This window comes from Pseudooceanicola sp., from assembly GCF_029213205.1.
Taxonomy (GTDB): domain Bacteria; phylum Pseudomonadota; class Alphaproteobacteria; order Rhodobacterales; family Rhodobacteraceae; genus Pseudooceanicola.
Genome location: NZ_JARGNH010000020.1, coordinates 1 through 56,749, shown reverse-complemented (window position 1 = coordinate 56,749; position 56,749 = coordinate 1). Strand labels below are relative to the sequence as shown.

The 56,749-nt window shown below is 62.0% G+C and carries 54 protein-coding genes, 1 tRNA gene, 1 pseudogene and 1 CRISPR repeat array (1 of these 57 cut by a window edge); of the genes and pseudogenes, 25 read left to right on the top strand and 31 right to left on the bottom strand.

Annotated features, from left to right (window positions below; all coding sequences use genetic code 11):
* From ybgC to folD, 13 genes are all read left to right on the top strand, one after another.
* Positions 1-363, top strand: partial view of a tol-pal system-associated acyl-CoA thioesterase gene (gene ybgC, locus P1U48_RS14040; RefSeq protein WP_301069747.1) — the 3' portion only. It extends 27 nt beyond the left edge of the window; the window shows 363 of its 390 coding nt (coding positions 28-390); its start codon lies beyond the left edge, outside the window; it ends in the stop codon at positions 361-363.
* 134 nt (positions 364-497) lie between these two features.
* Positions 498-1,196, top strand: coding sequence for a protein TolQ (gene tolQ, locus P1U48_RS14035; protein WP_301069745.1), 699 nt, complete (start codon positions 498-500; stop codon positions 1,194-1,196).
* A gap of 1 nt (position 1,197) precedes the next feature.
* Complete coding sequence (tolR, locus tag P1U48_RS14030) at positions 1,198-1,692, top strand: protein TolR (protein ID WP_301069743.1); 495 nt, start codon at positions 1,198-1,200, stop codon at positions 1,690-1,692.
* A gap of 9 nt (positions 1,693-1,701) precedes the next feature.
* On the top strand, positions 1,702-2,838 hold the full coding sequence (locus P1U48_RS14025; protein WP_301069742.1) for an energy transducer TonB: 1,137 nt from the start codon (positions 1,702-1,704) through the stop codon (positions 2,836-2,838).
* A complete protein-coding gene (gene tolB / locus P1U48_RS14020; RefSeq protein ID WP_301069741.1) occupies positions 2,835-4,154 on the top strand; it encodes a Tol-Pal system beta propeller repeat protein TolB in 1,320 nt (439 codons plus the stop codon). The genes P1U48_RS14025 and tolB overlap by 4 nt, the downstream gene beginning before the upstream one ends.
* 78 nt (positions 4,155-4,232) lie before the next feature.
* Positions 4,233-4,748, top strand: a complete 516-nt coding sequence (pal, locus tag P1U48_RS14015; protein WP_301069740.1) for a peptidoglycan-associated lipoprotein Pal — start codon at positions 4,233-4,235, stop codon at positions 4,746-4,748.
* Between the two features lie 66 nt (positions 4,749-4,814).
* Entirely contained in the window at positions 4,815-5,639 is an 825-nt protein-coding gene (locus P1U48_RS14010) for a tetratricopeptide repeat protein (protein WP_301069739.1), read from the top strand.
* Between the two features lie 32 nt (positions 5,640-5,671).
* A complete protein-coding gene (gene tilS / locus P1U48_RS14005) occupies positions 5,672-6,919 on the top strand; it encodes a tRNA lysidine(34) synthetase TilS (RefSeq protein ID WP_301069737.1) in 1,248 nt (415 codons plus the stop codon).
* 80 nt (positions 6,920-6,999) lie between these two features.
* The gene (ftsH, locus tag P1U48_RS14000; protein WP_301069736.1) at positions 7,000-8,916 is read left to right on the top strand and encodes an ATP-dependent zinc metalloprotease FtsH; all 1,917 of its coding nucleotides are present in this window, start codon (positions 7,000-7,002) and stop codon (positions 8,914-8,916) included.
* A 134-nt stretch (positions 8,917-9,050) separates the two neighbouring features.
* Positions 9,051-9,827, top strand: a complete 777-nt coding sequence (locus P1U48_RS13995) for a methyltransferase domain-containing protein (RefSeq protein ID WP_301069735.1) — start codon at positions 9,051-9,053, stop codon at positions 9,825-9,827.
* A 42-nt stretch (positions 9,828-9,869) separates the two neighbouring features.
* Entirely contained in the window at positions 9,870-10,475 is a 606-nt protein-coding gene (locus P1U48_RS13990) for a sulfurase (RefSeq protein ID WP_301069734.1), read from the top strand.
* A 163-nt stretch (positions 10,476-10,638) separates the two neighbouring features.
* Complete coding sequence (locus tag P1U48_RS13985; RefSeq protein ID WP_301069733.1) at positions 10,639-12,315, top strand: formate--tetrahydrofolate ligase; 1,677 nt, start codon at positions 10,639-10,641, stop codon at positions 12,313-12,315.
* Between the two features lie 165 nt (positions 12,316-12,480).
* On the top strand, positions 12,481-13,380 hold the full coding sequence (gene folD, locus P1U48_RS13980) for a bifunctional methylenetetrahydrofolate dehydrogenase/methenyltetrahydrofolate cyclohydrolase FolD (RefSeq protein ID WP_301069732.1): 900 nt from the start codon (positions 12,481-12,483) through the stop codon (positions 13,378-13,380).
* A gap of 108 nt (positions 13,381-13,488) precedes the next feature.
* On the opposite strand, the gene pdeM is transcribed toward folD, so the two are convergent.
* The 3 genes from pdeM to P1U48_RS13965 form a co-directional block, all read right to left on the bottom strand.
* Positions 13,489-14,157 (bottom strand): ligase-associated DNA damage response endonuclease PdeM, encoded by a 669-nt coding sequence (gene pdeM / locus P1U48_RS13975; RefSeq protein ID WP_301069730.1) that lies wholly within the window; start codon positions 14,155-14,157, stop codon positions 13,489-13,491.
* A gap of 41 nt (positions 14,158-14,198) precedes the next feature.
* Positions 14,199-14,525 (bottom strand): DUF1244 domain-containing protein, encoded by a 327-nt coding sequence (locus tag P1U48_RS13970; RefSeq protein WP_301069765.1) that lies wholly within the window; start codon positions 14,523-14,525, stop codon positions 14,199-14,201.
* 69 nt (positions 14,526-14,594) lie between these two features.
* Positions 14,595-15,335 (bottom strand): N-formylglutamate amidohydrolase, encoded by a 741-nt coding sequence (locus tag P1U48_RS13965; RefSeq protein ID WP_301069729.1) that lies wholly within the window; start codon positions 15,333-15,335, stop codon positions 14,595-14,597.
* 115 nt (positions 15,336-15,450) lie between these two features.
* Between P1U48_RS13965 and pyk the strand changes: the two genes are divergently transcribed.
* Positions 15,451-16,896 carry a pyruvate kinase gene (gene pyk / locus P1U48_RS13960; protein ID WP_301069727.1) on the top strand — a complete coding sequence of 482 codons (1,446 nt, stop codon included), beginning with the start codon at positions 15,451-15,453 and terminating at the stop codon, positions 16,894-16,896.
* 53 nt (positions 16,897-16,949) lie between these two features.
* The gene (locus tag P1U48_RS13955; protein ID WP_301069725.1) at positions 16,950-17,234 is read left to right on the top strand and encodes a hypothetical protein; all 285 of its coding nucleotides are present in this window, start codon (positions 16,950-16,952) and stop codon (positions 17,232-17,234) included.
* A 48-nt stretch (positions 17,235-17,282) separates the two neighbouring features.
* Here P1U48_RS13955 and P1U48_RS13950 read toward each other — a convergent pair whose 3' ends face one another.
* The 3 genes from P1U48_RS13950 to ubiA form a co-directional block, all read right to left on the bottom strand.
* Positions 17,283-17,612: a hypothetical protein gene (locus P1U48_RS13950; RefSeq protein WP_301069723.1), complete on the bottom strand. Its 330-nt coding sequence runs from the start codon at positions 17,610-17,612 to the stop codon at positions 17,283-17,285.
* On the bottom strand, positions 17,605-19,557 hold the full coding sequence (locus tag P1U48_RS13945) for an OmpA family protein (protein WP_301069722.1): 1,953 nt from the start codon (positions 19,555-19,557) through the stop codon (positions 17,605-17,607). The genes P1U48_RS13950 and P1U48_RS13945 overlap by 8 nt, the downstream gene beginning before the upstream one ends.
* Positions 19,558-19,621: 64 nt before the next feature.
* On the bottom strand, positions 19,622-20,584 hold the full coding sequence (gene ubiA / locus P1U48_RS13940; protein WP_301069721.1) for a 4-hydroxybenzoate octaprenyltransferase: 963 nt from the start codon (positions 20,582-20,584) through the stop codon (positions 19,622-19,624).
* A 27-nt stretch (positions 20,585-20,611) separates the two neighbouring features.
* Between ubiA and P1U48_RS13935 the strand changes: the two genes are divergently transcribed.
* The 4 genes from P1U48_RS13935 (at position 20,612) to P1U48_RS13920 (ending at position 23,503) form a co-directional block, all read left to right on the top strand.
* Positions 20,612-21,346: a 16S rRNA (uracil(1498)-N(3))-methyltransferase gene (locus P1U48_RS13935; protein ID WP_301069719.1), complete on the top strand. Its 735-nt coding sequence runs from the start codon at positions 20,612-20,614 to the stop codon at positions 21,344-21,346.
* Entirely contained in the window at positions 21,346-21,522 is a 177-nt protein-coding gene (locus P1U48_RS13930) for a hypothetical protein (RefSeq protein WP_301069718.1), read from the top strand. The genes P1U48_RS13935 and P1U48_RS13930 overlap by 1 nt, the downstream gene beginning before the upstream one ends.
* Before the next feature lie 31 nt (positions 21,523-21,553).
* Positions 21,554-22,066, top strand: a complete 513-nt coding sequence (locus tag P1U48_RS13925) for a hypothetical protein (protein WP_301069717.1) — start codon at positions 21,554-21,556, stop codon at positions 22,064-22,066.
* 66 nt (positions 22,067-22,132) lie between these two features.
* Positions 22,133-23,503, top strand: coding sequence for a glutamate--cysteine ligase (locus P1U48_RS13920; RefSeq protein ID WP_301069716.1), 1,371 nt, complete (start codon positions 22,133-22,135; stop codon positions 23,501-23,503).
* A gap of 15 nt (positions 23,504-23,518) precedes the next feature.
* Here the strand turns inward: P1U48_RS13920 and plsY are convergent, their stop codons facing one another.
* The 5 genes from plsY to P1U48_RS13895 are packed head-to-tail and all read right to left on the bottom strand — an operon-like array spanning position 23,519 to position 27,476.
* Entirely contained in the window at positions 23,519-24,124 is a 606-nt protein-coding gene (gene plsY, locus P1U48_RS13915; RefSeq protein ID WP_301069714.1) for a glycerol-3-phosphate 1-O-acyltransferase PlsY, read from the bottom strand.
* Positions 24,117-25,427 carry a dihydroorotase gene (pyrC, locus tag P1U48_RS13910; protein WP_301069713.1) on the bottom strand — a complete coding sequence of 437 codons (1,311 nt, stop codon included), beginning with the start codon at positions 25,425-25,427 and terminating at the stop codon, positions 24,117-24,119. The genes plsY and pyrC overlap by 8 nt, the downstream gene beginning before the upstream one ends.
* Positions 25,424-25,987, bottom strand: a complete 564-nt coding sequence (locus P1U48_RS13905) for a hypothetical protein (protein ID WP_301069711.1) — start codon at positions 25,985-25,987, stop codon at positions 25,424-25,426. The genes pyrC and P1U48_RS13905 overlap by 4 nt, the downstream gene beginning before the upstream one ends.
* Complete coding sequence (locus P1U48_RS13900) at positions 25,984-26,532, bottom strand: aspartate carbamoyltransferase catalytic subunit (RefSeq protein ID WP_301069709.1); 549 nt, start codon at positions 26,530-26,532, stop codon at positions 25,984-25,986. Before P1U48_RS13900 ends, P1U48_RS13905 begins: the two co-directional genes overlap by 4 nt.
* The gene (locus tag P1U48_RS13895) at positions 26,529-27,476 is read right to left on the bottom strand and encodes an aspartate carbamoyltransferase catalytic subunit (RefSeq protein WP_301069707.1); all 948 of its coding nucleotides are present in this window, start codon (positions 27,474-27,476) and stop codon (positions 26,529-26,531) included. Before P1U48_RS13895 ends, P1U48_RS13900 begins: the two co-directional genes overlap by 4 nt.
* Before the next feature lie 231 nt (positions 27,477-27,707).
* On the opposite strand from P1U48_RS13895, the gene P1U48_RS13890 reads away from it, so the two are divergent.
* Entirely contained in the window at positions 27,708-28,514 is an 807-nt protein-coding gene (locus P1U48_RS13890) for a uracil-DNA glycosylase (RefSeq protein WP_301069705.1), read from the top strand.
* Between the two features lie 41 nt (positions 28,515-28,555).
* Entirely contained in the window at positions 28,556-29,182 is a 627-nt protein-coding gene (locus P1U48_RS13885; protein WP_301069703.1) for a LysE family translocator, read from the top strand.
* Positions 29,183-29,548: 366 nt separating this feature from the next.
* Here the strand turns inward: P1U48_RS13885 and P1U48_RS13880 are convergent, their stop codons facing one another.
* The 8 genes from P1U48_RS13880 to P1U48_RS13845 form a co-directional block, all read right to left on the bottom strand.
* Positions 29,549-31,495, bottom strand: a complete 1,947-nt coding sequence (locus P1U48_RS13880) for a MacB family efflux pump subunit (protein WP_301069701.1) — start codon at positions 31,493-31,495, stop codon at positions 29,549-29,551.
* Between the two features lie 2 nt (positions 31,496-31,497).
* The gene (locus P1U48_RS13875) at positions 31,498-32,661 is read right to left on the bottom strand and encodes an efflux RND transporter periplasmic adaptor subunit (protein ID WP_301069700.1); all 1,164 of its coding nucleotides are present in this window, start codon (positions 32,659-32,661) and stop codon (positions 31,498-31,500) included.
* Between the two features lie 226 nt (positions 32,662-32,887).
* Positions 32,888-33,154, bottom strand: coding sequence for a LuxR C-terminal-related transcriptional regulator (locus P1U48_RS13870; RefSeq protein ID WP_301069699.1), 267 nt, complete (start codon positions 33,152-33,154; stop codon positions 32,888-32,890).
* A gap of 141 nt (positions 33,155-33,295) precedes the next feature.
* Positions 33,296-34,420: an ABC transporter permease gene (locus P1U48_RS13865; RefSeq protein WP_301069697.1), complete on the bottom strand. Its 1,125-nt coding sequence runs from the start codon at positions 34,418-34,420 to the stop codon at positions 33,296-33,298.
* A gap of 2 nt (positions 34,421-34,422) precedes the next feature.
* Complete coding sequence (rbbA, locus tag P1U48_RS13860) at positions 34,423-37,203, bottom strand: ribosome-associated ATPase/putative transporter RbbA (protein ID WP_301069696.1); 2,781 nt, start codon at positions 37,201-37,203, stop codon at positions 34,423-34,425.
* Positions 37,200-38,348, bottom strand: a complete 1,149-nt coding sequence (locus tag P1U48_RS13855) for an HlyD family efflux transporter periplasmic adaptor subunit (protein WP_301069695.1) — start codon at positions 38,346-38,348, stop codon at positions 37,200-37,202. Before P1U48_RS13855 ends, rbbA begins: the two co-directional genes overlap by 4 nt.
* Positions 38,258-38,902 (bottom strand): TetR/AcrR family transcriptional regulator, encoded by a 645-nt coding sequence (locus P1U48_RS13850; protein WP_301069694.1) that lies wholly within the window; start codon positions 38,900-38,902, stop codon positions 38,258-38,260. The genes P1U48_RS13855 and P1U48_RS13850 overlap by 91 nt, the downstream gene beginning before the upstream one ends.
* Positions 38,899-39,309: a hypothetical protein gene (locus P1U48_RS13845; protein WP_301069693.1), complete on the bottom strand. Its 411-nt coding sequence runs from the start codon at positions 39,307-39,309 to the stop codon at positions 38,899-38,901. The genes P1U48_RS13850 and P1U48_RS13845 overlap by 4 nt, the downstream gene beginning before the upstream one ends.
* A 96-nt stretch (positions 39,310-39,405) precedes the next feature.
* Between P1U48_RS13845 and P1U48_RS13840 the strand changes: the two genes are divergently transcribed.
* A complete protein-coding gene (locus P1U48_RS13840; RefSeq protein ID WP_301069692.1) occupies positions 39,406-41,385 on the top strand; it encodes an alpha/beta fold hydrolase in 1,980 nt (659 codons plus the stop codon).
* A gap of 43 nt (positions 41,386-41,428) precedes the next feature.
* Positions 41,429-41,842 (top strand): hypothetical protein, encoded by a 414-nt coding sequence (locus tag P1U48_RS13835; protein ID WP_301069691.1) that lies wholly within the window; start codon positions 41,429-41,431, stop codon positions 41,840-41,842.
* On the opposite strand, the pseudogene P1U48_RS13830 reads toward P1U48_RS13835, so the two are convergent.
* Positions 41,839-42,714: pseudogene (locus P1U48_RS13830) on the bottom strand (IS481 family transposase). The gene P1U48_RS13835 and the pseudogene P1U48_RS13830 overlap by 4 nt on opposite strands.
* A gap of 248 nt (positions 42,715-42,962) precedes the next feature.
* On the opposite strand from P1U48_RS13830, the gene P1U48_RS13825 reads away from it, so the two are divergent.
* Positions 42,963-43,052 (top strand) — tRNA-Ser (locus P1U48_RS13825).
* Positions 43,053-43,161: 109 nt separating this feature from the next.
* On the opposite strand, the gene P1U48_RS13820 is transcribed toward P1U48_RS13825, so the two are convergent.
* The 10 genes from P1U48_RS13820 to P1U48_RS18215 form a co-directional block, all read right to left on the bottom strand.
* Positions 43,162-44,202 (bottom strand): tyrosine-type recombinase/integrase, encoded by a 1,041-nt coding sequence (locus P1U48_RS13820; protein WP_301069690.1) that lies wholly within the window; start codon positions 44,200-44,202, stop codon positions 43,162-43,164.
* 105 nt (positions 44,203-44,307) lie between these two features.
* Complete coding sequence (locus tag P1U48_RS13815) at positions 44,308-44,721, bottom strand: helix-turn-helix domain-containing protein (protein ID WP_301069689.1); 414 nt, start codon at positions 44,719-44,721, stop codon at positions 44,308-44,310.
* Between the two features lie 7 nt (positions 44,722-44,728).
* Positions 44,729-44,944: a helix-turn-helix domain-containing protein gene (locus tag P1U48_RS13810; RefSeq protein WP_301069688.1), complete on the bottom strand. Its 216-nt coding sequence runs from the start codon at positions 44,942-44,944 to the stop codon at positions 44,729-44,731.
* 81 nt (positions 44,945-45,025) lie between these two features.
* The gene (locus P1U48_RS13805; RefSeq protein WP_301069687.1) at positions 45,026-45,844 is read right to left on the bottom strand and encodes a hypothetical protein; all 819 of its coding nucleotides are present in this window, start codon (positions 45,842-45,844) and stop codon (positions 45,026-45,028) included.
* The gene (locus P1U48_RS13800; protein ID WP_301069686.1) at positions 45,841-47,061 is read right to left on the bottom strand and encodes a hypothetical protein; all 1,221 of its coding nucleotides are present in this window, start codon (positions 47,059-47,061) and stop codon (positions 45,841-45,843) included. Before P1U48_RS13800 ends, P1U48_RS13805 begins: the two co-directional genes overlap by 4 nt.
* Before the next feature lie 193 nt (positions 47,062-47,254).
* Positions 47,255-48,869: a CRISPR direct-repeat array (repeat unit 36 nt; unit sequence GTTGCGGCTGGACCGCGAATTTTGAACAGCTACAAT).
* 73 nt (positions 48,870-48,942) lie between these two features.
* A complete protein-coding gene (gene cas2, locus P1U48_RS13795) occupies positions 48,943-49,248 on the bottom strand; it encodes a CRISPR-associated endonuclease Cas2 (RefSeq protein ID WP_301069685.1) in 306 nt (101 codons plus the stop codon).
* Positions 49,249-49,283: 35 nt separating this feature from the next.
* A complete protein-coding gene (gene cas1 / locus P1U48_RS13790; RefSeq protein ID WP_301069684.1) occupies positions 49,284-50,228 on the bottom strand; it encodes a type II CRISPR-associated endonuclease Cas1 in 945 nt (314 codons plus the stop codon).
* A 32-nt stretch (positions 50,229-50,260) separates the two neighbouring features.
* On the bottom strand, positions 50,261-53,503 hold the full coding sequence (gene cas9, locus P1U48_RS13785; protein ID WP_301069682.1) for a type II CRISPR RNA-guided endonuclease Cas9: 3,243 nt from the start codon (positions 53,501-53,503) through the stop codon (positions 50,261-50,263).
* Positions 53,504-53,807: 304 nt separating this feature from the next.
* Positions 53,808-54,983, bottom strand: coding sequence for an integrase arm-type DNA-binding domain-containing protein (locus P1U48_RS13780; protein WP_301069681.1), 1,176 nt, complete (start codon positions 54,981-54,983; stop codon positions 53,808-53,810).
* 531 nt (positions 54,984-55,514) lie between these two features.
* Positions 55,515-55,589 (bottom strand): HGGxSTG domain-containing protein, encoded by a 75-nt coding sequence (locus tag P1U48_RS18215; protein WP_366142899.1) that lies wholly within the window; start codon positions 55,587-55,589, stop codon positions 55,515-55,517.
* Positions 55,590-55,854: 265 nt separating this feature from the next.
* Between P1U48_RS18215 and P1U48_RS13775 the strand changes: the two genes are divergently transcribed.
* Positions 55,855-56,328 carry a hypothetical protein gene (locus tag P1U48_RS13775; RefSeq protein WP_301069679.1) on the top strand — a complete coding sequence of 158 codons (474 nt, stop codon included), beginning with the start codon at positions 55,855-55,857 and terminating at the stop codon, positions 56,326-56,328.
* An 89-nt stretch (positions 56,329-56,417) separates the two neighbouring features.
* On the opposite strand, the gene P1U48_RS13770 is transcribed toward P1U48_RS13775, so the two are convergent.
* Entirely contained in the window at positions 56,418-56,747 is a 330-nt protein-coding gene (locus P1U48_RS13770; RefSeq protein ID WP_301069678.1) for an HGGxSTG domain-containing protein, read from the bottom strand.
* Between the last annotated feature and the right edge of the window lie 2 nt (positions 56,748-56,749).

The window sequence follows — 56,749 nt, the reverse complement described above, 5'->3', positions numbered from 1 at the left end:
TATTACGAAGACACCGATCTGGCCGGGATCGTCTACTACGCCAATTACCTGAAATTCATCGAACGGGCGCGCAGCGAATGGGTGCGGACGCTGGGGATCGACCAGGCGGGGATGAAGGCCGATCACGGGCTGGTGTTCGCGGTGCGCCGGGTCGAGGCGGATTACCTCGCGCCCGCCCGGTTCGACGATCAACTGCAGGTCGAGACCGAGGTCGCGGCGATATCCGGCGCCCGGATGGTGCTGACGCAAGAGGTCTTGCGCGGCGGTGAGCGGTTGTTTTCAGCGCAGGTGACCCTGGTGATGCTGACCGAGACCGGTCATCCGGCCCGGCTCCCGGCGGAAATTCGCCAATTGATGCACTGAAACTCCACCACGCGGCGCGGTCGCGGCGACCTCGCGCCAATGTGTTGGCCTTTCACCTTGCTTTCCTGTAGTTTCATTCGCAATCAGGCCAGTAAATGCCGTTTAAGGCGGGCCGAAAACAGCGAGCAGGCAGAATGGAAACAGAAACTCTCGCCCTTGCGCAGGAGATCGACTTCTCCTTGTGGGCGCTCTTTGCGCGGGCCACGATTGTCGTCAAGATCGTCATGGTGCTGCTGATCTTTGCCAGTTTCTGGTCATGGTCGATCATCTTTCAAAAAATCTTCAGTTATCGCGCCGCCCGGCGCGAGGCACAGAGCTTTGATCGCGACTTCTGGTCGGGTGAGCCACTGGATGAACTCTACGACAAGATCGGCACCGATCCGGCGGGCCGCTCACAGCGGATCTTTGCCAGCGGCATGACCGAATGGCGGCGCTCGCATCGCGATGACGGGGCGCTGATCGCCGGGGCGCAGGCGCGGATCGACCGCAGCATGGATGTCGCCATCGCCAAGGAGGCCGAAGATCTGCAACGCGGTCTGCCGGTGTTGGCCACGGTCGGGTCCACCGCGCCGTTTGTCGGGCTATTCGGCACCGTCTGGGGCATCATGCATGCCTTTATCGGGATTGCCGAGCAGCAGAATACCAGCCTCGCGGTGGTGGCGCCGGGCATCGCCGAGGCGCTGCTGGCCACCGGTCTGGGCCTGCTGGCCGCAATTCCGGCGGTGATCTTCTATAACAAGCTGTCCACCGATGCCGACCGCATCGTCGGCAATTATGAGGCCTTCGCCGACGAGTTTTCGACCATCCTCAGCCGTCAGCTTGAGGCGGCTTGAGATGGGCGCGGCAACTCTGGGCAAAAGCGGCGGCGGGCACCCCCGCAGGGGCCGCAGGCGCGGTGGTCGGGCCCGACCGATGGCGGAAATCAATGTCACTCCCTTTGTCGACGTGATGCTGGTGCTGCTGATCGTCTTCATGGTCGCGGCGCCGCTGATGGTGGTCGGGGTGCCGGTGGAATTGCCGAAAACCGCCGCCCGGGCGCTGCCCTCTGAACAAGAAGAGCCGTTAAGCGTGACGATCACCGCTGATGGCCAGATCATGCTGCAAACCACCGCCGTGCGCGGTGACGAGCTGATCGGCAAACTGCGGGCGATTGCAGCGGAGCGGACTTCTGACCGGGTGTTCCTGCGCGCTGATGGCGCGGTGCCCTATGCCCAGGTGGCCACGGTGATGGGGGCGCTCAATCGCGGCGGTTTTACCAATATCGGTCTGGTGACTGACAACGGAGGCCCGGCGATGGATGGCAGCGACGCCACCCGGTCCGGGAATTAAGGCGCGAAATTGCATTTCGGGCATGTCATATCCGGGACCGCCCACGCCGGGCTGATCGGCTGGCTATTGGTCGGTTCGATCGCCGTGCCGCCTGCGCCGCAGGTGGCGGTGACCGAGGTGGCGATGGTGTCCGAGCAGGAATTCGCGGCGCTGATGGCGGCGCAGGATCCGCCGGGTGCCGCCACGGATGTCGCAGAACCGACCCCGCCCGCTTCGGATGATACGGCGCCGCCCGAGGTCAGCACCCCGCGTGATGCCCAGCCCGACAGCGCCCCCCCCGAGGTAAGCGAGGCGGCCAGGCCCGATCCGGTGCCGGTCAAGCCAGAGCCGATCCCGCCGCAGCCGCAGGAGGTAACCGACACCGCGCCGGTGATCGAACCGCCGAGCGAGGATATCGCCGCCCTGCGGCCAGAGCCGCGCCCGGAACCGGCGCCGCGTGACGTGCCGCGAGTCGCGCCGCGCCCGGTGCTGCGCCCGGAACCGGATGTGAAGGTCGATGATCAGGTGCGCGAACCGGCGCAGAAAGACGCTGCCGCCGAGGATAAGCGCGAAGAGCAGGAGGCGACCGCCCCCGAGGCCGCGACCACCGAGATCGTGACCGAGGCGGAAAAGGACAAATCCCTGGCGCCGACAACCTCGGTGCGCCCCAAGGCGCGTCCGCCAGTGCGTGAGGCGGCCGCGCAACAGGCGGAGACGCCGAAACCGGCGGATACGCCTGCCGCCAAGCCGGGGGCCGACACGGCAATCAACGCGGCGCTGGAAAAGGCGCTGACCGGCGGCGACAGTGGAAATGAGAGCGGCGACCGCGCCGCGCCGACTGGTCCGCCGCTGACCGGTGGCGAAAAGGACGCGCTACGGGTGGCGGTGTCGACCTGCTGGAACACCGGGTCACTGTCTTCGGATGCGCTCAGGGTGACGGTGGTGGTTTCGGTCGCAATGGCCGAAGATGGGCGTCCGCAATCCGGCTCGATCCGGATGCTGTCGTCATCCGGCGGCAGCGACGCGGCGGCACGGCAGGCGTTCGAGGCGGCGCGGCGGGCGATCATTCGCTGTGGTACCCGCGGATATGAGTTGCCGCGCGAGAAATATGAGCAGTGGCGTGATATTGAAATGACATTCAACCCGGAGAAGATGCGGATCAAATGAGACATCTGATCAGACTCGCCCTCGCGGCCTTCGCTTTCCTCACCCCGGTTGCGGCCCTGTCGCAGCCGCTGCGGATCGAAATCACCGAAGGGGTGATCGAACCCCTGCCGTTTGCGGTGCCCGATTTCGTGCCGGAAAACCCGGCGGCGGCCAAGCTGGCCGAGCAATTGTCGCGGGTGGTGTCCGAGGATCTGACCGGCACCGGTCTGTTTCGTGAACTGCCAGCCTCGGCCTATATCTCGCAGGTCACCAGCTTTTCGGCGCCGGTGCAATATCCCGACTGGAAGGCGATCAACGCCCAGGCGCTGGTCACCGGCGCGGTGTCGCTGGACGCCAAGGGTCGGCTGACGGTGAAATTCCGCCTCTATGACGTGTTCGCCGGGCAGGAGCTTGGCACCGGGCTGCAATTCACCGGGACCGAGGCCGGCTGGCGGCGGATGGCGCATAAGGTGGCCGATGCGGTCTATGCGCGGATCACTGGCGAGGGCGGTTATTTCGACAGCCGGGTGGTTTTTGTCGGAGAGACCGGACCCAAGGACGACCGCCGCAAGCGGTTGGCGATCATGGATTACGATGGCGCCAATGTGCAATATCTGACCGACAGTTCCTCGATCGTGCTGGCGCCGCGGTTCTCACCGACCGGCGACCGGGTGCTGTATACCAGCTATGAAACCGGCAGCCCGCGGATCTATGTGCTCGACGTGGCCAGTGTCGGCAAGCGCGCGCTGCCGACGCCGGGCGGCAATATGGCGTTTTCGCCGCGCTTCGGCCCGGATGGCCAGACCGTGGTCTATTCGATGGAGCAGGGCGGCAATTCTGACCTCTATCTGATGAACAGCGCCAACGGTCAGTCGCGGCGGCTGACCTCGACCCCGGCCATCGAAACCGCCCCCAGCTTTTCGCCGGATGGCCGTCAGATCGTGTTTGAAAGCGACCGCTCCGGCACCCCGCAATTGTATATCATGCCGACCAGTGGCGGCGAGGCGCGCCGGATCTCGTTTGGCCAGGGCCGCTATGGCACCCCGGTCTGGTCGCCGCGCGGTGATCTCATCGCCTTTACCAAGCAGAGCAAGGGCCGCTTCCACATCGGGGTGATGCGCACCGATGGGTCCGAGGAGCGGCTGTTGACCGCCTCGTTCCTGGACGAGGGCCCGACCTGGAGCCCGAATGGCCGGGTGATCATGTTCACCCGGGAAACCCAGGGCGCCAATGGCGCGGCCTCGCTCTATTCCGTCGACATCACCGGGCGTAACCTGAAACCGGTGCGCACCAATGGCGGGGCGTCGGATCCGGCGTGGTCGCCGCTGCAGAACTAGCCCTGACGCCGCGTTTCCTTTCACAGCGGCCCTGTGGTAAATTAAAAGAAACAAATAAAACGAGGCACGAGGAACAAAATGAGCATGCTACCCCGCGCGATCCTGCTGATCGCGGCGATCAGCCTTTCGGCCTGCAGCAACGCCGGTCGCTTTGACAATGACAATGTGACCGACCTGAACGGGCGCAACGGCGCGGTGGTGCCGGGCAGCCCGAACGATCCGGCTTCGCCTGCCTTTTTCCAGCAGAGTATCGGTGACCGGGTGCTGTTCGAGGTCGATCAATCGACCCTGACCCCTGAAGGGCGCAGCGTGCTGGACGGGCAATCCAGCTGGCTGATGACCAACAGCGATTACAACGCCATTATCGAAGGCCATGCCGACGAACAGGGCACTCGCGAATACAACCTGGCGCTGGGCGCCCGCCGCGCCAATGCGGTGCGCGAATACCTGGTGTCGAAAGGCGTCGCTGGCGCGCGGCTGAAAACGGTGAGTTATGGCAAGGAGCGGCCGATTGAAATCTGCTCGCAAGAGGGCTGCTATGCCAAGAACCGGCGCGCGGTCACCGTCATTGCCGCAGATGGCCTGACCAGTTGACCAGTTGACCGCCTGGGCGCCAGATTGCGACGCAGATTGGCGCCCCGCCAGACAGGACCTATGCCGATGCGAGTGATTGCTCTGATCCTATGCCTGACCCTCGGCCCCGCCTTCACTGGCGGGGCGGCGGCGCAGTCGCGTGAGGAAACCCTGGCCGATATCCGTCAGGAACTGACGGTGCTCTATGTCGAAATCAAGAAGCTGAAGCGCGAATTGTCCACCACCGGCGGCGCGGGGGGCTTGGGCCTGGGCGGATCGGCGTTGCAGCGGCTGGATGCGATCGAGGCGGAAACCCAACGGCTGACCAAACAGACCGAAGAGCTGAGCTTTCGCATCGACCGGGTGGTCAGCGATGGCACCAACCGGATTGGCGACCTGGAATTCCGGCTGGTCGAGCTTGAGGGCGGCGACCTCTCCAAACTTGGCGACACCCCGACCCTGGGTGGTGGCGACATGCCGGTGGTGGCGAAACCGGCGACCCCCTCGACCAGTCCCGAAACCGAACTCGCGGTCAGCGAAGAGGCGGATTTCAATCGCGCCGAGGCGGCGCTTGAGGGCAAGGATTACGCCACGGCACGCGACCTCTTTGCCACCTTCCTGACCAGTTACCCCGGCTCACCGCTTGAGGCGAAGGCTGAAATCGGGCGCGGCAAGGCGCTGGAAGGGCTGGGCGAGATCAGTCAGTCGGCGCGTTCTTATCTGAATGCGTTCTCCGGGTCACCGGACGGGCCGGAGGCGCCCGAGGCGCTCTATGGTCTGGGCCGGATGCTGGCGGCACTTGAACAGGTCGACGAGGCCTGTGTGACCCTGCGCGAAATCGGCGTGCGCTTTCCGGCCTCGCCATTTGTCGCCAAGGCCGAAACTGAAATGCGGGCCCGGTCCTGCCCGTGAACGCGGACATTGGTTTGACGGCTGATCGATTGATGAAAGAAGTGGTGGCAGGGCTGTTCCTGCCGACGCCGCCCGCGGCCCTCGGGGTTGCCGTGTCCGGGGGCAGCGATTCGATGGCGCTGCTCTGCCTGCTCAGCGATTTTGCCAAAGACGCCGGGATGGCGCTGCATGTGGCGACCGTCGATCATGGCCTGCGCCCCGAGGCGGCGGCCGAGGCCGAGACGGTGGCGCGGCAGGCGGGCGCGATGGGCCACAGCCATGACATTCTGCGCTGGCACGGCTGGGACCGGCAGGGCAACCTGCAAGCGGCAGCCCGAACGGCGCGCTATGATCTGCTGGCCAGCTGGGCGCGTGGCAAGGGTCTGGGCGGGGTGGCTTTGGGTCACACCGCCGACGATCAGGCGGAAACCCTGCTGATGCGGCTGGCCCGGGCCTCGGGCGCCGACGGGCTGGCGGGGATGTCGGCGCGCCGGACCTACGACGGGGTGCAGTTCCTGCGCCCGATGCTGGGTCTGCGCCGCGCCGATCTGCGCGCCGGATTGCAGCGGCGCGGGGTGGGCTGGATCGACGATCCCAGCAATGACGACCAGAGTTTCGAGCGGGTCCGGGTGCGCCGGGCGCTGGCGCTGCTGGAGCCGCTGGGACTCAGCGTGCCGACGCTCTGCACCGTGGCCGATAATCAGGCGGCGGTGGTTGAAACCCTGAACTGGTATGGCTTTGTCGAAGCCCGTGCCGCGGTGCGGATCGAGGGGGGCGACGTGGTCATCGCCCGTGCCGATCTGCTGCGCCTGCGGCCGGAGATCCTGCGCCGACTGCTGGTGGCGGCGATTCGCTGGCTGACCGGATCGGTGCATCCGCCACGCCGCCGGGCGCTGCGCCTGCTGATTGAATCGTTGCAGGGCGGTACCGGCATGGCTTTGAATGGTTGTCTGGCCCGCGTCACTGACGGCACCGCCCGGTTGACCCGCGAAGCCAATGCGGTGGCCGGTCTGACCTGCCGCCCCAATCAGATCTGGGACGGGCGCTGGCGGCTGCGGGGCCCAGAGGTGCCAGAAGCAGAGGTGACGGGGGCAGAGATCCGCGCTTTGGGCGAGATCGGGCTTGCCCAATGCCCCGACTGGCGCGACACTGGTATGCCACGGGTGACTTTGATCGCCTCGCCAGCCGTCTGGCGCGGGTCCGAATTGATCGCTGCGCCGCTGGCCGGACGGGCCAATGGCTGGACCGCCGAGCTGACCCGAACCGGCGAAGCGTTCCATGCATCTTTCCTGACGCATTGAACCCGGCGCCGCAAAACATATTTAATGTCTACCGGCCCTGTGTTAGGCGCAGGGCATCGCGCATTTAGGGAGAGGCTTCCTTGGGCACTGCAAGAAACATCGCCTTTTGGGTCGTGCTGCTGCTGTTGATCGTGGCGTTGTTCAATTTGTTCAGCGGATCCGGCAACACGCTGCAGAGCCGAGAGATCGCTTATTCGCAATTCATCGAGTCGGTGAATGACGGCAATGTGGCCTCGGTCACCATTGACGGCGAACAGGTTCGGTTTCGCGGCACTGACGGCAAAGACTACGTAACGATCAAGCCGGACGACGCAGAACTCACCAACGTTCTGCTTGAAAAGGGCGTGCCGGTCACCGCCAAGAGCCAGCAGGAATCCGGCTTTCAGTCGTTCCTGGTGTCGCTGTTGCCGATCCTGCTGCTGATCGGGGTCTGGGTCTATTTCATGAACCGGATGCAAGGTGGCGGCAAAGGCGGGGCGATGGGCTTCGGCAAATCCCGGGCCAAGCTGCTGACCGAAAAGCAGGGCCGGGTCACCTTTGACGATGTCGCTGGCATCGACGAGGCCAAGGAAGAGCTTGAGGAAATCGTTGAATTCCTGCGCAATCCGCAGAAATTCAGCCGCCTGGGCGGCAAGATTCCCACCGGCGCGCTGCTGGTTGGCCCTCCGGGCACCGGTAAGACGCTGCTGGCCCGCGCCATTGCTGGCGAGGCCGGGGTGCCGTTCTTCACGATTTCCGGTTCGGACTTTGTCGAAATGTTTGTCGGTGTCGGGGCATCCCGTGTCCGCGACATGTTCGAACAGGCCAAGAAAAACGCGCCCTGTATCGTCTTTATCGACGAGATCGACGCGGTCGGTCGCCATCGTGGCGCCGGTTATGGCGGCGGCAATGACGAACGCGAACAGACGCTGAACCAATTGCTGGTCGAAATGGACGGGTTCGAGGCGAATGAGGGGGTGATCATCCTGGCCGCCACCAACCGTCGCGACGTGCTCGACCCGGCGCTGTTGCGCCCGGGCCGGTTTGACCGGACCGTCAACGTGCCCAATCCCGACATCAAGGGCCGTGAGAAGATCCTGAATGTCCATGCCCGCAAGACTCCGCTGGGCCCGGATGTCGATCTGCGGATCATCGCCCGTGGCACGCCTGGTTTCTCGGGCGCCGATCTGGCCAACCTGGTGAACGAGGCGGCGCTGATGGCGGCCCGGGTCGGCCGCCGGTTCCTGACGATGGTCGATTTCGAAAACGCCAAGGACAAGGTGATGATGGGGGCCGAACGGCGCTCGATGGTTCTGACCGCCGATCAAAAGGAAAAGACGGCCTATCACGAGGCCGGGCACGCGGTGGTCGGTATGGAACTGCCGAAATGCGATCCCGTCTACAAGGCGACGATCATCCCGCGCGGTGGCGCGCTGGGCATGGTGGTGTCGCTGCCGGAAATCGACCGGCTGAACTGGCACAAGTCCGAATGCGAGCAAAAACTTGCGATGACGATGGCGGGCAAGGCCGCCGAGGTGCTGAAATATGGCGCGGACGAGGTTTCGAACGGTCCGGCGGGCGATATCCAGCAAGCCACCGGTCTGGCCCGTGCGATGGTGTTGCGCTGGGGCATGTCCGACAAGGTCGGCAATGTCGATTACGAACAGGCCCATGAAGGCTATATGGGCAATGGCGCTGGTGGCTTTTCGGTTTCGGCCCACACCAAGGAGCTGATCGAGGAAGAGGTCAAGCGGATGATCGACGAGGCCTATGATTGGGCCTTCAAGATCCTGACCGACAAAAAGGTGGAATGGGAACGTCTGGCCGAAGGCCTGCTGGAATACGAAACCCTGACCGGGGAAGAGATCAAACGGGTCTTCAACGGTGAGCCGCCGCATTCCGACGTCAAGCCCGACGACAGCAATGACACCGGTTCGGCACCCTCGGTGACCGCGATCCCCAAGACCAAGCCCCGGCCGAAGTCTGACGGCGGGATGGAGCCGGAACCCACCGCCTGAGGTGGACGTGATGCGAAGGGGCCGGATTTTCCGGCCCTTTCCTTTTGCGGCCCTTACCCTTTGTCATTGCCAGGTGGCTCGGGTTCTGCATACGTTTGCATACAAAAGCCGCCACAAATGATGAGGGCCGCGCGATGAGCGTATCGGATTGGAACCCGGAGAGTTACAGCCGCTTTGCCGGGCTGCGCCTGCGCCCGGCGCTTGATCTGCTGGCCCGAGTCGGGTGGCTGCCTGCGGGCGACATCTGTGATCTCGGCTGTGGCACCGGCGTGGTCGGGCCGCTGCTGGCCACCCGGTTTCCGGACCGGCGGATTCTTGGCGTCGATGCCTCACCGGCGATGCTGGACAAGGCGCGGGATACCGGCGCCTACAGCGCCCTGACCCAGGCCGATATCACCGAATGGAGGCCAGAGCCGCCCGCCGCGCTGATCTATTCCAACGCCGCGCTGCATTGGCTGCCGGATCATCCGCGCCTGCTGGCGCAGCTGGCCAGCCGCGTCGCCGCCGGTGGCATGCTGGCGGTGCAGGTGCCGCATCAGAACCGGGCGCCGTCGCATCGTATCTGGCTCGATCTGGTCGCCGAACACTTTCCCGGTCGGATCGATCCCGACAGCATCCCCGGGGTGTTGGACCCGACTGAATACCACCACCTACTGGCGCCGCTGGGCCGCAGCGACATCTGGGAAACTGAATATTACCAGATCCTGCCCGCCGCCGAAGCGGGCCATCCGGTGCGCCACTTCACCTCGTCGACCTTTGCCCGCCCGATCCTCGACCGGCTCGATCCGGAGGAAACCGCGCAGATCGAAACGCTCTATGATGCGGTGATGGACCAGGCCTATCCACGGGATGCCTCGGGGCAGGTTCTGTTTCCGTTCCGGCGGCTGTTTTTCACGCTGGACATCACCTGACGCCTGCTGCTGACTGGCACCGTGATCGGACCGGAGGCGCAGATGCCCGCATTGATGAAGACCGACCTCAGCGGCGAAATCGTCTGGCTTGGTCACGTCAGCGATCGTGCTGCCAAGCTTGACTCCGATCCGTCACGGGCTCTGGAGGTCACCTATGCCGGGCCCGAGGGCGAGGCGCATGGCGGGCTGACCCGGCCCTCGTGCAGCCGGGTGCTCGACCTCTATCCGCGCAACACCGAAATTCGCAATACCCGGCAGATCTCGATCCTGGCGGAGGAAGAACTGGGGCAGATCGCCGCGAAGATGGGGCTGGAAACCCTCGATCCGGCCTGGCTCGGCGCCACCATGGTGCTGCGCGGATTGCCGGATTTCACCCATCTGCCGCCATCGTCGCGATTGCAGGCGCCAGCGGGCTGCACCCTGACCGTGGATATGGAAAACCGCCCCTGCACCTTGCCCGCCAAGGTGATCGAGGCGGCGCGCCCGGGATTTGGCAAGGCCTTCAAACCGGCGGCCGAGGGGCTGCGCGGGGTCACCGCCTGGGTCGAACGTGAGGGCCGACTGACCCTGGGCGACCACCTCAGCCTGTTCATCCCGGATCAACGGCCCTGGGCGGGGCTTGCCGATCGGCGCTCTCACAATGGCTGATCCCGGTCAGGCAACGGGTTTCCCCCTTTGGGAGCCTCGGGTTTCCGATGTGAAACCGCTAAAGGCGAAATCGATGGCGAATATGTCGGAAACGCCGCGCATCGCCCCTGCATCCAACGTTATGAGGAATCTACGATATCTCATGCCGCAAAGGCCCTGATCCATGACCTTTAAATCCGACATCGAAATCGCCCGAGCCGCCAGCAAGAAACCGATTCAGGAAATCGGGGCCAAGCTGGGTATTCCGTCCGAACATCTGGTGCCTTACGGGCATGACAAGGCCAAGGTCGGACAGGACTTCATTGAAAGCTTGAAGGATCGCGCCAATGGCAAGCTGATCCTGGTCACCGCGATCAACCCGACGCCCGCGGGCGAGGGCAAGACCACCACCACCGTGGGTCTGGGTGACGGGCTGAACGCGATCGGCAAGAAGGCGGCGATCTGCATCCGCGAGGCCAGCCTCGGCCCCTGTTTCGGGATGAAGGGCGGCGCCGCCGGCGGCGGCTATGCCCAGGTCATCCCGATGGAAGAGATGAACCTGCATTTCACCGGCGATTTCCACGCCATCACCAGCGCCCACAACCTGCTGTCGGCGATGATCGACAACCACATCTACTGGGGCAACGATCTGGAGATCGACGAACGCCGGGTGGTCTGGCGCCGGGTGATGGACATGAACGACCGCGCCTTGCGCGACATCGTCACCAGTCTCGGCGGGGTTTCGAACGGCTTCCCGCGGCAGACCGGGTTCGACATCACCGTCGCCTCCGAGGTGATGGCGATCCTGTGCCTGGCGACCTCGCTGACGGATCTGCAAAAGCGGCTGGGCGACATCATCGTCGCCTATCGCCGCGACCGCAGTGCGATCTACTGCCGCGACATCAAGGCCGATGGCGCGATGACGGTGCTGCTGAAGGATGCGATGCAGCCCAACCTGGTGCAGACGTTGGAAAACAATCCGGCCTTTGTGCATGGCGGCCCGTTTGCCAATATCGCCCATGGCTGCAATTCGGTGACCGCCACCACCACGGCGCTGAAATGCGCCGATTACGTGGTGACCGAGGCCGGGTTCGGTGCCGATCTCGGCGCCGAGAAATTCATGAATATCAAATGTCGCAAGGCCGGGCTGGCACCGGATTGTGTGGTGGTCGTGGCGACGGTGCGGGCGATGAAGATGAACGGCGGCGTGGCCAAGGCCGACCTGGGCGCCGAGAACGTCGCGGCGGTGAAAGCGGGCTGTCCGAACCTTGGCCGCCACATCGCCAACCTCAAGCAATTCGGGGTGCCGGTGGTGGTGGCGATCAACCATTTCGTCAGCGACACCGAGGCCGAGGTGAAGGCGGTTCAGGACTATGTCGCTGGCCAGGGGTCTGAGGCGATCCTGTGCAAACACTGGGCAAAAGGCTCTGAGGGGATCGAGGACCTGGCGAAACGCGTCGCCGCCATTGCCGATGCCGGTCTGTCGCAATTCGCCCCGCTCTATCCCGACGAGATGCCGCTGTTCCAAAAGATCGAAACCATCGCCCGGCGGATCTACCACGCCAATGACGTGATGGCCGACAAGAAGGTCCGCGAGCAGCTGAAGACCTGGGAAGAGGCGGGCTATGGCCATCTGCCGATCTGCATGGCCAAGACTCAATACTCGTTTTCCACCGATCCCAATCTGCGCGGCGCCCCGACCGGGCATAATGTGCCGATCCGCGAGGTGCGCCTTGCGGCCGGGGCCGGGTTCATCGTGGTGATCTGCGGGGAAATCATGACCATGCCGGGCCTGCCACGGGTTCCGTCGGCCGAGGCGATCATGCTAAACGACGCCGGATATGTAGAAGGCCTGTTCTGATCGGTGAACCGGGGCCGTCCAAAGCGGAGATTGCGCCCGCTTCGGACCGGTGCGGGCCGAGGCCGCAGCGCTGGAGCCGGATATCGCCGAAGCGATCTGGCGGGCGATGATCGCCGGGTTTATTGCCCGGGAACAGCGAATCTTGGGCAAGGACGGGGTAGACGGATGAGCGCGACACTTCTTGATGGCAAGGCCTTTGCGGCCGGCATACGCGCCAAGGTGGCGACCCATGTGGCGGCGCTGGTCGCGCAGGGCTTGCAGCCGGGGCTGGCGGTGGTGCTGGTCGGCGAGGATCCGGCCAGCCAGGTTTATGTGCGCAACAAGGGCATCGCGACCAAAGAGGTCGGGATGAACAGCTATGAGCACAAGCTGCCCGCCGATGTCAGCGCCGAGGCGCTCTATGCGCTGATCGACAAGCTGAACGCCGATCCGGCGGTGCATGGCATTCTGGTGCAATTCCCGGTGCCGCCGCATCTCTCCGAGGTCGAGATTGTCGCCCGGATCGACCCGGCCAAGGATGTCGATGGGCTGTCGGTGATCAATGCCGGTCTGCTGGCCAGCGGCCAGCGGGCGATGGTGTCCTGCACGCCGCTGGGCTGTCTGATGCTGCTGCGCGACACGCTCGGCGATCTCAGCGGCCTCGACGCGGTGGTGATCGGGCGGTCCAATCTGGTGGGCAAGCCGATGGCGCAATTGTTGCTGGGCGAAAGCTGCACCGTGACCATTGCTCACAGCCGCACCCGCAACCTGGCCGAGGTGGTGCGCCGCGCCGATATCGTCGTCGCAGCGGTGGGGCGCCCGCGGATGGTGCCCGGCGATTGGATCAAACCGGGCGCAACCCTGATCGATGTCGGCATCAACCGGATCCCGGCGCCGGAAAAGGGCGAAGGCAAGACCCGGCTGGTTGGCGATTTCGATTTCGACAGCGCGGTGCAGGTGGCCGGGGCGATCACCCCGGTGCCGGGCGGGGTCGGGCCATTGACCATTGCTTGCCTGCTGGCCAATACCGTGACCGCCTGCTGCCGCGCCAATGGCCTGGCCGAGCCGGAGGGGCTGACGGTCTGAAACCGGGCTCACGCCACCAGTTCAACCGTCCATGGCCACCGCCCTGTTGCTGGCGCGATCCGGGCAGGGTTGGCGCGCGGATTTCGACCTCGCCCGGGCGAACCCTGGTCAACCGCCGCGCGGCATCGGGATGATCCGGGGCATCGGCCCGGTCAGCACCGCCAGCGCATCGGCGCCCATCAATGTGCTGAGGGCCGGGTCCCGGCTGCGCAAGCCGCCGGTGTAGGTGCCAAAGGCGGGCAGGATCAGCCGGTCGGAATCGATCAGGAAACAAGGCCGGGTCTGACGTTGACCGCGCCCGGCCAGCGTCGCCTTGGGGTGATAATGTCCTGACACCTCGGCCCGCGCGCCAGATCGGGCGATGTGGCGAAAGGTCAGCGGGCCAAGCGTCAGCTCCGCCAGATGGCTGCCGCCGAGGCCGATCGGGCCGGGATCGTGATTGCCCTCGATCCACCACCAGCGCCGCCCGGCCTGCAGACGGGTCAGCCAGCTCACCGCCTCCGGCTCCAGCGCCGCGACGGCGGCGGCATCGTCGAAACTGTCGCCCAGGCACAGCACCTGCGCCGGTCGGGTCGCGTCGATTGCGGCCTCAAGCCGGGTCAGGGTATCGCGGATCTCATAGGGTGGCAGCTGCGCGCCGCCGCGCCGGGCGATGCGCTCGGACTTGCCGAGATGGAGATCCGAGACGCAGAGCAGCGATTGCCCAGGCCAGAACAAGGCGCCAGACCCGAAAGCCAGCAGGCGGGTGCCGGAGAGGCGGAGCTCGCAGCTTTTCATATCGTGGTCCCGGCCTGCGACGGGTCAGGCGGGCCGCCGGGTCACGCGCCGTCGCCCTTGTCACCGCCCACGTTCTCTTGAAACGCGACCTTGAACGCGGCCTGTTTGCCGGCGTCCGCTGCACTCTGGAACTGGGCTTTCCAGTCCTCGTAAGGGATGCCGTAAAAGGCCGTGCGCGCGGCCTCCTTGTCAATTGCGATGCCGCGGTCCTCGGCGGCCTCCTGATACCAGCGGCTCAGGCAATTGCGACAGAACCCGGCCAGATTCATCAGATCGATGTTCTGCACCTCAGGGCGTTTGTCCATCAGATGGCTGCGCAGGGCACGAAAGGCGGCGGCCTCAAGCTCCACTTGCGTCTTGGCGTCGATCTCACTCATCACGGGCTCCCGTTGCGGTCCGGGGTGATCCTAGGCTGGCGCAGGCCGGTCGAAAAGGGGTTACAGCTCGGACTCGGCCAGCGCGGCGGTCAGCAAGGACGCCAACCGTTCGGCCCAGGCGCGCTGCTGGCTCGGGGTTTCGATCAGATCGTTGCGCAGCTCGATCAGCACATTGGGACGGCCGGGGATTTGCGCGTGGCGTTCGATGGTATCGCCGGGGAAATGGCCGTCGTAGGGCTCATTCTCGCCAACGCAGAGGTCAGGTTCGCGCCGCAAGCGAGCCAGCAACGGCTGCGCCAGCCGCTCGTCCGGGCCATAGAGCACGCCGATCTGCCAGGGGCGCGGCGCGCGGCCACGCAATTGCCGGGTGAAGGAATGCAGCGAAACGATCACCGTCTCTGCCTGCCGCGCCGCCAGTTCGGCGATGGCATCGTGATAGGGGCGGTAACAGGCCGCCAATCGCTGTTCGAGGTCCGCCGGTCCGGCATGGCGGTTGGCCGGAATGACCGAGCCGTCGTAGAGCTTCATCAGCAGGGTCGGATCGTCCTCGCCCCGGTTCGGATCAATCACCAGGCGCGAGAAATTCGACAGGATCGCCGGGCCATCCAGCACCTCGGCCAGCGCCTCGCTGACTCCGGCGGCGCCGGGGTCATAGGCGATGTGGCGCGCCATATCCTCGGCTGGCAGGCCCAGATCTCCGGCATTCACGAAATCGGGCACGGTGTTGGCGGCGTGGTCGCAGATCACCAGCCAGCGCGATTTCCGATCTTTGCCCAAAATCTGAAACGGTTGGTAGGTCATTGTGCTTTCCATACGTCGCCCGGGGTTGGCGCGGTTGTTGCGCTATCGGAAAAGCGCAATACTGCGCCGAAAGTGTCGGCACAAGAGGCGGCACAAGGGCAGGGATCGGAGAGACATGAGACGCCTTCGTAACACCAAGATCGTCGCGACCCTCGGGCCCGCGTCCAACGATTACGACACCATTCGCGCGCTGCACCAGGCCGGGGCCGATGTGTTTCGCCTGAACATGAGCCATGGCAGCCATGACGAGATTCGCGAACGCCATAGGATCATCCGCAAGATCGAGGCCGATCTTGATAGCCCGATCGCCATTCTGGCTGATCTTCAGGGCCCGAAACTGCGGGTCGGCACCTTTGCCAAGGGCGAGGAAGAACTGGTCGTCGGGGCAAAATTTCGCTTTGACCTTGATCCGGCCGAGGGTGATGCGACCCGCGCCAACCTGCCGCATCCGGAGATTTTCGAGGCATTGGAACCGGGGCAGGGGCTGTTGGTCAATGACGGCAAGATCCGTCTCAAGGTGCTGACCTGCGGCGCTGATTTCGCCGATTGCGAAGTGATGATCGGCGGCACGATTTCCAACCGTAAGGGGGTGAATGTGCCCGATGCGGTGCTGAACCTGGCGGCGCTGTCGGACAAGGACCGCGCCGATCTGGAATTCGTCTGTCAGCTGGGGGTGGACTGGCTGGCGCTCAGCTTTGTGCAGCGCCCCGCAGATGTCAAAGAAGCGCGCAAACTGGCCGATGGCCGGGCCGCGATCCTGTCAAAGATCGAAAAACCGGCGGCGGTCAAGGCGTTCGACGCGATCCTGAAAGTGTCCGACGGGATCATGGTGGCGCGTGGCGATCTGGGCGTCGAACTGCCGGTGCATGCGGTGCCACCGATCCAAAAGGATCTGGTGCACAAGTGCCGCAATGCTGCCAAGCCGGTGATCGTGGCGACCCAGATGCTGGAAAGCATGATCGAAAGTCCGATGCCGACCCGCGCCGAGGTCTCGGATGTGGCCGCCGCGATCTATGAGGGCACCGATGCGGTGATGCTGTCGGCAGAAAGCGCCGCCGGCGCCTATCCGATCGAAGCGGTGCAGATGATGGACAGTGTCGCGCAATCGGTCGAGGCCGATCCGCATTACCGCGAGGTCATCGAGGCCAGTCGCAAAAGCATCCGTGGCTCGGTGGCCGATGGCATCGTCGCGGCGGCGCGCGAAATCGCCGAGACCACGGATATCAAGGTGATCTGCTGTTTCACCGAAAGCGGCACCACCGCCCTCAGGGTGGCGCGGGAACGGCCCCGGGTGCCGGTGATCGCGATGACCTCGAAACGCGGCACCGCGCGGCGGCTGGCGCTGAGCTGGGGCACCAATTGCGTGATGACCGGCGAGCTTGAGCGCTTCAAACAGGCGGTGGTCAGCGCCGCACGGGCGGCCCGCCTCGGCGGGTTTGCGACCGAAGCGGATCAGATCGTGGTGACCGCCGGAGTGCCGTTCAACGTTGCCGGAACCACCAACATCCTGCGCGTCGCCCCCTGTCAGGAGCGTTTGATCTATGCCACCGATCCGGGCTAAGATACTGCCCTGCGGTGTCGATCTGCCGCGCCATCGGCAGCGGGCGGGCGACTATGGATGTTGATCTGAATCTGGCGGTCGGCGCAGGGCTGCTTTGCCTGGCCATTCCTTCCCTGATTTCAGCGATGCTCGACCGGCGGTTTCCACTGGTGGCGCTGATTGTGGCCGGGTTCGGCCTGTTCCTGATCGGCTGGGTCGTGGTTGGCCTGCATGGCGGATGGCCGCGCGATCTGACCTCGGCCTGGGTCCTTGTGTTTGAGACCCTGCCGCAGGTGGTGATGGCGATCCCGCATGCCTTTATCGAGGTGGCGGGGCGGGTCATCGGGTATTTCTTCTGATACATCCTACATCTTACATCCGCGCGCGAAGCCGCAGCGCCGATGCGATCAGCCTGCCGCGTGCGCCCGTTCGATATAGGCGCGCAGCTCTTCGGCCTCGTGCCGGGCCTCGCGCAGCCCGTCCATCGCGGCGCGCAATTCGGCTTCGCTCTGGCTCAGTTGATTGGTCAACTCGGCCTCGCGCTGCTGCAGATAGGTGACGGCCTCGTCGCGGGTTTCCTCGGCCTCGTGCAATTCCTTGGCCATCTTCTCAAGCTCGCCCATGTCGGCCTTTGAGACCCGGGTGAAGCGATGGATCAGCCAATAGGCGAACCAGCCCAGGCAAAAGGCTGTGAACAGGATGATCGCGGTTACGAGGATGAACTCGGTTCTATTCATCGCCTGATCCTTCGCTGCCGTCAGAAGGCAAATCCGTTGCGGTTTCGGCCTCTGCTGTGTCCGACGGCGTGTCGGACGCGCTGTCTTGTTGCGCAGAAGCGGCGATGCTTTCAAGCGTTGTTTCCTCTTCCGTGCTGTCGAAGGTCAGAAGCTTGAATTCGATGCGGCGGTTTTCCTCGCGGCCTTCTTCGGTCTTGTTCGAGGCAATCGGCGCGGTTTCGCCATAGCCCTTGGCGGTGTAGCTGGCGGTCAGGATCCGGCGGTTGCGCAATTCGTTCAACACGGCCTGGGCGCGGGCCTGGCTCAGCTGCTGGTTCATCGTTTCGCGGCCCTGGCTGTCGGTGTGGCCACCGATTTCCATGCGGATCGGCCCGCAGAGTTTCAGGGTTTCGGCAATGTCGTTCATGGTGGCCAAGGATTGCGAATCCACCTTGGCCGAGCCCGGCTCAAAGCTGATCTTGCGCACCTTCTGGATCGCCTCCAGCTCGGCCAGGCAGGCCTCGGGCTCGGGCCTGGCGGCCTCCGGGTCGAGTTTTTCCAGATAGGTGACATTGACGGTGAAATCTTCGGAATTGCCCAGCCTCTTTGACAGCAATCCGGTGATCTCGTCGCTGGCGCTTTCCTGGCCGGTGTTGCCGGATACGCTGACATTATCGGGGGTGACGATCACCGCGCCGTTGGAGAGTTTCGACAGCGCCTCAAGCGCGGTCAGCACCCGCAGCGGCCAATCGGCGGGCAGATTGCCGTCAAGCCGGGCGGAATTGTGCAGATGCGCGGCGCCGAACCGGGCCTTGGCATAGCTTTCGGTCGCCTTTCGGGTCAGCTCGTCGTTTAGCCGTCCGCGCAGTTGCACCAGCCCCTCGGGGCTGAGCGTGGCGGTGAAATCCGGCGGGCCCTCGGCCTCGACGGCGGGGGCTTCGGGCAGCACCGCATGCAGGGCAAAGACATCGGGCAGGTCATTTTCCAGCGCCCCGACCACATCGTCGAACCGGCCCTGGGCGGTGCCTTCGGCGGCGATCAGGGTGATATCGGCATCCGCAAAGGTGACAGACCCGCTGCCGAGCTTGGCCAGAGCGGTGATCGCCATCTCGGCGGCCTGGCTCCAGTCCGTCGATGGCACGCCGAGGCCGATGGTGCAGCGTGCCTCGCCCTGCAAACCAGCGGCGCGGGCGGCGTTCAGGATCGCCTCGCGGCCCTTTTCCGTATCGGCCGAGCAGGCGTCAAAGCGGGCGCTGCCGTCCTCGATCAGAAAGCGCAGGGTAAAGGGCGCGATCACCGGGCGCGGCGCCGAAATCGCCAGGGTCAGCAGCAGACCCTTGGGCGCGCGTTGTTTCAGCTGGGTTTCCATCCGCTTGCGCGCCTCGGCGCTGTCGGACATCGCGGTGATCGACACCTTGCCCGCCTCGACCGAGATCTTGGAGCGCGGCACGATCGCCAGCGCCTTCAGCGCATAATCAATCGCCGGTTTCCAGCCTTCGGGCATCGGGTGGCTGGCGACGTCCAGCAGATCGGCGACGTCTTCGACCCCGTCGATCTTGTTCAGCGCTGCGACGAATCCGGCCCGGTCGGTGGCGGTGGGGATCAGTCCGATCAGCGACAGCGTCGTCTCATTGCGCAGAATCTCGACAGAAAACCGGGGCGGGGCCAGGTCTTCGCTGGGTTTGACCTGCATGCCGTCGATCACCCGGCTGGCGTCGATCACCGCACCGGCGACCGAAATCGCGCGGAACCGCACCGCTTCGGACGGGGCGATGCCGGTCAGGTGCAGGCGCAGCCCGTCGGATTGCACCTCGGCCCAGGTCAGGCCGTTGGTGTCGAGCGCCATCCGGACATCGGTTTCGGTCTTGGCCTCGACGGTGCTGACCGCGAAGCCCGCAGCCACCAGGCTGGAGACGGCGGCGATGACGAAGGCGGCGGCGAGGATGGCGATCGAAGACAGGCGCATGGGCGACGTGATCCAGCTGGTCCTTGGGAGGCTCACGATTAAACCGGGGCGCCGGGTTCTGCAATCAAAGCAAAAGTGAACAGGCGAAAAACGGCACAAGCAGCAGCCCGGCATCGCGATTGGCGCGAAACAGCATCAGCAGCTTGTCGTTGTCGTCGAGGTCTAGCGCCCGCAATTGCCAGGTCAGATGCCAGCCAAAGGCCCAGGGCCCGGCCAGCGCCACCAGCAGCGACAGCGGGTTGTCGCGCCCGATCACGGCGCCCAGCGTCGCCAGCCCGATCAGCGCCACGGTGGCGACCAGGAACCGGCGCAGCCATTTCGGCGTGTCGGTGCCGAACAGCCGGGCGGTGGATTTCACCCCGATCAGCGCGTCGTCCTCGCGGTCCTGATGGGCATAGATGGTGTCATAGAACAGCGTCCAGGCGATGCCGCCGAGATAGAGCACGACAGGTGGCCAGGACAGCGACCCGGCATGGGCCGCCCAGGCCAGCAGCGCGCCCCAGTTGAACGCCAGCCCCAGGAAGATCTGTGGCCACCAGGTGAAGCGCTTGGCAAAGGGGTAAATCGCCACCGGCAGCAGCGACAGCACCCCCAGCGCGATGGCGGTGCGGTGAAAGGTCAGCAGGATGGCGCAGGCGAGCAGCGCCTGCAGCGCCATCCACAGCAGCGCCTGCCGCGTCGAAACCGCGCCGGACGGGATCGGCCGCGACCTTGTGCGTTCCACCGCGCCGTCGATATCGCGGTCGGTGATGTCGTTCCAGGTGCAGCCGGCGCCACGCATCAGCCAGGCCCCGACGGCGCAGCCGAGCCCAATCCAGGCGTCTTCCCAGCGCGCTTGCCCATCCGCCAGCATCGCCAGCAGCAGGCCCCACCAGCAGGGCAGCAGCAGCAGCCAGGTGCCAATCGGGCGATCGGCGCGCGACAGCCGCAGATAGGGCCGGGTCCAGGCCGGGGCACGGCGATCGACCCAATTGCCGGTGACGGCATCGGCGACTTGTCCCTCTGGTGTGCGATCCGCTTGCGTCATAGATTGTGCCCCATGAATACTGCCCGATTGTCCCCGCGCGTTCGCCTTCATGTAGACCACCCGTTGGGGGCGGCGCAAACCGTTCCTCTGGATCGGGATCAGGCGCATTATCTGTTCGCGGTGATGCGGCTGAACGGCGGCGACGCGGTGGCGTTGTTCAATGGCCGCGACGGTGAATGGCTGGCGCAAGTGGCGCAGGCTGGAAAACGCGGCGGCGCGCTGATCTGTCTGGAACGGACCGCGGCGCTGAAAATTCCGCCGGATCTCTGGCTGATCTTTGCGCCGATCAAGAAGGCGCGCACCGATTTCATTGTCGAAAAGGCGGTGGAACTGGGCGCCCGGCGGATCCTGCCGGTGCAGAGCACCTATACCAATTCCGAACGGATCCGGCGTGACCGGCTGCAGACGCATGCGGTCGAGGCGGCTGAGCAAAGCGGCGCCACCTTCGTGCCCGAGGTGGCCGAGCTGGAGCGGCTGGAGCGGCTGCTGGACGGCTGGCCGGCCGCGCGACAGTTGATGTTCTGTGACGAGGCGCTGGCGCGGCAGGGCGGTTCGGATGAGACCCCTTTCGCCGGGATGGCGCGCGGCGCCCCCTGGGCGATCCTGATCGGCCCGGAAGGCGGGTTTTCAGAGGCCGAGCGCCGCCGCCTGGCGGCAATGCCGCAGGCGGTCGCGGTGCGGCTTGGCCCGCGCATCCTGCGCGCCGACACGGCGGCGGTGGCGGCGCTGACCCTGTGGCAATCGGCGCTGGGAGATTGGTGATGCAGCCGGTTACGGCGGCGGAACTGCCTGCCGGGCTTCGGTTGCTGTCCGCCGATGCCGATATCGCGATGTTCGAGCGGTCGAATCGGCGCCGTGAGGGGATGTTGTTGCCAGCGATGCGGTGGCGCGCGCCGGTATCGCCATTGGCTTTCGCCGCGTCGGCGACTACACCTTGACGCGGTTTGATCCAGCCGTGGAGACCTGTCGATGAGCTTCATGCGTCCCGAAGTGGCCCTGGCCGCGCGTCGCTGGCGCGAGGCGCTGATCGGCGTGGCGATTCTGGCCTTTGGCCTCTGGATCGCGCTGGCGGCCTTGGGCATCCTGATCTGGCTGGGCTGGCTGTTTGCCCTGGCCGGGCTGGGCCTGATCGCCGCCGGGGTGCAACGCGGGCGGTTTCGCATCGGCCACAACGGCCCCGGTGTGGTGCAGGTGGACGAGGGCCAGATTGCGTATTTCGGCCCCTGGAACGGCGGTGTCGTGGCGCTGAGCGAGATCGTCGAGATCACCCTGGACCGCGGCTATGACCCGCTGATCTGGCGGTTGCGTCAGCCCGGCCGCGCCGCGTTGGAGATCCCGGCCACCGCCGAAGGCGTCGAGGCGCTGTTCGATGCGTTCACCGCGCTGCCGGCCTTTGACACCCGCACAATGCTGGCGGCGCTGCATGCGGTCGACCGTCACCCGATTGTGATCTGGGAGAAACCTGCGCTGCGCCTGCATTGACACTCCCGGCTAAGCCCGGCACTTCTGAACCTCCAAAACGCGAACAGTCCTCGGAGGCACCGCCCCATGTCCATCCCCCAATCCGGCGGCGGGCCGATTGAGCGGCACGAACAACTGGCCGAATACCTGGCCGAAGGCTGCAAGCCGAAGGCCGAATGGCGGATCGGCACCGAGCATGAAAAGTTCGGCTATTGCAAAGACAGCCTGAAGCCGATCCCCTATGACGGGCCGCGCTCGGTCAAGGCGGTGCTGGAAGGGTTGCGCGACCGCCACGGCTGGTCTCCGGTCGAAGAGGGCGGCAATCTGATCGGCCTGACCAAGGATGGCGCCAATGTCAGCCTGGAACCGGGCGGTCAGCTTGAGCTGTCGGGCGCGCCGCTGGAGAACATCCACCAGACCTGTGACGAGGTGAACGAGCATCTGCGCGAGGTCGAGGACATCGCCGATGCGGCCGGCGTCGGCTTTATCGGCCTTGGTTCCGCCCCGATCTGGACCCATGACGAGATGCCCTTGATGCCCAAGGGCCGTTACAAGCTGATGGATGCCTATATGCAAAAGGTTGGCACCCTTGGCACCACGATGATGCGGCGGACCTGCACGGTTCAGGTGAACCTCGATTTCGGATCCGAGGCCGATATGGTGCAAAAGATGCGGGTGGCGCTGGCGTTGCAGCCGGTCGCCACGGCGTTGTTTGCCAATTCGCCCTTTACCGAGGGCAAGCCGAACGGGCTGAAAAGCTATCGCAGCCGGGTCTGGCGCGATCTCGACGCGGCCCGCACCGGGATGCTGCCCTTTGCGTTCGAGGACGGCTTTGGGTTTGAGGCCTGGGTTCAGTACGTCCTGGATGTGCCAATGTATTTTGTCTACCGCGACGGGCGCTATATTGACGCGCTCGGGCAATCTTTCCGGGATTTCCTGCGTGGCGAACTGCCCGCTCTGCCCGGCGAAATGCCGACCCTGTCGGATTGGGCCGATCACCTGACCACGGTGTTCCCCGAAGCGCGGATGAAGCAATATATCGAGATGCGCGGCGCCGATGGCGGCCCCTGGCGGCGGCTCTGTGCCTTGCCGGCCTTCTGGGTCGGATTGATGTATGACCAGTCATCGCTGGATGCGGCCTGGGAGCTGGCCAAGGGCTGGGATGCACAAACCCGCGATGCGCTGCGGGTGGCGGCGTCCGAGCAGGGCTTGCAGGCCAAGGTCGGCAAGATCGACATGCACGATCTGGCGCGCGAGCTGGTGGCGATCTCCGAGGCCGGGCTCAAGGCGCGGGCGATCCCCGGCGCCGGTGGGCTGGTGCCGGACGAGACCCATTTCCTGAACGCGCTGAAGGAAAGCATCGAAACCGGCCAGGTGCCTGCCGATGAGTTGCTCGAAAAATACAACGGCGACTGGGGCGGCGATGTGAGCCGGATTTACGGCGAATATTCCTACTGAAACGTCGGGCAGGCGCTATTTCTGCCCGATCTTCGGCTCAGTTCCGGCACGTAGGCGCCGGATGTTGCCAGCGTGGCGCAGGAACACCAGCAGGGTCAGGGCGACGCTCAGGAAAAACCCCTCGCCATAACCGAAGCCGACCATCCAGATTGACGAGCTCGCTGCCGCGATCAGGGCCGACAGCGACGATATCCGACTCAGCACCGCAGTCAGCAGCCAGACGGCGCAGCAGGTCAACCCGACCGGCCAGGCCAGCGCCAGCAGGATGCCGAGGAAGGTCGCCACCCCCTTGCCGCCACGAAACCGCAGCCAGACCGGGATGCAATGGCCGACAAAGGCCATCAGCCCGGCCAGTTGCGCCGCGTCTTCGCCCGCCAGTGCCCGGCCCAGCAGCACCGCCGCCGCGCCCTTGGCCCCGTCGAGCAGCAGCGTCGTTGCTGCCGCGCCCTTGTTGCCGGTGCGCAGCACATTGGTGGCGCCGATATTGCCCGATCCGATCTGGCGCAGATCACCAAGCCCCAGCGCCCGGGTCAGCAGCACCCCAAAGGGGATCGAGCCGAGCAGATACCCGGTGATGGCCCAGAGGATAAGGCCGCTGGTGGTCAGGGTGATATCAGGCATCGCGGGTCTCGCTTTCCACCACATTGGCATCAAAAATCCGGGTGCCGCCGACCCAGCTGCCCAGCACCTTGCCTTGCAGGCGGGCCTCGTCAAACGGCGTGTTCTTGGATTTCGAGCGCAGCTTGGCGCGGTCCAGCACAAACGGCGCGTCCGCGTCGAACAGCACCAGATCGGCGGGCGCGCCAATGGCCAGGCGGCCTTGCGGCAGGTTCAGGCGGCGGGCCGGGTTCAGGGTCATCGCCCGGATCAGGGTTGGCAGATCCATCGCCCCGGCATGATAGAGGCGCAGGGCGGCGGGCAGCAGGGTTTCCAGCGCCACCGCGCCCGAGGCCGCCTCCTCAAACGGCAGGCGCTTGCTTTCTTCATCCTGCGGCGTGTGCATCGAGGAGATCACGTCGATCAGGCCCGAGGCGACGGCGGCGACCACCGCCATCCGGTCATCCTCAGACCGCAGCGGCGGCTTGACCTTGAAGAAGGTGCGGTAATTGGCAACGTCGATTTCGTTCAGCGTCAGGTGGTGGATCGACACCCCGGCGGTGACATCCAGCCCGTTGGCTTTGGCCCGTTCCAGCGCCGGCAGGGCGCGGGCGGTGGTGATCTGATCGGCGTGGTAACGCGCCCCGGTCATCTCGACCATGGCGATGTCGCGATCCAGCGCCATCCGTTCGGCCATCGACGACACCGCGGGCAAGCCGCGCAGCGAGGCGAACTTGCCGCTGGTGGCGGAGGCGCCTCTGGACAGGCCCGGGTCCTGCACATGGGCGATCACCAGCGCCCCGAGCGAGCGGGCATAGGTCAGGGCGCGACCGAACACCTTGGTGTCGGCGACCACCCGGTCGCAATCGGTAAAGGCCACCGCCCCGGCATCGAGCAGGAAGCCGATCTCGGTCATCTCGCGGCCCTCGCGGCCCTTGGTCAACGCCGCCATCGGCAACACCCTGACCTGGGTCGCCTCGCGCGCCCGGCGGGCGACGAATTCCAGGATTTCCGGGGTGTCGATGGCGGGCAGCGTGTCGGGCCGGGTGATGATGGTGGTAACCCCGCCCGCCGCCGCTGCCCGCCCGGCAGAACGAAAGCTTTCCTTGTGGCGTTCACCCGGCTCGCACACCTTGACGCCGATATCGACCAAACCGGGCGCCAGGCATTTGCCAGCGCAGTCGATCACCCTGTCAGCGGCGTGCGTGTCATATTCGCCGGTCTCGCCCCGGGCAGCAATCACCCCGTCGCGGATCAGCAGGTCGCCCTGGCTGTCGGTTCCGGCCTCGGGGTCGATCAGGCGGGCATTGCGGAAAAGCAGGGTCAACGGAAACCTCCGGTGGCAAGGATCAGAAGGCCGAGGACCAGAAGCGCGGCGGCCAGCACCACCAGCCTGGCCCAGCGTCGCGAGGGCAATGTCGGCGCCGGGGCCGCACCGCCGGAAAGCCCCCCATCGGCAGAGCGGCTGCGCAGTCGCTCCATGGTGCGGGTCGGCGCGGCCATGGCATAGCTGCCGAGATGGGTCAGCGGCGCCCGGGCCTTCAGCGTCTGCGCGATCCCGTCAAAGGCGGCGGGGCGCAAGATCACGATATGGCCGGTCTGCGCGTCGAGCCGGTCACTGTCCCCGGCAAGCCTGGCGGCATCAGCGCCGAGCCCGTCGCTGAGGTAGTGTGCGAGTCCGACCCCGACCAGATCGGCGGCCTCAAAATCCTCGATCCCCTCGGGATTCAGGTGATCGGCCGCCAGCGCCACTTTCAGCGGCCAACCGGCGCCATTGCTGTCCTGCGGGCGGGCGATGAACCCGGCCGCGCGGTCCCCCTCCAGCGCCAGGGCGAACACATGCAGATCATCGCCGCCACCCGCCGGGATCCGGATGGCCGCGCTCATGCCGCCGCCGCCCGGATCGCCCGCAGCCTGGCATAGACATCGCGCCCGTCGGGGATGCGCTCAAAGCCAATATCGTGGCGGGTGCTGCCGTTCTTTCGCGATTTCATTTCATGGGCGAAATGCACGGTCGAGAAATCGTCGGCCTCTTCGATGCTGATCACCGTATCACCGGCGATCGGATAGGCGGTCAGCTTGCGGCCGCGAAACGGAATGTCGGTGGCGATAAAGGCGCGCCGGTCGGTGAGCGTGTACCAGGTATGCCGCCGCCGCCAGGAGGGGCCATAGATCGGCCCGATCAGGATGCTCAGCCCGACGCTGAAATGGATCAGGCCGAACATCCAGAAGAGATCCCCGGATCGGGCGGCGGTGATCATCCAGAACAGGGCAAAGCCGGAAAACAGCAGGCCAAAGACCACCGTGACGATATGGCTCAGCTGGAATTTCACCGCCGGATCGGGGCGCCCCTGCCATTGAATGACCTCGCCGGGATCGAGGATCCCGTCCCAGCCATCGCCGCGCGCCTGATGGGTGACTTCAGCGCTCATGCCACTGCCGCCCGCTGTTTGCGCAGGTTCCGCGCCAGCAGGTCCATCGCCGCCATCCGCACCGCGACGCCCATCTCGACCTGTTCCTGGATCACCGAGCGGTTGATGTCATCGGCGATGCTGCCGTCGATCTCGACCCCGCGATTCATCGGGCCGGGATGCATGACGATGGCGTCAGGCTTGGCATGGGCCAGCTTTTCGGCATCGAGCCCGTAGCGGTGGTAATACTCGCGCTCGGACGGGATGAAGCCGCCATCCATCCGTTCCTTCTGCAGGCGCAGCATCATCACCACATCGACGTCCTTCAGCCCCGCCTCCATGTCTTCAAAGACCTCGCAGCCGAAGTCGCCGATGGCGGCGGGCATCAGGGTCGGCGGGCCGATCAGCCGGATCCGGTTCTCCATCTTGCCGAGCAGGATCAGATTGGAGCGGGCGACGCGGGAATGGGCGATGTCGCCGCAGATGGCGATGGAAAGGCGGTGCAACCGACCCTTGGCGCGCCGGATCGTCAGCGCGTCGAGCAGCGCCTGGGTGGGGTGTTCGTGGCGGCCATCGCCGGCGTTCAGCACCGCGCAATTGACCTTTTGCGCCAGCAGATCGACGGCGCCGGATTGCGGGTGGCGCACCACCAGCAGATCGGGGCGCATCGCGTTCAGGGTCAGCGCGGTGTCGATCAGGGTTTCGCCCTTTTTCACCGACGAGGTCTGCATCGCCATATTCATCACATCGGCGCCCAGACGCCGCCCGGCGAGTTCGAAACTGGCCTGGGTGCGGGTCGAGTTTTCAAAGAACATATTGATCTGGGTGAGACCGCGCAGCGCCTCGCCATGTTTGTCGGGCGAGCGGTTCAGGGCGACGTAATCGTCGGCGAGATCCAGCAAGGTGGTGATCTCGACCGGGCTCAGCGGCTCGATCCCCAGAAGGTGGTCCTGCGTGAAGGCCATGTCCCGCGCTCCGGTCTGTTCCGTCTGGGCTTATAGGAAGCGGCGGCGCCTCCGACAAGCGGTGCGTTGTTTTGGCTGGTGGTTTTGGGGGCGCGGCCCCCGTCACGGCCCGGGGGCCGCGACTCCCCCGGGATATTTTTGACCAGAGGAAGCGGCGCGGCGGGCTACGGACTATGGGGGCGGTCTGCGCGGCGGCTTTGCGCGGGTGCTGCGGCAGGCTAGGGTGGCGCTATGGAATCGGCATTGGATTGGCATCAGGCAAAGGCGCTGCTGGACTGGCAGGTGGAACTGGGCGCGACCGAGGCGATCGGTGACGCGCCGGTGAACCGGTTCGAGCTGGCCAAGGTGGCGGCAGCGGCGGCCACGGTGGCGACTCCGGCTGCGGCGGCGGCGCGCCCGGCTGCCATCTCTGGCCCCGCCACGGCGGCGGCCGAGGTCGATGCGGTGGCGCTGGCCCGGGCGGCGGCGGGCGCGGCGGGTGATCTGGTGGGGTTGCAGGCGGCGCTGGCAGCCTATGAGCACTGCGAGTTGAAGCGCGGCGCGCGGCATCTGGTGTTTGCCGATGGCGACCCGCGGGCAAGGGTGATGATCCTTGGTGAGGCGCCGGGTCGCGACGAGGACCGGGTCGGGCGACCCTTTGTCGGGCAGGCCGGGAAATTGCTGGACCGGATGCTGGCGGCGATCGGGCTTGACCGCACCGCCGAGGACCCGGCGCGGGCGGTCTATATCACCAACGTACTGCCCTGGCGGCCACCGCAGAACCGCGATCCGGACCCGGCGGAAATTGCGATGATGGTGCCATTTGTCGAGCGCCATGTGGCCCTGGCAAATCCCGATCTGGTGGTGCTGATGGGCAATATCCCCTGCATGGCCGGGCTCGGCCAGCGCGGCATCCTGAAGCTGCGCGGTCACTGGACCGAGGCCTTTGGCCGTCCCGCCCTGCCGATGGTGCATCCGGCCTATCTGCTGCGCATGCCGCAGGCCAAGCACGAGGCCTGGGCCGATCTGCTGGCGATCAAGGCGCGGCTGGCCGGATGAGATGGCTGCCGGTTCCCGCCCCCTGTTTCTGAGGTGTGACCATGTGGCCTGTCGATCCGATCGTTCTGCTGGCCTTTCTGCCCGCCGGTCTGGCGCTGAACCTGACGCCGGGGGCGGATATGATGTTTTGCGTCGGCCAGGGGCTGCGCCGGGGCAGCGGGGCGGGCTGGGCGGCCAGCGGCGGCGTTGCGCTGGGCGCGTTCTTCCACGGGCTTCTGGCCGGGCTTGGCCTTGGCGCGCTGGTGGCGGCGCATCCGGGGCTGTTTGACGTGATCCGCTGGGTCGGCATCGGTTACCTGCTGTGGTTGGCAGTGGCGTCCTGGCGGGCGCGGGCACCGGGGCTGAGCGGTGAGGCGGGGGCGGCCCGACATGCGTTCCGTGATGGGCTACTGGTCAATCTGAGCAATCCCAAGGTGATCCTGTTCGTGCTGGCCTTTGTGCCGCAATTCGTCGATCCGGCCCGGGGCCAGGTGTTGGCGCAATTCCTGACCTTCGCGCTGATGCTGGCCACCGGCGGGTTTCTCATCAACGGGCTGGCCGGGGCCTTTGCCGCCGGGACCGGGCGCCGACTGCTGCAATCGGCGGGCGCGGCGCGCTGGCTGGGACGCACCAGCGCCGCGATCTTTGCGGCATTGGCATTGCGGTTGGCATTCACCGAACGCGCCTAACAGGTTGCTGAACGAGCCCTGCCTCGACAGGGCTTTGAGAACATGAGTCACCCTTTGGGCCGCACCGACGGGGCTGAGGATGCGCGGGACGGATGAGACGAGGGGGGGCGCGGTTCATTCTGACAATGGCCGCCAACCACCTCGCCAGACCACCCCGGTTGCGTGCCGCATGACGCGGAGAGACGGCCCACAGGGCATATATCGAGCCGCCAAAGGACAGCGCGATCAGGCGAAACAGCCCTGATGTGGGGACAGCCTTCCTGATAAGGGAAGTTTCAGCACCCTGTTAGAAATGGGCCCCCTCAGATTTTTTGACATCGGCGAGAACGACGTTTGCCCAAAGCGTGTCTCAGCACCCGATGTCACTCAGGCGTGGTTGAGCGCCACCACCGGGTCGAGCCTGGCCGCCGCACGCGCGGGTAGGTAGCCGAAGGTGATCCCGATCAGGGTCGCGGACAAAAAGGCCACCACGATCGCCGTGACCGAGAAGCTCAACTGCACATCGGTCGAAAAATACCCCACCATCTGCCCGCCGATCAGCGCGCCGGCGATCCCCAGCACGCCGCCGGTCAGACAAACCAGCACCGCCTCGATCAGGAACTGCGCGACGATATCCGAACGACGCGCGCCGATCGCGATGCGCACGCCGATCTCTTTCGTGCGCTCGGTCACCGAGACCAGCATGATATTCATCACCCCGATCCCGCCGACAATCAGCGAGATCACAGCGATCATCGCCACCAGCAGGGTCAGTGTTTCGGTGGTCGAGGTCATCGTATCGCGGATCGTGTCGGAGTTGATCAGGAAGAAATCCTTGGTGCCGTGGCGAGTGGTCAGCAAGGCGTTGATCTCTGCCTCGGCAAGCGAGGTGTCGTAATCATCGCTTACCCGCACCTCGACGCTATCAAGGAAATTCTGCCCCGAAATCCGCGTCATCACCGTGGTATAGGGCACCCATACATTCAGTGATTCCGGCCCGAAACTTGCCCCGCTCGACCGCACCACGCCGATCACCCGCACCGGCACGCCGCCCAGCAGCAAAACCTTGCCCACCGGGTCATCGCCCGCGTCAAAAAAGGTGTCGCGCGTATCCTCGTCGATCACCGCGACTTGGCTACGGTCGACAACATCGTCGGAGGCGAAGGTGCTGCCGGTCACAGTGATGTAATTGTGGACCTGGAAATAATCCCCGCCCACCCCGTTGATCGACGCATCCGAGGCGGTACCGCGATAGACAACGTTGCGTTTGGTCGCGACCGAGGGCGAGGCGCTGTCGGCATAGGGTTGCAGCGCCAGCGCATCCGCATCCGAAGGCATCAGCGTTTCCACCTTGGCCGCATCGCGCGCGCCGAACCCTGTGCCTGAGCGCACGGTGATCGTGCTGGTCCCAAGCGATGAAATGCTGTCGAGCACCTTTTCCTTGGTGCCGGTTCCCAACGCGACCACCAGCACCACCGAGGCGATGCCGATGATGATCCCCAGCATCGTCAGAACCGAACGCACCCGATGCGCCAAAAGCGCCTTGAGCGACATTTCAAACGCCTCGCGCAGTCGCAAAAGCGCAGCCCCTGTGCCCGCTTTGCGGGGCGCGCGCTCCAGCCGATTGGTTTCGGTCACATCCTTGGCGGCGGTCTTTGTATCCGAGATGATCCGCCCGTCACTGATCTCGATCGTGCGATGGGCATGCTGCGCGACCTCCGGGTCATGGGTGACCATGACGATGGTGTGGCCCTTGCCGTTCAGCTCCAACAGCAGGTCGATCATTTCTCGGGAGCTTTTTGTATCAAGCGCCCCTGTCGGCTCATCCGCCAGGATCACTTCGCCGCCGTTCATCAATGCGCGCGCGACTGAGACCCGTTGTTGTTGGCCGCCCGAAAGCTCGCCAGGGCGGTGGTCCAGCCGGGTGGCCAGGCCAAGCTGGCCCAGCAGGTCGGAGGCGCGTTTGTGCCGGGCCGCGCGGCCCTGTCCGGCATAGATCGCGGGCACCTCGACATTGCCCACCGCGTCGAGGTCGGGCAGAAGTTGGTAGCGCTGGAAGATGAAGCCGAAATGCTCGCGCCGTAGTTGGGCAAGCTGATCGGGGCTGAGTTCGCTCACATCCTGACCGGCAAAGCTGTAGCTGCCCGAACTGGCGCGGTCGAGGCAGCCGAGGATGTTCATCAGCGTTGATTTGCCCGAGCCCGAAGCCCCGATGATCGCCACCATCTCGCCCGGCCAGATGTCAACATCAACATCGCGCAGGACGGTGATGGTTTCATCGCCGGCCTGGAAGCTGCGCGAGATCCCGCGCGCGGAAATCAGGGGTTCACCCACCGTCACAGCCTCACCTGAGGCGTGCGGGTATTGCTCTGTGACGCATTGGGGGCCACGACGGCGGTGCCGGTAACAACCTCGTCGCCCTCACTCAGCCCCGATGTGATCTCGGCCCTGATCTTGTTGTTCAGCCCGACCTCGACTGGCACAGTCGTCGTTGTGCCGTTCGTGGCATCATACAGTTTGACGGTGTAGCCATCAGCGTCTTTGGTCAGCGCCGAGGACGGCACAGTCAACACGTTTTCCGCCTTGTCCAGAATGATCGAGACCTCAGTCGTCATGCCGATGCGCAGCAGATGGTCTGGATTGGCTACCTCCAGCAACCCATTGTAATAGATCGCCACATCGGTTGAGATGGTGTCGCTGGTCTCAATTGCCGAAGGCGCAGGCTCGACAGCGCGCACAGTGGCAGAGAATTTGTGATCCGGTTCGCCCAAGATGGTAAAGAACACTTGCTGCTCGGGTTTCACATGCACCACGTCGGCCTCGGATATTTCCGCCTTCACCACCATACTGTCCAAATCGGCAAGCTTGACGATTGTCGGCGCGCTTTGCGAGGCGTTCACGGTCTGGCCCTCGTCATTGACGATCGCCACAACCGTGCCGGAAATCGGCGCGGTGATCTTGGTCCGTTCAAGCGCGATTTGCGCGGTTGAGACGGTGACCTCAACGCTTTCCTGCTGTGCGGCCAGCGCGTCAAGCTCGGCCTTGTAGACATCAACTTCGGCCTGCGCTGCCTCAAGATCCTCTTTCGAGCCGTAATCCGAGGTGGTCAGCTTGATCTGCCGGTCCAGCGCCCGTTTGGCCTTGACCAGACCGGCATTCTTGGCGGCGATCTGGGCCTTTATATTGGCCAGGTTCGCCTTCGCCGTCAGCACGGCATTCTCTTGGTCCTGACTGTCGATCAGCGCAATCAGGTCACCCTTCTCGACCTCGTCGCCAAGGGCGACCGCCAGTGTTTCGATCTGCCCCGAGACCCGTGCGCCAACGCTGACCAATTGCTTGGCCTCCATCGTGCCCGACGCCAGCACCGTCTCTTCAACTGTGCCAAGTCTGACAACAGCCGTCGTCGGCGGGGCCTCGGCTTCGTTCTGGGCGAAATAGAACCAGCCCCCCACCGCCGCCGACACCAAGACGAGCAGAATCACGATGCGTATTGTTTTCATGAATTGAGGCCTTTCGGGCGGAAACCGTGAGAATTGCGAATAATAATTCTATACGTTCGTGCGCGGCGTTTCCGCCGCCTTACGTGGCGTCAGTCTTCCCTCTAAAGGACAAGAAGGTTGACGGCCGGACGCCCGATCAGGCTGACTTCAACCCGCCGATGCCCGAAGCGGTGGCGGTGTAGCCGAGGCGGAAAACCACTTGGAAAACGCCCGGAACCTGTTCAGATCAACCGAGCCACCTCTCCCGCATCAGTTGCACAGAGAAACAGACATCGCAAAATGCCGGGAAGCTCAGTTTCCAGTCGCGTTTCGAACCCGGCGGGATCGAGGTATCTGACCACATCCGGGTGGCGTGCCACGATGCCTCTGGCGGAGAGGAAATTCCGAGCTTGCGGTACATCGACTTGATGAAGCTTGCCACTGTCGTATCGGCCAGGTTCAGACTTGCCGCGACCTCGGAATTGCGCAGCCCCCTTGCACTCAGGGCCAGCACATTGGTTTTCCGCGCGGTCAGCTTTACTCGGCTAGATCTGACGGGCCGGTCCGGCTGAAATGCTGCGATATCGCCGTGCCGATGTACGCCGCTACCGACTCCAGGTCCCGTCTTCGCGCATTACCCAGCCCACCCACGGGATCAGCCAGACAGGCTCATCGAGCGGCGGAACAGCGCAAGGCTTGCCACGAAAAACGCTATCCCCAATCCTGCCATCAGCGATAGTTCGAACCAAACTGCGCCGGTCCCGGCTCCACGAAACACAACCGCCTTGGCGAACGCCAGGAAATGCCGGGACGGGAGCGCCATGGTCAGACGCTGCACGATATCAGGCTGACTTTCGATCGCCCCCATGCCGCCTGACAGCATGATGATTGGAATGATGACCATGATGACCAACAGCGCGAACTGGGCCATGCTACGCGCCATCGTGCCCAGGAACATGCCGATAGCCGCCGCCGCCGCCAGGTAGACCGCTGTTCCGGCCAAGAGCAGCGGCACCGATCCCGCGACCGGAACCTGCAACAACTCTTGGACGACAAAGATCAGCGAAAGCGTGAAGGCTGCCAGAATCACGACAACATTGGCCAGCACTTTTGAGAGCGCGATTTCAAGTGGCGTCAGCGGCATCACCATCAGATGTTCGATGGTGCCTTGCTCGCGCTCGCGCAGCATTGCAGCGCCGGTCAGGGCGATGGTCAGCAGCGAAAGCTGGTTCAGCAGCGAAGACATGGCCTTGAACCAAACCGGGTTGCCGTTCGGGTTGAAGGCGCGACGCAGTTCCAGCCGCAGGGCAGGCTCGGGCGCATCGGGGCTGCCCGACAGAAAGGCGCGCGTTTCAGAGGTCAGGATATTGGCGATGTAATCGCTGCCAAGCTGCGCCTGGCTGACCGCCGTTGCATCCACATCAAGCTGGACGGCGGGTGCAAGACCCGCGATCACATCGGCCTCAAACCCCGGTGGAAAGCTGAGCACAAACATGATCCGCCCGGCATCCATTTCCGTGGCCATCTGATCGGGCGCAATCATCACTGGTGGCTGGAACCATGGTGGGCCAAGAGCGTCAGTCAGTTGCCGGGTCAGCGCAGAGTTGTCTTCGTCAAGAATGGCAATCGCGGCGTTATAGACCGTGTCGCCAGCACCGCTTGCTTCAAGCATGACAGCGACAACAAAGGACCACAGGATCAAAATGACCATGACCGGGTCACCAAGAACGCTTTTCAGTTCCTTGCCAGCAAGCCAGAAGATGTTTGTCAGCTGCCGCATGATCAGCGCTCCTGCTTGCGCAGGGCCAGCACCGCCAGCAAGGTCAGGACCGGCCCGAAGGCGGCCAGACGTAGCAGGTGGCTGGAAAGCTCGGACAGGCCCAGCCCCTTGGTGAAGGTGCCGACGCTGATCCCCATATACCAAGTGGTCGGCCAGAACGTGCCCATGATCCGCGCGGCACCTTCCAGCGACGACACAGGCGTGATCATACCCGAGAATTGCAGCGTTGGCATAACCGACAGGATTGCCGCTGCAAAAACGGCTGTGACCTGTGTTTTCGTCAGCATCGACACGACAAGCCCATAGCCGGTTGCCGCCACCGCATAGAGCAAGGCGCCCAACACCAGCGCCACCGGATCACCCTTGAGTGGCACGCCCAAGACCGTGACCACCAGCGCCGTCAGGATCACGAAATTCAACAGCGTTATGGCAATATAGACCAGTTGTTTGCCGATCAGGAATTCGGCGCGGCTGGTGGGGGTGACGTAGAAATTGGTGATGGTGCCAATCTCTTTCTCCCGCGCGACGCTGACCGCCATCAGGATCGCCGGGAACAGCAACAACAAAAGCGGAGGGATCGACGGGCCGATGGCAGGCAAGCTCTCCATGGCCGGGTTGTAATGGAAACGCGGGATCAGCTGCGCGGGGGCGGCCGCATTCGCAGCACTCGGTGTCGCCAGATCGGCCAGAGCCAATGCCGATGTCGCGCCGACAGACAGAACATGCGCATGGGCGCCTTCAACATAGCTTTCCACTGTGCCTGCGCGATTTGTGTCAGATCCGTCGATCAATCCTGCGATTTCGGGGGGTTCCCCGCGGCGCACGGATTTGCCGAAGCCCGGCGGGATTTGCAACGCCAACGCCAACTCACCGCTCGCCATCCTGCGTTCCAGTTCGTCGGCGGTGGAAATCGGGGGCGCTTGCAGGAACCAGGCCGAGTCCTCAAACCCCGATAGGTAGGCCCGGCTTTCGGGACTGCGGTCCAGATCGAATGCCGCGAAGGGGATGTTGCGGACCTCTTGTGAGATGCCGAAGGACATAATGAGCAACAGCAGTGCGCTGCCGACAAAAGAAAACACCAGTCGTACCGGATCACGGCGCACCTGCATTGCCTCTCGCGAGGTGAAGGCCAGAAGCCTTTGCAGGCTGAAGCGTGGCGCATCTGTGTCCGCCTCGGATGCGTCAGTGCCAGTCAGGAGGCCTTCGTCCGTCGGCACCTCTGGTGGCGCGGCGTCGGTCATATAGGCGATGAAGGCGTCTTCAAGCGTCTCAACCCCACGTGCCGCAATCAACGCCTTTGGCTCATCCGAAACCAGCACCTTGCCGGCATGCATCAGCGAAATTCGGTCGCAACGCATGCCTTCGTCCATGAAATGCGTCGAAATAAAGATCGTCACCCCATCACGCCGCGCCAGTTCCAGCAACATATCCCAAAACGCATCGCGCGCCTGCGGATCGACACCCGAGGTCGGCTCATCCAGAATCAGGATGTCGGGCGCCTGGATCACCGCGACCGCCAGTGACAGGCGCTGGCGGACCCCAAGCGGCAGCGACGCGGCGCCCTGATCGAGATAGGGCTCAAGGCCAAAGCGCGGCACCAGTTCCGCCATCCGTTCAGTCGTCAACCTGTGACCCAGATGAAACAAGCGCGCATGCAGCAACAGGTTTTCCCGCACCGTCAACTCGCCATAGAGGGAGAAGGATTGCGACATGAAACCGACCCGGCGGCGCGCGTCGAGGTTCTGCGCATCGACTGCCTTGCCAAAGATCCACGCCTCACCATCGGTTGCAGGTGTCAGCCCGGTCAGCATTTTCATCGTCGTTGTCTTGCCGCAGCCGTTCGAGCCCAGAAAGCCGAAGATCTCGCCGCGCGCGATCTCGAAGCTGACCGCATCGACGGCGGTGAAATCGCCAAACCGCTTGGTCAGGCTTTCGGCACGAATGGCGGGTGGTCCGGACTTGAATTCGGCCTTGGCCACGGGTCTTTCGGGCGCTTGCGTATCGGCGCTGTCACCACCCAACAGCGCCACATAGGCCGCTTCCACCGTTGTCTTTCCGGTCCGCTCCATAAGATCGGCGGGGCTGCCTTCGGCCAACACGCGCCCGCCCTCCATCGCCACCAGATGGCCGAAGCGCGCGGCCTCTTCCATATAGGCGGTGGACACCAGCACGCTCATCTCGGGCCGATCGGCGCGGATCGCGTCGATCAAATCCCAGAACTGACGCCGCGACAGCGGATCAACCCCGGTTGTGGGTTCGTCCAGAAGCAGGAAATCCGGGTCATGGATCAGAGCGGCGCAAAGCCCCAATTTTTGCTTCATCCCCCCCGACAGCTTGCCTGCGGGCCGGTCCATGAACGCGGCAAGACCGGTGGCGCGGGTCAGGCGCAGGATGCGCGCCGCACGCTCTGCCCGGTTCAGCCCAAAGAGCTTGCCAAAGAAGTCCAGATTCTCGTGCAGGCTGAGATCGTGGTAAAGATTGCGCCCCAACCCCTGCGGCATGAAGGCGATCCGCCGCCCGGCATTGGCCCGGTGACGCGCAGAGGTCATGTCGCCCCCAAGCGTCTGGACCTGCCCGGTCTGCAGCTTCTTGGCCCCGGCGACCAGGGCCATCAACGTCGACTTGCCGACACCGTCCGGTCCGATCAGCCCGATCATCTGCCCAGCAGGCAAATCCAGTGTGACCTTGTTTAAGGCAAGAACCTTGCCATAGCTGTGACTTACCTGATCCAGCTGCGCCACCGGCGGGTTTTTGGTGTCGGGAATGTCAGCGCGGTCGGTCATTGCGAGGCCGCATCCCCTTCACCTGATCCGGTCCCGTCGAGCGAAGCCGGCAATTCGGTCGCAACAGGAGGTGTCAAACCCTCTGGCCAGTCCATGACCTCGCCATCCGATCCCGCCAGCCGCACCCAGGCAATGCCACGCACCCCGGTCTTGACCTGAGTGAGCCGCGCCGAAACCATTTCGGACGGGATGCGCACGCGAATACGAAACATCAAACTTTCGCGCTCTTCGATGGTTTCAACCTGTTTTGGCGTAAACTGCGCCTGCGGCGCGACAAAGCTGACCACGGCAGGGATCGAAACATCCGGCATGATGTCGACGACGATGCGCGCCTCGTCGCCCAACCGAACTCGCGGCGCGGCGCTGGCGGGCAAAAAGAACTCCATATAGACCTCGCCAAGGCTGACCAGGGTCAGCACCTTTCCGCCGCTGCCGAGAACCTCTCCCGGCTGCGCCAGCCGGTAAAGAACACGCCCGGCGGCAGGCGCGTAAAGCGCGCTATCGGCGATCCGCGCCTCGATCTCGCGAAGGGCGGCGTTTTCCGCATCAACGCCGCGTTGTTTCGCAACAACGCCCGCACGCGCCGCGGCAAGACCCGCCTCCGACAGTTGCGCCTCGGTGCGCTTTATGTCCAGCTCTTCGCCGGAGACAACACCGCGTGCGCTCAGCGTTTCGGCCCGGGCCGACTCGCTCTGGGACAACGCCAGCTTCGCCTCGGCCTGGGTCACGCCTGCAACGGCGACCGCGACGGCCGCTTCAGCGCTCGCCACGGCGGCTTGCGCGCGCATCCGCTGTGCCTCCAACTCGTTCGTATCCATGGTCGCCAGCAGATTACCGGATTGCACCAGATCGCCCTCGCGCACGGAGATCTCAGCGACACGGCCGGTCAGTCGCGTCGAGATGTCGATCAGATCCGCTTCGATCCGGCCATTGCCGCGTGCGAAGCCGTCGGGAGGCAGGTCGTTCGGGGCCAGAAGCACCTTCCAAGCGGCGTAGCCCAGAAACGCAGCAAGCACCGCCAGGACAAGAGCTATGGACAGTTTTCGTGACATGACTAGGAAATTCCTTCTGTGGCATGTTTCGCGACCTGCGTCGAAGCGATGCCGCGCCGGTAGATCGCGAAAACGCGCGGTGCGTCGGCGCACATCCGCTCCATGTCCCCAGCGATCAGGGACTGCATAACAAGCCCCTGAATCGTGCCGATAAACAACGTCGCAGCGGCTTCGTTATCCAATTCGGGATGTAGTTCGCCCTGCGCTTTTCCGGCTTCGATAAGGTGGACGACCCGCGCCGCGTATTGTTTCATCATCTGGCTTGCGAGTCGTTTTGCCGGTGTTGTGTTTGCTCCCTGCAATTCACCAAAGAGCATCCGTGGCGCGCCGGGATGCTCTGCAACAAAGGAGACATGGGCAAGAAACATCGCCTGTAGCGACTCCAGCGACGAACCGATCCCTTCAGCCGCCTTTTCGATCCGCGCCATGAGACGTTCGGCCACCCATTTCATTACGGCTTGCCAGATGGCCTCCTTGTTGGGGAAATGGCGAAACAGCGCACCTTGGGTCAGGTTCATATGCTTTGCGATTGCGGCTGTCGTGATTTCGGCGGGGTTCGTCGTGGCCGCAAGTTCGACAACGGCTGTGACCGTGACGTTCCGCCGTTCATCTGCAGGAAGTTTCCTTGGCTGCGGACCTGCGTTCATGAATTCTTCTCCAATTGCCAAACCGCGAAAGTGAGCTGTCCCATGGCTAGACTCATCGACAATCCGCTGCCGATGACAACGATTGATGACGCGCCAAACAGCACCTCAGCGAGAATCCCCAGCGGCATGAACATGCCCGCCAGTGCCAGCCCGGAAATCCAGTAGGTTGCGGCTGAGGGCAACGACATTCGCGACAGCACCAAACCAACCCCGATGTTGAGCAGCGCAAACAGATTGCCGTGCGCATGGGACAGTCGCGATTCGAAGTGCGTTCCAACACCATGGCCCGCGATCCACGGCTTTTTTTCGAGAGAAAAATCGCGCCCATAAATCAGAAAAAAACCATAGAGCATGAACAATGTGAGGAACAAGAGACCCGCTGAGATATCGGACTCGCCGGTGAACATGATGGGTCTCCTTTGGTTGCTGTTAGGTGAACTTCCGCTTCACATTTCAGCGCCGCTTGCTTTTGGATAGTAACTGATTACTATCTTTCTAGCCAGATGATTCTGTCACAATGTGCGGTTCGGGCTTCAGTCTTTGCCAAAACCGTCTCGATGCAGGCTAAGGAGGCCAGTTTCATGGAGAACGCGGGCAAGGAGACAATGGTGTCGCCGCGCAGGGGGGATGCCAAAAATGAGTCTGGCACAGTGGGGGGGCGTCGCGGAGTGGACCAACCTCTGCCCCCTGCACGTGAACCCGATGACCGGGATATGAAGGCAGCGGCTTTGCCACGGGCCCCGGAAGATGCTGGTGCGATGTCTATCGTACATGAAACCCTCAATCATGCCGCGAATGCGTCCATTGCCCGTTTCACACATGGGTTGTCGCCAGCTGCAGTGATGGGCGCTTGGTTCGACTGGGCCACACATATTGTCGCCGCGCCGGGCAAACACTTGCAACTCACCGAAAAGGCAGTCGACAAGGCCCGCCGGCACGCCCGGTTTGCGATCACCCATACCAAGTTGACCGATAAGACCGAACCTTGCATTGAGCCCCTGCCACAGGATGATCGGTTCAGCGGTGACGCTTGGCAGTTGCCGCCATTCAACACGATTTATCAGGGGTTCCTGCTTCAGCAGCAGTGGTGGCACAATGCGGTCACCGGCGTTCCGGGTGTCACGGCCGAGCACGAACGCCAACTGCAATTCCTGGTGAGACAGCTTCTTGATACGGTCTCGCCGTCCAATTTCCTGGCCACCAACCCCGAGATACAGAAACAAACCCGCAAAGACCGCGGCCTGAACCTGGTTCGAGGTGCGCAGAATTTAGCAACAGACATGCGGCGGATGATGACTGACGCATCCCCCGAAGGCGCTGAGGATTTCCAGCCGGGGCGGGACGTCGCGGTGACGAAAGGCGAGGTCGTTTATCGCAATCGGTTGATCGAACTCATCCAGTATGCCCCGCTCACGGAGACCGTACACCCCGAGCCGATCCTGATCGTCCCGGCCTGGATCATGAAATACTACATCCTCGACCTCTCCCCGCAGAACTCTCTGGTGAAGTATCTCGTGGGTCAGGGGTACAGCGTCTTCATGATTTCGTGGAAGAATCCCGACGCAAGCGATCGTGACCTGACCATGGAGGACTATCGCCAACTGGGCGTGATGGCTGCGCTCGACGCGATCAAGGCGATCATTCCGGGCCAGAAAATCCACGCGACCGGCTATTGCCTGGGCGGGACCCTGTTGGCAATTGCGGCTGCCGCGATTGCCCGAGGCAAAGATGACCCATTCGCATCATTGTCTCTACTGGCCAGTCAGGTCGATTTCACCGAACCCGGCGAATTGCAGCTTTTCATCAATGAGAGCCAGCTTTCCTTCCTGGACAGCGTTATGTGGAAACAAGGCTATCTCGACACCACCCAGATGGCCGGAGCGTTCCAGATGCTTCGCTCAAACGACCTGCTCTGGTCTCGCGTGACACAAAATTATCTGAAGGGCGAGCAACCGTTTGAGAACGACCTCATGGCCTGGAACGCGGATGGCACGCGCATGCCTTATGCCATGCATTCCGAATATCTGCGAAAGCTCTACCTTAACAACGATCTGGCCGAGGGGCACTTCAAGGTCGGCGGCCGTCCCGTTTCATTGTCAGACATCCGCGCCCCGATTTTTGCGGTCGGGACCGAAAAAGATCATGTCGCCCCTTGGCCCTCCGTCTTCAAAATCGGGGCGTTGACCGATACCGACGTGACCTTTGCGCTGACCAGCGGGGGCCACAACGCGGGCATTGTTAGCGACCCCGGCCATCCGCACAGATCCTACAGGGTCCGGACAAAGAACAAGATGGATCGCTATCTCGATCCGCAGTCATGGGTCGCAGAGACCGATAAGCAGGACGGATCGTGGTGGGAGGCTTGGGTCGCTTGGCTGGACAGCAGATCAGGCGCACTGACAATGCCACCTGCAATGGGCGCACCAAAAGCGGGGTATACGGCCATAACCGGTGCACCCGGGACATATGTGTTTCAAAAATAAGACACAGCCAATTCTGGACGCGGAAAAGCAAAGGAGAAAACAAATGAGTACCAATCGAAAAAACAGCCTGTTGATTGCGGTTGGAGTGGCAATCGTTTTCGGAATGTTAACAGTAATGTCCGGCGGCCGGGCGCTTTTCGGATCGGAAGACGCTCGTGCAGCGGTCGGAAATGCGGTGCCCTTCGTACTATGGTTCAATTTTTTAGCGGGGTTCGCCTATATCGTCGCCGGGATCGGGTTGTTTCTACGGCACAGCCCTGCGGTTTGGATTTCAATTGGTATTCTCGCGGCCTCATTTGTGGTGATGCTGGCCCTTGGGCTGCACATTGCGCAAGGCGGTGCATACGAGATGCGCACAGTTGGGGCAATGATCCTGCGCACAGGCGTTTGGGCGGCCATATCCGTTGTGGCTTGGAAACACATTGGCAGGCACCCAGGATCTGAAAGCAATGCTTAGGTGTTCAGTCCCGGCATCTGGTGGATCGGGTTGAGGATGGTTCGTTCTGGCTCTGAAGTCCAGATTTTGCAGATGTATTCGTACGGCGTCAGCCCGCTAAGGGTCTTGAGCCTGCGCGCGAAGTTGTAGGCAGCCAGGAAGTCGGCGAGGTGGGTGCGCAGCTGGTCGTGGCTGTCGTAGTGATATCGCCTGACGGTCGCGTCTTTGATCGTGCGGTTCATCCGCTCGACCTGGCCGTTGGTCCAGGGGTGGTTGGGTTTTGTCAGCCGATGCTCAATCCCGTTTGCTTCACAGATCATGTCGAAGCGCATCGGTCGGGAATAGATGCTGTTTCGGTTTCGCGGCTGCTCGGCGAACTGAATGCCATTATCCGTGAGAATGGTGTGGACCTGGTAGGGCACGGCTTCGAGCAGGTGCTGCAGGAACTCCCACGCCGTGCGCCTGTCAGCCTTTTCGACGAGTTGGGCGACCGCGAACTTGCTGGTGCGGTCGATCCCGACGAAGAGATAGAGCTTGCCCTCCGCAGTCTGCCCCTCAGCGATGTCGATGTGGAAGAACCCAATCGGATAGCGTTTGAACGTCTGGCGCTTCGGCTTGTCGCCGTCCACGTTCGGCAAGCGAGAGATGCCATGCCGCTACAGGCACCTGTGCAACGCCGACCGCGTAAGGTGCCGGATGGACGGCTGCAGCGCGTAGAGGCAATCGTCCAGCGGCAGGAGGGTGTGCTGCCGGAACCCGACAATCATCGCCTCCTCGGCCTCGCTCAGCACGGTGGTTCTCGGCTCCTTCGGCCCGGTTTTGCGGTCTTCCAGCGTTTCCCGCTTGCGCCACTTGGCGACCGTCTTCGGGTTGATCCCCAGTTCCCGGCTCAACGCCGCGGCCGAAGCTTGCGATCGCTATATTGCAGATCTGACGGCGTACATGGTCGTGGCGCTTCCGTGACGTATCTGTCCCATAGTGCTTCCTTCCAGTCCCTCGAAAGGCTCGCACCATTAAACCGTGGGATCAAACACCTAGGGGCAGGCAGAGCGCACATCCCTGCGCCCCTGCAGCCGGTTCCCGGACGAAAACCCGAAGATTCGTCTTGTTTCCAATTCACCCGCCCGATACACCGGCCAGCGGAGACGTGGCCGAGTGGTCGAAGGCGCTCCCCTGCTAAGGGAGTAGGCCCGGAAGGGTCTCGTGGGTTCGAATCCCATCGTCTCCGCCACTTACCCCAATCAAAGCCTTGAATTAAAAGGAAAAACTCGGACGGCGCCGGAGGCGTTCCCACATCCATTCCCACACTTGGCGCGCCTTTGATTGCTTGGCGCTTCGCCTTAATCCTCCAAAACATCACTATCTGACTCGCCGGTGATCAGCGCCCGTTGGCGCTCGCGACTAATCTGGCCGTAGCTGCGCAGCGTCGTCAGCACGTCGGTATGGCCGAGGTTCTGTGAGGTGGCGACCAGTTCGGCGACCGAGGTGCAGTTCTTGGCCGCATGACGCGCCAACATATGGCGAAAGGCGTGCGGGCCAAAGGCATCCAGATTTGCGGCGGCAAAGGCGGTGTTAACGATCTTGCGCACGGGCTCGGTACTTTTCCAAGGGCGGCGCTCGAAGCCCTCGGCTGAGAAGCCGGTGTTGGATTGCGGCGCGATGGCTGTCGCTGGAAACAGCGGATCGTCCGGGCCATAGAGCGCTTCGTCGTCGAGATGCGCCATCCAAGCCACCAAAGCGGCTTCGGCCTCTGGGAAGCCTTGGGCAAAGAAGGTGTCGATGCTCTTACCAAATTTGGTTGCCACCTCGCGCGGATTCTGCGTCACGGATTTCTCATCCAAATTGACGTGCTTAATCCGCAAGGAGATCAAAGCGCCCACACGGATGCCCGTCAGACACAACAGCGCAAAGACCGCCTTGTCGCGCATCTCGCGTGGCGTGGTCGCGGGCATCATCGCCAGCGCCCGCTTCGCCTGCTTCACGCTGGGGGCCGGTCGGGTTGGGGCGGCGCGTGCCTCCGCCTCGTCGCGGCGGGACAAGTTGAAATAGTCCGCGTCTGCTGCCCTGATCCGACTGCGAAAACCGTCTTGCTGAGAAAGCCACAATGTGAACTCGCGCAGGGTTGCCAGAATGGCGCGGGTGGTAGACTTGCCCAAAGGCTTGCCGCTCGCGCTCTTGGCCTGTTCCAGGTGAGTTCGGAACCCCATGGCCCATTCGATGTGGAACTTGCCGAAATCCTTGCGCCCGTTCCAAACATCGAAGCGCTCCAGCGAAGCGAGTTCACGGTCGAGGGACTTGTCGGAGAGTTGCCGCGCGTATTTGCGATACTCCAGAAATCGCCGCTTGAGGCGCTCATTTTTCTCATTCGGTCGCTTGGTCATTCCGGCCTCCTTTCAGGCGATCATTGCAGGGATAGATCGGCTTCCGACCGGGCCTGGCCGGAAGCGGAAAAACAAGGGGGCCACTGTCCACCACCTTAATGTTCGCTATAGCCGCGTAATTTTGAGGTCCAGGGTCCGGACGATTTCAGGGATTCGCGCCACGGCCACCGGCTTTGAAACGACAGTTCCGCATACCTCGCAGAGGGCAGTCAGCTTGGCGCGCCCGCTCTTGATGTCGCAATCTGCTAGCCTCTCCGCCGCTTGCCGCTCATCCCGGCAACGCACGCAATAGAATGTATCGATCCGGGTCTTCACCGACCGGCTGTCACGTTTGGATTTGATGTGTTTGCGCAGATCGTCACCCCGGATCAAAGATGGCCGGGTCGCGTCCATGACGTGAAGCCCGTCAGCCGCCCAATTGCGGATAGTTCGAGGAGAGACGCCGGATACCTCCGCCGCCTCATCTATCGTGTAGCAACGGAACCCCTTGATCCCGTTCAGGCGCGCTTGCTTCGGCATCTGCGCCTCACTCGCCCGCCGGGGTTTCGTTGCGCTTCAGCCAGTCGTGCAGCGCCTCCAACATGATCAGGCGGCGCGTGCCAATCTTGATGCTGGTCAACTCCCCCGACGACAACGCAGCGTAGAGAGTGGTGCGTCCGATGCTGCACAGGCGCGCGGCCTCGTTCGGGGAAACCGCAAGGATCTGCGCAGCTTGGGCGATCAATTCCGGTGTATTCGTCATGGCTCATTCTCCTGTGTTCGAGCATGAGCGGACGATGCCGGATGAATGATGGTTCAAAATACAGCTAAGGTTTTGAACCAGTTATGACCCACCCTGCGATTTTAGAAGATGCCGCTTTACCGTTGAAAGAGAAGGAACCGGAATGTCGGGGTAGCCTGCTTTGAATTCCGCTCGAATCGCCTTGGCCTCGGCGTTAATGCCAACAAGCGCCTCGCCGGATTGAATCCTGCTGGAAATGATCGTCGCCAAGATTGGGCCGTAATCGCTTGGCCGCCCGCCCTTGTTCTTGCACGGAATGCCCAGCAGATCGGCAGGTTGCGCAAGGATACGCAAGACTCCCGTCTCAACGTCCAGCTCGGCCAAATCATCAAGACGTACCGCCTCCGCCGCTTCAAGCCGCAAGGTTCCAATTGCCGTCACGATCAATCTCCAGGGCGACCTGACCTCGAGGCTCAGCGCGCGGTCCAGATCACGCGCGTCGTCTTCGCCTTGCAGACGCGGATGGAAATAGAGCGTGATCGCATGTCCATCGGCTTCAACCGCCCCGATGCGCCGAGTCTGACCATAAATGGTTGACGCCTTGCGGCGTTTGCAATCCAGAGCCTCGCTCAATCGTTCGATTAGCCGAGGCAAATCGGGTAGGACGGCTCGAAGGCATGCTCGATCCAAAGGGGAAAAGCCAAGGTCCGGGCAATAGTAGCCATAGCGCCCATTCTCGACCACCACAGGCGCAGAATGCCCTGTGTCGCATTCGCTGCATACCACCGACGCCACAACCCCAGACTCTCGCAGGTACCCGTAACGCAGCAGCGCCTCAAAGAAGAGGTTGTCATGGTAGAACGCGGCGGATGCCCTGCCGCCCTGAGCGATGATTTCGCAGAGCAGCGAAAGCGGTTTCACTCAATGACCTCGAATAAATCGGCACAAGTCGGCGGCGGGGCAAGCAGCTGCCAGCGCTCCAACAGATCGAAGACAAATTGCCGGTCCGTCTCGGTTTTGTTCGGCAGAGTCGTGGTATTCGGCGCGCTCAACGTGACAGTCAATGTGCGAGATGATTTGGCCCCGGTGGCCGCCAAGATGATGCGCAGGGTCGCTGCCAATATCTGCCAACCACCAGCGCGCAAGGGTGACGCCGCGCCGAACCGCCGCTCCAGAAACTGATAAAGCGTCTCGTCTTCGGCCCGCTTTTCGACCCGCACAAAACCGCCATCAGAAGACCGGAAGGACAGAGACGAAACCTCCACCCTTTCTATCCCATCTGCCGGTTCAGTCACGAACTCCGACGCTTGGCGCAATGTGTCCAGCAGCACGTCACGGCGGGGGATTTCGACAGGTGCCTTGGACTCCGGCGCGAAATTCTCAGAAAAGGATTGGAGGTATTTGTCGCGCAACTTTTTGCCACCCTTGGCGCAAATCTCGACGATGCGCTCGCTCGGGTCGCAGGCTACACCGAGCTCTAGAACTTTTTGTACGGTCTGCCGCTCAAGGCTTTCTTCGCCAAAGGCCAGTTCGCTGTGGGCGTGTTCCTCGATGTAAAACGTGGCCTGGGTCAGCTTGGTTTCTTCACCTGTCACAGGATGAATGCGGATGGACTGATACCAATCAGCCTCTCGCTTTCGATGATCGGGCAAATCGAGAATTTCGACGGTATCTTTGAGAAACCCTTCACGGGCGCTTTGCTGATCAAGGACCCACGGCTTACCGTCATCCGGAAACTGAAACCGCGCCCATTGCTTGCCGCCGTGCCGCCTCATCAGCGAGGCCTGGACATTCACCCGGTCGATCATCCGTGGATGCTGGGCGGCCAACATCAAAAGCACGTCTTGCACGCCCTCCAGCCCTTCCAGATCAATTCCTTGACCCGCGCAAACCTGCACCGCGCCAGTCATGCCGTTGTCGTCGGAAAGGCTGGCCAGCAGCTCCAACTCCGCCTTAATAACGTCCAGCTGGCGGTCGGGTAATTCCTCCAACAACTCTTCGATGGACCGTACCAACGCCGTACCGCGACCTTCACTTGTCCAATCGAAGGCCTCGGGCACATCAACACCCCTGACCTCAAGGAAACACCGAAGGCGAGCCGAGGGAGACTTCCGAATAAAACCGCTGAATGATGCCATATCTTGCGCCTCTGAAATGTTCTTAACACAAACATGACGATCACCTCTGTTAGGTTCAAGTTGTTAGCATTCGGACCTGCCACGTAATTTTCAAATCACCTCAAAAAATGCTGTTTTCCCTAGATATCAAGTCCCCTGGGGGATCTCAGCAACCAACATCAAATCGCTAATTGTCACCGACAATCATCACCCATTTACGGCTGGACCGCGAATTTTGAACAGCTACAATGACAACCAGACAGCTGCAACGCGGCGTTGTGTTGCGGCTGGACCGCGAATTTTGAACAGCTACAATTTTATCCCGACCGGAACGGGAACTGTGTGCGGTTGCGGCTGGACCGCGAATTTTGAACAGCTACAATCAGACCGCACTACTTCGCTGGCACGTTTGGTTGCGGCTGGACCGCGAATTTTGAACAGCTACAATACGCGACGCATGAAGAATGCTTGAAGATCGTTGCGGCTGGACCGCGAATTTTGAACAGCTACAATGGGGTGGCGGGTGCCAAGCTGGTTGTGCAGTTGCGGCTGGACCGCGAATTTTGAACAGCTACAATCCCGCGTTTCATGCAAGTATGGCGCCCCGAGTTGCGGCTGGACCGCGAATTTTGAACAGCTACAATGAGGTGCCACAGTTGATGAATTGTTCGCCAGTTGCGGCTGGACCGCGAATTTTGAACAGCTACAATGCTCGCTATCATCAAGCGAGGTTTCCCGGAGTTGCGGCTGGACCGCGAATTTTGAACAGCTACAATCGCTCCAAAGACCAATCAACTTGGCCTTGGGTTGCGGCTGGACCGCGAATTTTGAACAGCTACAATGAGGTGCCACAGTTGATGAATTGTTCGCCAGTTGCGGCTGGACCGCGAATTTTGAACAGCTACAATCCACCTTTCGGTCATTGCGCAGGCCAAGCTGTTGCGGCTGGACCGCGAATTTTGAACAGCTACAATTCAGCGCCTCTTGTGTGCTGGACGTGATCGGTTGCGGCTGGACCGCGAATTTTGAACAGCTACAATAAAACGGATTACCAAGGGCGTCCTGAGATGTTGCGGCTGGACCGCGAATTTTGAACAGCTACAATGTCGGCGCGTGGCTCAGAGAAAACCGCTCAGTTGCGGCTGGACCGCGAATTTTGAACAGCTACAATTTGGTGCCGTCGTCAAATGTTGCGCGCTCCGTTGCGGCTGGACCGCGAATTTTGAACAGCTACAATACATGGTGCCGCTCTATGTTCTTTGGGTGCGTTGCGGCTGGACCGCGAATTTTGAACAGCTACAATAGAGGCGCAGGGCATTGCGGCTGACGCGATGTTGCGGCTGGACCGCGAATTTTGAACAGCTACAATGAGCAATTCGCACAGTTGATCGGATACTCTGTTGCGGCTGGACCGCGAATTTTGAACAGCTACAATTGTTGGTGGAATGGGCCCGGCCGCTCAGCCGTTGCGGCTGGACCGCGAATTTTGAACAGCTACAATGCCAGAAGTGACCATTTCCATGGTGACGCCGTTGCGGCTGGACCGCGAATTTTGAACAGCTACAATAATGCGAACATACAAGTCGTAATAATCTATGTTGCGGCTGGACCGCGAATTTTGAACAGCTACAATCGCATCGCGCGCCGACCAATCCCCAACACTGTTGCGGCTGGACCGCGAATTTTGAACAGCTACAATCCACCGCTTGAAGCCTTCCGGGTCTTCCAAGTTGCGGCTGGACCGCGAATTTTGAACAGCTACAATACCACAGAATCGCCGCAGAGCGCGTGTTGTTGCGGCTGGACCGCGAATTTTGAACAGCTACAATCGATCATCAGATAAAGCCCTGTAAGAAAAGGGAATTTTCTGTGTCCTATTGAAGCCTTTCCACCCGAATCGCATCAAAACATCACCAGTTGCTGAGGGTTTTCCCTGGCATTTCTTCGGCCTTGATCCGAGAAATGTACGACATCTCGGTACTGCCGGTCCGTGAAGTTCAGGATTTGTATGTCGCCAGATGACGGCAGATGTCGTTCGATTCGAGTGACACGAGTGGCAAAAGCCTCCTTGCCGTTGACAAATCGCGCGTAGACTGAGAATTGGCTGCGCTCGAAGCCATCATCCAGCAGAAAGTTGCGAAATGCTCCCGCTTCTTTGCGCTGCTGCTTAGTATCGGTGGGTAAATCGAACATCACGAGAATCCACATCAGACGATACCCCGACAAATATGTTACAGGCGCGTTCACGCCCCAAGCCTCGCCAGCGTCAAGGAATCGGGGGGATTAGGAAGAGCCAAAGCCAGTTTGCCGGTTTCAAAGCTCTGCCCCAACGAAGTCGCCAGTTTTGTCAGAGCAACAGAAACAGGTGTCACTCCTTCACCCAATGGCAGGTCAATGGCGATGAGACGTGCCAAGGCTTGTTTCGCTTCGGTATCCAATTTGGCCCCAGAACGTTCAACAATGCTGCGCACAGCGCAGTCGACCAAGGGGCGGAACGGTTCCATCAAATCATCGGCCAGGGCAAATGCGTTGCCCCGATTGGAGTGGAAAATGCCAATGGTAGGATGCAACCCGGCACCGACAACAGCGCGAGCTGTGGCGGCGCGTAGCACGGTATAGCCGTAGTTCAGTAGCGCGTTTTCCGCATCTGCTCCGGTATCGCGGCGAAAGTCCGGCCCCATCATGCGCGGCCAATAATAGCGCGCGGCCTGCGCTTCTATGTTGTTGCCATCTCCGGAGGTGACCTTGCGGGCGAACATGCTCAGCGGCGCTGACGATTCGCCATTCGCCGCTAGTGCGGCGGCCTGCATTTGGATCTTGGCAATCACCACATGTTTCCAGGCCTGCTTGACCAGCGGTGCTTTTGCTTGCCACTGAGCACGCATACGTGCGCCTTGGGCATGATGACCGTCCAGCGGCATCAGAACCGATTTTGGCGCATGGTTCGCGGCACATAGTACCACCGGCGCGCCTCTATCGGCCAATTCGGTCAACAACGATGTTGACCAAGTCGTTCCATGGGCATGAACAATCACACCTGCAATTTGGTCCAGCGGAGTGCGGCCAACCTCGCTGCCGCCTTCTGAAACCTTCAAGAATCCCCGGTCAAGTGACAAGTGTCGGCCATCAGTTGCAATATCAATAATCTGATCCAATACATTGCCTCCAATAAAAACTCGAAACGTCAAGATTCCATTTTTGCCAAGAATTCGAGTATATCCTAGTTTCGAGAAAATTGGCCTGGCCCCGGGTCCTTTACTCCACCTATTTCATCGACAAAAACTCGGCGAACACGAGATTTTTCTAGTGTCCCCGCACCCATCTGGAGCAATTTGAATGAGTCTGTTTTATCTCGGCTCCTGGCATCGGCATTCGCCTCAGTATGAGGGGCGATGAAGAGACCGTGCGCTAAGTCGAGCTTCTGAATATAGCCAATAGTCGTCTCGCCATCCCGTTCCAGCGCCACCATGTCCCGCTTGAATAAGCGCATGAGGCGTTTGGCGGCAGGGTGTGGCTTTCTCTCAACCCCCAGCTGATGCGCCTCGAAAGTAGTGACGACCGGTGGCTTTATCTTTCCATCCGGAAGACGCCATATCTCGTAGCAATGGTTGCTGTCGCCTTTATAGGCTTTGAACGGCTTTCCAGATGTGTCGGAAATATCCACGCGCGCGGACTTTTGCAGGGTGTCCTCCAACCGCACGCGACGGATTCGGTAGTAAGGATTGTCCGATTGATCCGGCAATTTGGGTGCATTCGCGAAACCGACTATGGCTTGCTCAAATGCTTTTCCATCCAATCCACGTGTAACCCGCTTGAGGTGACGGCGTAAATCGGCATCCCGAATAGTCGCGCCCCCCGCGGTGGGGTCAATTTCATTTGGCTTGATAGAGGTCAGTGGTTTCCGGGTGACCACAAGATCGCCACCTGCAAGCCCATAAGCGGTATCATTGTGCAACTGGCCGCTAGTGCTGTCCCTGCCAGATTTGCGTAGGGTTGGATCAATGCGCCCATGATCCGCCCGGTGGCTGACGATAATACGCGCCACTTGTTTGGCGATGTCCGCACGAAATCCGTCCCAGGGCGGCAGAACAGAGCGCGCCACCTGTTCGACCCCACCCAACTCGTCCCGTTTAGCCATATCCGCGATCCGCTTGACTAGAGACCGGTCAGTCGCGGCAATAACAGCGGCGTCAATGGCATGGTGACGATGATCGCTACGATTCTTGGCCTTGACGGTGGCAGCATTGTGATCTGTGAGTGCCTCGATGCCGTTCAGACCCCAATGGCGGCGCAGCATTTCCGTCAGGCGCCCGGGCACAACCCAAACGTGGTTTTTGCCATCCTGTCCGTCATAAAGCGCGTCCAGATAGGCGCGGGCGATGCGGGACAGATATTGGGTATCCTTGAGCGCGCGGGCCGAAAACTCGTTCTCTCCCTCGAACCGTTCCATCGCGTCAGGAGCAAAGCGCCAAGCCTTGTTTGCAGGCAGGTTTTTCAGATTGGCTTCAATTGCGGGCCATTGGGGTGTATCACCCCACGCCTCCCACGGGGTTTTGTTCGTCTTTTGCCGATTATATTCCTTCAAACACAGCGTGCGATTGGAAAACCCATCGTCAAGGGTGCGCGAATAAGGCAGGATGTGATCCACGTCGCAAGAGCCGTCAAATAGCATTGAGGCACAGATCCGCTGGCCGGAATAAGGGCAATTCCGCGCCATCGCATCCTCGTTCAAGTCTTCCCAGAGGCGAAGTATCATTCGATTTGCGCCCGTATTGCGGACGCCCATTTCCTCCAGCTTTTCGCCTCGCTTGATCGCGGCGTCGGTGTTTTTCCTGATCGTGCTTTGGACCTCGCGCTTTTGGTCCTCTGATAGTTTCAGATCACGGGCGAGCTCGACAACAATTTCATCGGGTTTTCCGTAAACACATATTATTCGGTTCACCAAACGCCGCAGTTGGTTCAGGCCGATATGCACCGTGGGGTTGGTGATGCGGCCATAGCGGGTAATGTCACCGTCCTTTTCATCGTATGTCCCCGGAATCACATGCCGCTCCAGAATCTTTCCATAATAAGGCAGTGCGTCCAACACCTCGCCTGTCCGGTCATCCGAGTGACGCCAACCACAGCGTGCAACAGCCTCGCTATAAGGGACCACTTCCTCTTCCAGCGCAGCAAGTATGCGGGTGGTTGCCGTAATTCCCAGTCGCCCGTAGCCGTCAGGCAAAGGCGCATGTGCAACCCCGTCTGCATGATCACGGTCCAGCCCATGGGTCGCCATCAGCCAATCGACCAGCGCGTGATGCTCCGCCTCACTTTGCACCGCTCGAATGCGCTCGATTACCTGCCATTGCGCCGCTGGAGCCAGCCCAGACCAACGTGGCCCAAAGCGATCAGGATGCGACAGACTGGCGCGGACAGGGTCACAGGCGATAGCATCGCGGTTGGCAGTCTCCAGCGTAAAGGACTGTTCAGGCCGCAAGCCGATTACCTTGCCCAATGCCTTGAGCTTCAGTGTCATCCCCGCCAGAGATTTTGTATGCTTCTTGTTGTCCAACGCATGGACGATCTTGTCCCGCTCTTCCTTCAACAACCCGCGTGAGGGTGCGCCTCTTTCAGCAACCCGCAACGCGTTGACGCTTTCTACCAGAATGCGACGCTGATTCAGGGGATGCGCCGACGGGATGCGCCTTTCATCGGTGAACAGGCACAGCCCGACTGCCGGTGCTTTCAAAGGCCGTTGATGAAATATGATCAGCTGGATTTCGTCGCGCAGCTCATCGGTCAAACTTGCGTGAAACCTGGCTTGAGAGGCCCATAGCTTGGCGAACTCTTCCGCCAGATGGCGACGGTCAGGATAAAAATCATAGCCTGATTCCTCTTTTTCGGCATTATCACGCCGCGCAACTGACAGACGGGTGCGAACAGGCGGCACCTGTTTTGGGTCAGGGGCAGCAGCGCGGCGCATATGCAGAAATTCGCCATAGGTTCGCGCATGTTTGATCATCATCATCTGATCCAACCGTGCGGTGGCATCCTTTATCTTGCCGCTTTCATTGTCGCCACGGTCTGTCTTGCGATTGGATTTGAAACCGCGCCGCTGGTTCAGATGAAACAGGGCCCTCCCGAGATGGGTCAACGGCAATTCCAGATCCAACCCTTCAGCCCTCAACCTGTAAGGATCGAGGTGTTCCAGTGCGTTGGCTTCCTCCGGGTCATTGGGCATCAGCCCTACCTCGGCCATACGCCTCATCAACGCGGTTTTGCGGCGTAGAAACCTGTCGCGACGGCGGCGTTGCGCGCGGGCGGCACGGCGATCTACGGCAAGCGAAGCCTTGGACTTCGGGTCGCGACCATCGGAAAATATCCGCACACCACCGTCTACGACCTCCGTGATTTCGCCATTATTTGCCGCATAGAGCCACCAACCAATCGAATTCGTTCCAATATCCAATCCAAGACGCACGACTCAGCTCCGCAAGAAATTATGTCAATACAAGAGAGGATTGCATTCAAAATTTCTCATCTCAACTCAAATTTTCATTGAAGGGAGCAAACTTCCATGCGAAGGTACACCTGTTCAAAATTCGCGGTCGAGCCGTTAACAAGCATTCGATTGCACCACATTGAAACGCAGGCTACGGCCTGCGTTTCCTTTTGTTGGGCAAGATTCTTTGCATTGACCAGTGAGTTACGGCAACTGTGTTTCGAAACGGACCGCAACGCGCCATCAGATATCGATGCAAGCGCACATCATCCACAACACTTGTTTAAGCCAGCACGACGGCATTTGCCCCAGCCTCACGCTGGCAAGCCACCCTCGACCAGGCATCCATAAGATCGCGCCGCTTATCAAAGAGGTCTGAGCGTGCATAAGCGGCTTCCGCTTTGTCCTTTATTCCATGCGCCAGTGCAGCTTCGATTACCTCACGCGGAAAGCCAGTGGTTTCACCGGCCCAATCACGAAATGTGGACCGAAAGCCGTGAACCGTGATCTTGTTACGACCCATGCGGCGCAACACGGCTGTCATGCTCATATCTGAAATGGGTTTGCCGGGTTTGGTTTCGCTCTCGAACGCAAGCGTGTCGTCGCCTCGGCGCGGACCGAGGCAAGCGATGGCGTCGGCGCTCAACGGGACACGATGTTCTTTCCCTGCCTTCATGCGGTCGCCGGGGATTGTCCAGATTCGGTTCTCCAGATCTATTTCGTCCCACTTGAGACCGCGTGTCTCACCAGAGCGCGCGGCTGTAAGAACTGTGAAGCGAAGCGCCCGGGCCGCAACACCGCTACGCCTCGAAAGCTCTTGCAGAAAGGTGGCAATTTCCCTGTGAGCGAGCGCTGGGTGATGCTTGACTGCCCGAACTTTCGTCGGCTTGGGCAAAAGGTGGTCTAAATGCCCTCGCCACCGAGCCGGATTGTCTCCAGAGCGCACACCGAGAGCTGAGGCGTAATCGATCACGGCTTCGATACGTTGGCGTACACGGTTCGCGGTTTCGGGCTTCTTCGACCAAATCGGGGTTAGTGCGCCGATCACGTCGGCAGTTTCGATCTTGGCGACCTGCACCTGTCCTATTTTCGGGAAAACGTAGGCTTCGAGAGTCGCAGTCCATTGAGCCGCGTGTTTGGCATTTTTCCAACCTGGGCGTTTTCTTTCGATCAATTCGAGAGCAGCCTCTTTGAAAGTCTTTGGCTTGGCCTGTCGCTTCTTGGCTATAGGGTCTTTGCCTTCAACAATCAGCCTCCGCGCGTCTGCTGCACGCTCACGAGCCATGGCAAGGCTTACTTCTGGATAAGGCCCAAGACCTAAATCGCGGCGGCGGCCCTGCAACTGATAGCGCAGCACCCAGGAGCGCGCACCGGAGGGTTTTACATACAGGAAGAGACCACGCCCATCACCATGCCGTCCAGGTTGGGCTACCTTAACCTTTTGAGCGCTGAGAGCCATGATCGTTCCCACATTTGTTCCCACACTATTTCGTGGTTTAACGTGAACCCGTGTGAACATCAATGGACAGGTATGGATTTAACAAGCTGTTTTTATTTGGCTATCCCGTACCCTGACGAACTTCGGCAAACCCAGAAAAACGATGGTTATACGGACATCGTCTCCGCCACCTACCTTTGAAATCATTGAATAAATTTGCAGATGCTGAGTCTTGCCCGCCAAAATGCCCGCCATCTCATTTGCGCTTGGAAACCGTGAAGTGCATGGGTGAACGGTGTGTTAGGGCCAACGTTCTTTCTCTAAATGTCTGAATCGCGCACGCGCGCCAATGCCGGGGCAGTCGGTTGCAGTCCGGTGAAAGCATTTGGAACGATACCTGCCCCCCAAGGGGTGCTACTGGTCCGAGTGATGTGGCGACGTAGCAGCGTATCAGGTTTTGTCAGGTCGCTTGTGTCCTGCCCGCCATCGCGCCCAGCGCCGCCGTTGCGCCTCGGCTATGCGTTCTCGGCCTGCGCGGGTCTTAGGGCCGGTCTATAGTCCGCCGTGAAACCTGCATCGGGTCTTGCTGGGCATCGCCGTTACGCGGCATGGCGTTTCCTTTCGCATGCACGCGTCAAGACCCCAGACATGCCCCGCGCCCGCAATATCCGGTCGGGGGCATATTCACGAAGGTCAACGGTTGCTGCGGGATTTTGCTTGGCCGGTCGGTTGCACCGTTGACGCGTCTCGGAGATTTCCTGCCCCGGGAAAAATCGCCCACGGCGGTTAGCTAGCCAAAGGGTCTCTTCATGAGCATGACAGCGCGCGCCTCTTTGACAATGCATTAAGGAAACTGCAAGAAGAAGGAACCCGTCCAAGGAGTGTGGCATAAATGAGTGAGTTGTCTTGGAAAATTTGGGCGCTTCGCGTGGCCATATCGTTCATTTTGACTTCCGCCTCGGCAGGGGTAATTTCGTTCTACGTCGCTGATTACGTCGTACGTGCAAACACTTCGAGTACCGAGAATACCCTTTCGGGACTAGATGGTTCGCTCAACCGGCTTAGTTCTGCACTTGAAGCTAACTCCAACCGTATCGGCAGGTCGCTTGATGGCACGACAAAAGCTGTTGACCGCCTGCAAGGTCAGCTATCTCAGCTGATGGTCCAAAGTGCTGAGCAGACCGGTCAACTCGCCTCTCTCGAAACAAAAGTTACCAAAATTTCAGATGCAGTTCAGAAATCTGGAATCGATATTCAGATTTCTGACCTCCCCGGCAAATTGCCAAATATTGCGTCTTGGGATGATATGAAGGCAATTTACGGCCTTGAAGATGACTCCCCGCTTTTTCTTCAGGTCCAGAAGTAGGTTTCCTCTGAAGTCGTTATTTCTGAAGTTCCAAGTGCCGCGCCTTCGCCATTCGGGTTTATCGACAATTCGGTCTGCACCTAAACCCTTCATTTCTTGGTCGCCCAGCGCCGCCGCTGCGCCTCGGCTATGCGTTCGCGGCCTTCGCGGGTCTTGGGGCCGGTCGATAGCCCTCCGTGAAACCTGCACCGCGTCTTGCCCGGCATCGCCCTTGCCCGGCATGGAGTGCCCTTGCGGGTCCGCGCGCCGCACCGCCAGTTCGCCCGCGTTGTGACTACCGGTAAATCCGTATTGCCTAAGACCTCACCCCGCGCGCGCGTTACGGTGCCTAAATACCCTGAAAACCTGGGACCAGGATAGGTGCCGCGGGTAATCCCCCCCGAAAGTAGGGGGCTGCATAAGTAGAATTTTCTCGCCAAGG

Bases quoted from the DNA above. Each gene is read 5' to 3' on its own strand.
- P1U48_RS13840 (WP_301069692.1), top strand. From the start codon at position 39,406: ATGATTCTGTCACAATGTGCGGTTCGGGCTTCAGTCTTTGCCAAAACC.
- P1U48_RS13885 (WP_301069703.1), top strand. From the start codon at position 28,556: ATGTGGCCTGTCGATCCGATCGTTCTGCTGGCCTTTCTGCCCGCCGGT.
- P1U48_RS13965 (WP_301069729.1), bottom strand. From the start codon at position 15,335: ATGACCTACCAACCGTTTCAGATTTTGGGCAAAGATCGGAAATCGCGC.
- pyk (WP_301069727.1), top strand. From the start codon at position 15,451: ATGAGACGCCTTCGTAACACCAAGATCGTCGCGACCCTCGGGCCCGCG.
- P1U48_RS13945 (WP_301069722.1), bottom strand. From the start codon at position 19,557: ATGCGCCTGTCTTCGATCGCCATCCTCGCCGCCGCCTTCGTCATCGCC.
- P1U48_RS13800 (WP_301069686.1), bottom strand. From the start codon at position 47,061: ATGGCATCATTCAGCGGTTTTATTCGGAAGTCTCCCTCGGCTCGCCTT.
- cas2 (WP_301069685.1), bottom strand. From the start codon at position 49,248: ATGTGGATTCTCGTGATGTTCGATTTACCCACCGATACTAAGCAGCAG.
- rbbA (WP_301069696.1), bottom strand. From the start codon at position 37,203: ATGACCGACCGCGCTGACATTCCCGACACCAAAAACCCGCCGGTGGCG.
- P1U48_RS13780 (WP_301069681.1), bottom strand. From the start codon at position 54,983: ATGGCTCTCAGCGCTCAAAAGGTTAAGGTAGCCCAACCTGGACGGCAT.
- P1U48_RS13955 (WP_301069725.1), top strand. From the start codon at position 16,950: ATGGATGTTGATCTGAATCTGGCGGTCGGCGCAGGGCTGCTTTGCCTG.
- folD (WP_301069732.1), top strand. From the start codon at position 12,481: ATGAGCGCGACACTTCTTGATGGCAAGGCCTTTGCGGCCGGCATACGC.
- P1U48_RS13820 (WP_301069690.1), bottom strand. From the start codon at position 44,202: ATGACCAAGCGACCGAATGAGAAAAATGAGCGCCTCAAGCGGCGATTT.
- P1U48_RS13920 (WP_301069716.1), top strand. From the start codon at position 22,133: ATGTCCATCCCCCAATCCGGCGGCGGGCCGATTGAGCGGCACGAACAA.
- P1U48_RS13990 (WP_301069734.1), top strand. From the start codon at position 9,870: ATGCCCGCATTGATGAAGACCGACCTCAGCGGCGAAATCGTCTGGCTT.
- P1U48_RS13815 (WP_301069689.1), bottom strand. From the start codon at position 44,721: ATGCCGAAGCAAGCGCGCCTGAACGGGATCAAGGGGTTCCGTTGCTAC.
- P1U48_RS13905 (WP_301069711.1), bottom strand. From the start codon at position 25,987: ATGAGCGCGGCCATCCGGATCCCGGCGGGTGGCGGCGATGATCTGCAT.
- tolQ (WP_301069745.1), top strand. From the start codon at position 498: ATGGAAACAGAAACTCTCGCCCTTGCGCAGGAGATCGACTTCTCCTTG.
- P1U48_RS14010 (WP_301069739.1), top strand. From the start codon at position 4,815: ATGCGAGTGATTGCTCTGATCCTATGCCTGACCCTCGGCCCCGCCTTC.
- P1U48_RS13895 (WP_301069707.1), bottom strand. From the start codon at position 27,476: ATGGCCTTCACGCAGGACCACCTTCTGGGGATCGAGCCGCTGAGCCCG.
- P1U48_RS13995 (WP_301069735.1), top strand. From the start codon at position 9,051: ATGAGCGTATCGGATTGGAACCCGGAGAGTTACAGCCGCTTTGCCGGG.
- P1U48_RS13985 (WP_301069733.1), top strand. From the start codon at position 10,639: ATGACCTTTAAATCCGACATCGAAATCGCCCGAGCCGCCAGCAAGAAA.
- P1U48_RS13950 (WP_301069723.1), bottom strand. From the start codon at position 17,612: ATGAATAGAACCGAGTTCATCCTCGTAACCGCGATCATCCTGTTCACA.
- tolB (WP_301069741.1), top strand. From the start codon at position 2,835: ATGAGACATCTGATCAGACTCGCCCTCGCGGCCTTCGCTTTCCTCACC.
- P1U48_RS13930 (WP_301069718.1), top strand. From the start codon at position 21,346: ATGCAGCCGGTTACGGCGGCGGAACTGCCTGCCGGGCTTCGGTTGCTG.
- P1U48_RS13775 (WP_301069679.1), top strand. From the start codon at position 55,855: ATGAGTGAGTTGTCTTGGAAAATTTGGGCGCTTCGCGTGGCCATATCG.
- P1U48_RS13925 (WP_301069717.1), top strand. From the start codon at position 21,554: ATGAGCTTCATGCGTCCCGAAGTGGCCCTGGCCGCGCGTCGCTGGCGC.
- ubiA (WP_301069721.1), bottom strand. From the start codon at position 20,584: ATGACGCAAGCGGATCGCACACCAGAGGGACAAGTCGCCGATGCCGTC.
- plsY (WP_301069714.1), bottom strand. From the start codon at position 24,124: ATGCCTGATATCACCCTGACCACCAGCGGCCTTATCCTCTGGGCCATC.
- P1U48_RS13835 (WP_301069691.1), top strand. From the start codon at position 41,429: ATGAGTACCAATCGAAAAAACAGCCTGTTGATTGCGGTTGGAGTGGCA.
- P1U48_RS13850 (WP_301069694.1), bottom strand. From the start codon at position 38,902: ATGAACGCAGGTCCGCAGCCAAGGAAACTTCCTGCAGATGAACGGCGG.
- pdeM (WP_301069730.1), bottom strand. From the start codon at position 14,157: ATGAAAAGCTGCGAGCTCCGCCTCTCCGGCACCCGCCTGCTGGCTTTC.
- P1U48_RS13865 (WP_301069697.1), bottom strand. From the start codon at position 34,420: ATGCGGCAGCTGACAAACATCTTCTGGCTTGCTGGCAAGGAACTGAAA.
- tilS (WP_301069737.1), top strand. From the start codon at position 5,672: ATGAAAGAAGTGGTGGCAGGGCTGTTCCTGCCGACGCCGCCCGCGGCC.
- P1U48_RS13875 (WP_301069700.1), bottom strand. From the start codon at position 32,661: ATGAAAACAATACGCATCGTGATTCTGCTCGTCTTGGTGTCGGCGGCG.
- pal (WP_301069740.1), top strand. From the start codon at position 4,233: ATGAGCATGCTACCCCGCGCGATCCTGCTGATCGCGGCGATCAGCCTT.
- tolR (WP_301069743.1), top strand. From the start codon at position 1,198: ATGGGCGCGGCAACTCTGGGCAAAAGCGGCGGCGGGCACCCCCGCAGG.
- P1U48_RS13810 (WP_301069688.1), bottom strand. From the start codon at position 44,944: ATGACGAATACACCGGAATTGATCGCCCAAGCTGCGCAGATCCTTGCG.
- P1U48_RS13890 (WP_301069705.1), top strand. From the start codon at position 27,708: ATGGAATCGGCATTGGATTGGCATCAGGCAAAGGCGCTGCTGGACTGG.
- P1U48_RS13900 (WP_301069709.1), bottom strand. From the start codon at position 26,532: ATGAGCGCTGAAGTCACCCATCAGGCGCGCGGCGATGGCTGGGACGGG.
- P1U48_RS13845 (WP_301069693.1), bottom strand. From the start codon at position 39,309: ATGTTCACCGGCGAGTCCGATATCTCAGCGGGTCTCTTGTTCCTCACA.